The sequence below is a fragment of the Streptomyces sp. NPDC057877 genome (assembly GCF_042796855.1).
In the GTDB taxonomy this organism is placed as follows: domain Bacteria; phylum Actinomycetota; class Actinomycetes; order Streptomycetales; family Streptomycetaceae; genus Streptomyces.
Map to the genome: position 1 here is coordinate 678755 of NZ_JBHVMS010000002.1, position 54719 is coordinate 733473.

Here is a 54719-nt window from a genome sequence, read left to right on the forward strand (position 1 = left end):
GCCCCTCCAGCGCGGCCCGCAGCAGCCCGGCCATCACACGCGCGGTGGCGGGCTTGGCCGTGGTGCTAACGGACACGCCGCGCCTCCCTGGTCAGCAGGACCCGTACGGCGTGGACGTCGGCCCGTTCCAGGTCCGCCGAGCCCGTCCGCACCACCAGCGCGTCCCGGCCCTGTTCGCCGAGCCGACGCAGCACCGTGGCCCACGACGGGGCGTGCGGCCCCGCGGCCGGGGCGGACCCGGAGACGGCCAGCGCCCGGGGATCCAGACCGCCGAGCACCGGTTCACCCCAGGAGGTCCCGCCCGCCAGCCCCTGCTGCTCCAACTGGACCTCACCCAGCAGGTCCCGCAGGGCCGCCGAGGCCGCCGCCGGGCAGGACAGCTCGGCCGCCAGCGCCCAGCGGTCCCCGGCCCGCGCCAGCACCACGGCCACCCCGGACCGCTCACGCTCCCCGAGGTCGAGCAGTTCGGCCTCGACCCCCAGGTTGGCGGCGGACCACGTCAGGAACGTGAGTTCCGGGTCGTCGTCGGGCAGGGCGACGCGCGGTACCCCGCCCTGCCGTATCGCCCGCTGGAGCGCGTCGTGGCCGACGGCGGACAGCAGACCCCGCGCCGCCGCGTCGGCGAGGCTCGCCCCCGCCCGCGTACCGGCGCTCGTCGCCTCGAACAGCCGGTCCTGGTTGCCGGGACCGAACGGCCGGACGGCCGCGCCCGGCACGCCGACCCGCTCCTTGGTGAGCAGGGAGGACGCGGTCACCCACCCGCCGACGTCGGCCCGCGTGTCCCCGATGCCGGTCCAGGTGGCCAGGGCCGCGGGATCGAGGCGGGCCTCGGGCCGAGCGCCCTTGCCGTGGGCGTCCGGTACGACGTGCTCGGCGTAGGTCTCGGCGGCGCGGTGCAGGGCGCGCAGACGGGCCCCCGCCACGTGGTGGACGTCGGCGGCGGCCACCCGGCGCGGGCTCCCGTGGCCGGTGCCGAACTCCACGACGCTGAGTTTGAGGGGGGTCTGCGTGATGTCCTCGTCGTCGTAGCGCCGGAACACCCCGGCGTGCGGGCGCAGCAGCACCGAGCGCCGGTCCAGCTCCGCCACCAGGGCGTCCGCGTCCCGCGCCGTGGCGACCGTGGGCGGCGCGAGCGGGGCGTCGTGGGCGTCCAGGCCCGCGAGGTCGGCGTCGGCCGGGTCCGGGACGGCGTCCTGCGCGCACCACGGGCAGCGGGGATGGGGCAGCAGCGGCTCCGAGGTGACGTCGAGCGACTCCACGTCCTGGATGATCAGTTGTCCGGCCGTCTCGGCGGGCAGGGCGCCCGTCGCCGTCTTGAACACCTCGTACCCGAGCAGGTTGCCGAGCATCGCGGCGAGCGGCCGACCGGGGCGGGCCGCGCCGGTCGTGGGAGTCGTCGGGTGGGTCGGCAGGTCCAGGGCGAGGGAACTCCACACATCGGCGGCGGGCGCTGCGGCACCCGCTCCCAGCCGCAGCACGGCGCAGGCCCAACACCCCGTGGTCTGCGCCGACATCGCCGGACCGACGACCGCGCTGCGGCCGAACGACCAGGCGGGCAGCAGGACGCGGCCGTCGGGAATCCCCGCGCGCAGCAGCGGGAACACCACCCGGGGGGCGTCGGGACCGCCCGTGACGACGATGACGTCGTACGTCCCCAGTCCGGCCCAACCGACCGGCCCCTCACCGAGGTCGTGGACGTCGACCGGGCAGCCGTCCGCGTCCGCGCCCGCCGCCTCCTCGTCGATGCCGTCCCTGTCGAGTCCGGGCAGCACACCGATGGCGGCGCTGCCGTTGCGCAGCAGGCTCAGCACGCACCAGCGGGCCATGGCATCGGTGCCGACGACCGCCACCCGGGTGTCGCGGAACCGCTGGAAACGCCGGGCGGCGTCGTCGGCGTAGTGGTCGGCGTAGGCGATCTGGGCCGCGTAGCGCCGGGCCACGTCCTGCGACGGCTCGGGCCCGTCGAAGGACGTCGCCGCTCTGTCCGGCACCTGACGGGCGAAGCCCCGTTCGTACAGGGTGCCGACGAGTTCACCCACCATGGCGCGCTGCCGGTCGCCGAACCCGGCGCAGATCTCGGCGACGGTGTGTTCCCCGTTCAGGTGCGGCACGAGCAGGGTGGCGAAGCGGTAGGCGGACTTCGCCGTCAGCCGGAACCCGCCGTCGGCGTTGTGGAACAGCACCCCGTCCGGGGTCTCGGTGAACAGGACGTCCCGCCGGATACGGGGGCGGGACGCCGCGACGGCTTCGTACCGTGCGGAGGACATACGGAGGTCACCTCTCGGGGCAGTCGGTGGGGGGTTGACCGGGTTGGGGCTGGGCGGCCGTCGGTTCAGCCGGGGGCCGCCGCGCTGCCGACCGGGGTCCGGGGCGGCGGCGCCACGTGTTGACGCGCATAGACGCGGAGCAGGTCGTGCATGCGGTACGGCTTGGGCGGGCCCTCCTCGACGAACCCGGCGTCCGCCAGTTGTTCGAGCACCTCGTCCGGCACGGCCGACGGCACCGTCCCGTCCGGATCCTCCGTGGCGAGCAGCACGAACGCCTCCCGCAGCCGGGGGCTCAGCCGCCGCAGGGCCGACTCGAACACCCGCGGTACGGACATCAGCGGCTCGTCGGCCAGGGAGAGCCGGGCGGGCGGGTCCCCGGCCAGCCACGCGGCGCAGTCGCCGATGCCGAGCCCGGGACGCGTCAGCAGACGCGCCGCGGCGATCCGCAGGCTCAGCGGGAAGTGGCCGCAGACGCGGGCCAGTTCACGGGCGGCGGTCGGTTCCCCGGCGACGCGTTCGGCGCCCAGGGTGCTGATCAGCAGCTGGTGCGACTCCTCGGCGTCGAGGGTGTCCAGGCGGTGCACGACACCGCCGTGGGTGGCGACCAGACCGGCCAGACCGCGTCGGCTGGTCACCACGGCGACGCCCTCACCGGGGCCGGGCAGCAGCGGACGTATCTGCTCCGCGCTCACCGCGTCGTCCAGCACGAGGAGCCTGCGCCCGGCCCCGGGCGCGTACGGAAGCCGCGCCCGCGCCTCGGCGGCGCTGAGCGGGCTGCCGTCCGCGCGCGTCAGGGCGAGCGCGAAGCAGCCCCCGGGGAAGGCGTCCCGCGCCAGGTGGGCCGCCTGCAGGGCGAGAGCGGTCTTGCCGATGCCGGGGGCACCGGAGATCACCACCGGGCCGGTGGCCGGGTGATCGCCGGTCAACGCGCCTTGCAGAGCGGCGAGTTGGGGGGCGCGGCCACTGAAGCAGGCGACGGGAGCGATGGTGAGGGTGACCGGTGCCGCGGCGGTCGGGACGGGGGGTGGGGCGTCCGGCTGGGTCGGCTGCGGCGTGCCACCCGCGTCAGCGTGAGCGGGAGGGAGGGCAGCGGGGACGGTCCCCGCCCCGATCGCGGGGACGGCCCGGGCCGGGGAGACGGCGGAGCCTGGACGGATGGCGAGGTCAGATGGCAAGGCGAGGCCGGGTGGGGCCGCGGGGCCTGGCGGGACCGCGAAGCCAGAAGGGACCGCGAAGCCAGAAGGGACCGCGAGGTCCTCACCCCGCAGGATCGCCAGTTCCAGCCGCTGCAAGGCCGCGCCCGGGTCGATCCCGAACTCCTCCTTCAGCCGCCCCTTGACGGCCCTGATCTCCGCCAGCGCCTCGGTCTGGCGGCCGGTCCGGTACAGCGCCTCGGCCAACTGCTCGGCGAAGCGCTCCCGTTCCGGATGGTGCCTGGCCGCGTCCCACACCTCGCTCAGTACCTCGCGGCACCGTCCACGGGCCAGTTCGATGTCGCACAGCCGCTCCAGCACCCGCAGGCGCTCCTCGGTCAGCCGTGGCGCCTCGTCCCGGTGGAGCAGCTGTGAGGAGACGTTGGCCAGCACCGGCCCGTGCCACAGCGCGAGCGCCTCGCGCAGCAGACAGGGCTCGGTCTCGGCATCGGCGGAGTCCGCCGCGCGGACCAGTTCACGGAACCGGACCAGATCGCAGGTGTCGCGGTCCATCCGCATGCGGTAACCGCCGGGGACCGCCTCGATGGTGTCGCTCGCTATCCCGTACTTGGCGAAGATCCGGCGCAGTCGCAGGACACAGCTCTGCAGGGCGGCCTTGGCGGTGACGGGCGGCTCGGTGTCCCAGACGGCTCGCACCAGGTAGTCGGTCGACACGACCGCGCCGGAGTGGATGAGCAGGGCGGCCAGCAGGCTCGTCGGCTTGGACGGCTGCAGGACGACGGCGTGCTCGCCATCGGCGATGCTGAGCAGCCCTAGCAACTGGAACCGCATTCTGTCTGTCGCTCCGTCTTCTTCGCGGGGGCATGGACACGTGGTGCGGGATACGGGGTGCGGCACGTGGTCACGCATGCCGACAGGGGAGGTGTTGACGGCCGACCCGTGGCGGCCGTCTCATCCGCCTCATGCGCCACATAGTCCTCTTCCTCGATCCACGATCGGTGGAGGCTGCGTGCACTGCCCTCAGGCGGGAAGAACCACAGGGGCGAGCCGATGCGATCGCCCGCAAGATCACCGGTCTGTCCGCCCGGCCGCGAGCGAAGGGAACGTCATGAGGTCCGGTCCGCAGCGCTACCCGGGTGCCTCAACCGCGTACTGGTACCAGAACGCCTACCCGGGCTCCCCGATGGAGACCAACGTCATCCTGTGGCACTCCACGGAAGGCACCTCGCTCCCGTCGTACGGGGGCGGTGCGTCCGCGCCGAACCTCACGGCGAAGCCGGACTTCGCCGCCCGACGGCTGGTCTGGTATCAGCACTTCGACTTCGACACCTCAAGCCGGGCCCTGCGCAACCTGTCGGGCGGGGTGGAGACGAACACCCTGAACGTCTGCCAGGTGGAGATCGTCGGCACCTGTGACCCGGCCGCGCACCGCAGGTGGGGCTCCACACCGCACCTCTACACGCCCCAACTGCCCGACTGGGCCGTGCGGGACCTGGCCGCGTTCGCCCGCTGGGCGCACCAGCAGCACGGCGTACCCCTCACCTCCGGGCTGACCTTCAAGCCGTACCCCAGCTCCTACGGCTCCAACGGCGTCCGGATGACCAACTCGCGGTGGGTCGCCTTCAAGGGCCACTGCGGCCACCAGCACGCCCCGGAGAACGACCACGGTGACCCCGGCGCGTTCCCCATGGCCGCCATCCTCGACGCCGCCAAGGGCACCCCCCAGGAGGACGACATGCCCGAGTACGTCAACCTCGGCCTCGCCGAGGCCTACACCCTGCGCCCCGGCTCCTGGGACAGCATCGAGTACACCAGGGAGTGGACCGACGAGACCGGCGACCACGCCACCAACGGCAGCGTCTGGGCCCGCGGCCCGGCCCGCTTCACCGGCTCCGTCAGCCTGGCGATCCAGGGGCTGCCCGCGGGCGCCGTCGTCCAGGCCCGCATGAGCGAGTACGCCGGTGACCAGCACGTCCAGGACCACCCGATCCACGAGATCATCGGCACCAGCGGCGGCACCTTCGCGGTCGTCCCCCTGACGAAGCACCTCGCCTCCCGCCGGGGCATGCGCGTACGGCTCCTCAACCTGGCCGACGTCCCCGTCACGATCACCAGCTCGGTGCTGACCGTGATGGTGTGGAAGGAGGGCTGAGGCGTACGGGCGTCCCGCTGACGACGGCCGCGGGGCTCACAGCAGACCGAGGTCCCGGGCCCGCAGCGCCGCCTGGGTGCGGTCGCGCAGGGCGAGGCGGGTGAGGATCCGGGAGACGTGGTTCTTGACGGTGCCCTCGCTGAGGTACAGCCGTGCGGCGATCTCCCGGTTGGTGTGGCCCTGGGCGACCAGGCGCAGGATGTCGGTCTCGCGCGGGCTCAGGACGGCGGCGGGGCGGGGCACCGGCAGGGCGGCGGTGAGGTGGTGGGTGACGGAGGCGTCGAGCTGGGTGACGCCCGCGTGGGCCAGGCGGACCGCGGTGGCGAGTTCCTCGGCCGGGAGGTCCTTCAGCAGGTAGCCGTGGGCACCGGCCCGCAGGGCCTGGACGACGTACTCCTCGTCGTCGAACGTCGTCAGCATCACCACCTTGCACTCCGGTGCCCGGCCGTGCAGGACGGCCACCGCCTCCACGCCGTCCATCCCCGGCATCCGGACGTCCATGAGCACGACGTCCGGGCCCAGTTCGAGGGCCTTCGCCACGGCGTCCCGGCCGTCCACCGCCGTGCCGACGACCACGATGCCCGGACGGATGGAGAGCAGGGAGGCGATGCCGTCGCGGATGAGCCGTTGGTCGTCCACCACCAGCACCCGGACCGGTGGCACGTCGTCTACGGCGTCGTCCATGGTGTCCGCCCCACTCATCTCCGCGCGGCCTTTCGGCGCGGGACCGTTACCGTCAGCCTGGTGCCGGAGTCCGGGGCGCTGGCGATGTCCACGCTGCCTGCCACCAGTTGCACCCGTTCCCTCATTCCCAGCAGCCCGAATCCGCCGGTCGTCGCGTTCGGTGCGAAACCCTCGCCGTCGTCCGCCACCACCAACCGCGCGCCGTCCTCGGCCAGGAGGACCGTCACCGTCACGCGCGTGGCCCGCGCGTGGCGGCGTGCGTTGGTCACGCCCTCCTGTGCCGCCCGGTACAGGGCGGTGAGTTCGGCCGTGCCGTAGCCGTCCTCGTCGCCCGTCACCTCGACGGTGACCGAGGGACGGGTCCCGCCGCTGTGCGCCAGGTCGGCGAGCGCCGCCGAGAGCGTCGGCCGTACCGCCTCGTCGCGCAGGGCGCGGACCGACTGCCGTACGTCGCCGAGTGCGAGTCTCACCGAGTGCCTCGCCTCGTTCAGCGCTCGTTGGGCCGCGCCGGGGTCCAGGGCCCGGAACTCCGAGGCCATCTCCAACTGCACGGACATCGCCGTCAGATGGTGACCGAGGCTGTCGTGGATGTCCCGCGCCAGCCGGTTGCGTTCGGTGGCGGCCGACAGCTCGGCGACTCGTGCGGCGTACTCCTCCAGCTCCCGCCGGGTGCGCTGTTCGCCTACGGCCACGGCGGCCATCGAGAGCGCCAGCACCAGGCCGACGGAGAGCATCAGCAGATCGGACACGCGCTCCAGGTCGCGGTACCAGTGCGGAGCGGTCAGCAGGTACGAGGTGAGCAGGGCCGCCGGGCACAGCGCGCCCAGCGCGAGCGCGGTCGCGCGGCCGAAGGCGAAGTAGGCGGTGAACGGCAGGAGCACCACCAGAACTTGGGACAGACCCGAGGAATCGAGGAGCACCGCCGCGCCGATCAGGGCGCAGCGCGCCAGCAGCAGCGGCACCCGTGCCGTGGGGCGGCGGCCTCCCACCGCTTCGAGAGCGCACAGCGCCCCGATCGCGACCACGAAGCCGACGGACCGGTCGACCGACGGGCCACTGTCCTCTCCCAGACCGGCGGCCTGGTAGTACAGGCCGCCGACGAGCACCACGCCGTACAACAGCGGTGCCACCCACCGCACGGGCACATACGCCGCCATCGCACCCCCTCACCCGCTGTCACCAGGCTAAGCCGAGCGCGGCGGCCGAGGAGCGTCGGGACGGCAACTCCGGGCAGGTCGTGCCGTCCGGCACATGCCGAACGGCCGTACGCCGGACGGGAGGTGGTGACCTTCGGCCCCGGATGTCCCCGGTCTTCACCTCCTGCCGCCGCTGGGCCGCTCCCTACGGTTGCGGTTCTCGACCTGCCGTCGGAGCGGGCCAGAGCAACCGGAGTGGCCTCATGTCCTCGCCCTTCACTTCCTTCGCCTCGCGCGTCGGCGCCCTGTGCGGCGCGCTGGCCAGCCTGATGATCGCCCTGCCCTCGATGGTCGAGGCGTTCACCGGGGAGACCGCCGCGACCAGCGTCCTGCTCGGGCTCTCCCCGGCGTTCGCCCTGCCGCTGCTCGCCGCGTTGCAGCGGCGGCAGGGTCCGGTCACCGGGCGGTTCGGAGAGGTCGCGCACACCGTGAACCTCGCCGGTCTCGGGCTGTTCGGCGGTGCCGGGTTCGCCTCGAACCTCGTGCTGTTCTACTTCGACGAAGACGTCATCGAGGAGACGCTGACCGGCCCGACGATCCCCGTACTCATCGGTTCCGCGGCCTTCTTCGCCGTCGGCTGTGCCCTGTTCGGGACGGCGATGGTCCGCGCGCGGGTGTTCCCGAGGGTTCCGGCATGGGGGTACGCCGTCGTCCTGCCGGTGTTCGCGTTCCTCACCGCGCTGCCCGAATCCCCGCTCACGAGCGGGGTGCACATCGTGGTCGGCGTCATCCTGATGTGGCTGTCGGCCGCGCTGTGGAGCATGGCGAGGTCCAGCGCGAGCCCTACTGCTCGCCCAGAGCCGTCGCGCGTTGGCTGACGTCCATGTCCGAGCGTCGTACGCCGGTGAACCGGGTGGGGCGGAAGGCGTGGAGGAGGTCCTGTTCCCGGTCGGTCGTGATCTCGGCAGCGGCGAGGCGCCCCAGGACCGGTGCCAGGGTGATGCCGCTGTGCGAGACGAGGCAGTAGACGCGGGACCGTGCGGAGGCGTAGCCCGCGATGGTGTGCCCGTCGGCGGGCAGGGAGCGGAAGCCTATGCGCAGGGTGATCGGCCCCGTCCGGCTCGGGTCGGTGAGCAGCGCGGAGAGACGCCGAGCCAGGGTCCTCGCCAGGTGGCCGTCCGTGGGCGGAGGGTCTGCCGGATCGACCTCGGCGTTCAGGTCGAGGGCCTGGAGGACGGTGTGCCCGTCGGTCGCCGGGCGGAGGTTGAGGCCGGGGCTGTGGACCACACAGCGCGGGCCGGGGCCGGGGGTGCTGGCGTATCCGAGGAGCCCGACCGTCTGCGATCCACGGTCGGTGTCCGTCACCATGGGGACGACGATCCCGGCCCGCGCCGCGAGGCGTTCCGTCCAGCGGCCCGCCGCCAGGACGACCCGGTCGGCCGTGCGGACCTCGCCGTCGGCCAGGGCGACGGACACGCCGTCCGGACGGTCGTCGACCGCGACGACCTCGCCGGTGACGTAGGTGGCCCCGTGCCGCCTGGCGTCCGACAGGAGGCCGGATACGAAGAGTTCCGGCAGGACGTATCCCTCGCTGGGGAAGTGCGCGAGGGACGCGGCCGTCGCGGGCGGGCGGAGGCCGCCGCCCGCGATCCGCGTGGCCTCCTCGGGCGTGACCCACCGCGCGGGGTAGCCCAGCGACCGCAGCCGTGCCACGTTGTCGGCGAGCCACTGTTCGCTGGCGGCGTCCGCCCATTGCAGCGCCCCGCTGGGGAAGTACGACCGCGGTCCCCGCGACCGCTCGGCTAGCCTGGCGTGTTCCGCCATCCCCGCGAGGTTCAGCCGGTGGTAGGCCGGGTCGTGCTTCCGGTGGGAGTTGGTCCAGGCGAAGGTGGTCGCGGTCGTACCGGTGCCGACTCCTCGCTGGTCGAGCAGGAGGACGTCCGCGCCGGTGCGGGCGAGGTACCTGGCGACGCTGACCCCCAGCGCTCCGGCACCGACAATGATGACCTTCATCGTCCGCGCACTCCTTTCCGTCCTCAGGCGGTGGACACGGGAAGCTCCAGGAAGAACTCGGCGGTTCCCGGACGCACGAGCGTCGTGACCGCCTCGACCGTGCTTCCGTCCCCGACGCGCAACTCCCTGCGCCTGAGCAGCGCGGGCGTTCCGACCTCGCTCCCCAGCAACGCGGCGTCCCGCTCGTCGAGCACCACCGGGTCCAGGTACAGCCGGATCGAGTCGACCGGCACCCCTCGGCCCTGGAGGTACGGCAGCGTCACGAGGTCTTCGAGGTTCTCGTCCAGCAGGTCGGGGGCGACGGCGAAGAGGACGACGTGCCGCTCGACGGACTGGGGCACCTCGCGCACGTCCAGCTTGCGGCGGACCAGTTCGACCACCGCCGTGTCGGGCGCGGCGCCGGGCAGGTCCAGGAGGGCGTCGGCGGCCCTGACGATCCGCGCGGAGACGACCTCGTGCCGACCCGGTACGCCCTGCGCGGCTGTCGTGGGTGTGACGAAGTTGAGCAGGTTGATCTGCCGCGTCACGTCCGCGACGAACGTTCCGTGCCGCCGACGGCGGACCGCCAGCCCCGCGTCGGCCAGGTCGTTGAGGACCCGTTGGGCCGTCGCCCGGCTGACGCCGTACCGGGCGGAGAGGTCCAACTCCGTCGGCAGTCGCGTGCCACGGGGGAGGTCCCCGGCCCGGATCCTCGTCTCGATCTCTCGTCTGATTCGCACGTAGAGCGGCACGGTCACCATTGCACCGTACATATCTTCAATTGACCGGTCAATTGCACCGGCAGCTCGGGCGCATGGCTCCGCGGGGCCCTCACCACGCGTTCCGGCACGGGTGCCGTGACAGGGTGCCGGGGCCCGTGGGTGATAGAAGCGTGTCCATGACTTGCCACCTTGATCCCCACCACCCCACCCCGCTCCGATGACCGCGGGCATCGACACCCCGGACCGCCGCGGCCGTACCGGACTGGACCGGACCGGGCGCGATCTGACGGGCAACCCGCGCGTGAAGGTGCGCGACGTGCGGCTGCTGTCCAGCCACTGGTACGTCGAACGCACCACGACCTTCGACTTCCGGCACGCCGACGGCACCTGGAGCACCCAGGAGCGCGAGACGCACGACCGCGGCAACGGCGCCACCATGCTGCTCTACGACGCCGAGCGGGAAACCGTGCTGCTCACCCGGCAGTTCCGCTTCCCCGTCTATGTCAACGGGCACCCCGACGGCATGCTCATCGAGACGCCGGGCGGGCTGCTCGACGACGAGGACGAGCACCCGGAGATCGCCGTCCGCCGTGAGGTCATCGAGGAGACCGGCCACACCATCGGCGCGGTGCGGCACGTCTTCGACGTCTATATGAGCCCCGGCTCGGTCACCGAACGCGTCAGCTTCTACGCCGCCGCCTACGGCCCGTCCACCCGCACCCACGAGGGCGGCGGGCTGGGCGAGGAGGGCGAGGACATCGAGATCGTCGAACTGCCCTTCAGCACGGCCCTGGAGATGATCCGCGGCGGTGAGATCGCCGACGCCAAAACGATCATGCTGCTCCAGTGGGCGGCGCTGGAGGGACCGTTCGCGAAGTGACGGTGCGTCCTTGACCTGGCGTGCGCTCCAAGCTGGCGTCCTTGACCTGGCGTGTGTTCCAAGCTGGCGTCCTTGACTTCGCGTGCGCTCCAAGCTGAAGACTCCCGTTCGTGAGCCCCGAGCGCGGGCCACGAACGGGAGGCAGCACCATGAAGTACCGCACCATCGGCACCGCCCCGGGAACCCGCCGCGAGGTGAGCGTGCTGGCGCTCGGCGCGATGTGGTTCGGCTCGGCGACCGACGAGAAGACCTCCTTCGCCCTCCTGGACCGCTATGTCGAGGCCGGGGGGAACTTCATCGACACGTCCGACAACTACGCCTTCTGGGCGGACGGCGGTCAGGGCGGCCAGAGCGAGGAACTGCTCGGCAGGTGGCGGCGCAGCCGCGGCGTCGGTGCCGAGGTCGTCATCGCCACCAAGCTCGGCGCCCGCCCGCTGGCCCCCGGCACCAGCTACGTCGACAACCCGGAGGGCCTGTCGGCCAAGGTGATCCGCGAGGCGGCCGAACGCAGCCGCGAGCGGCTCGGGACGGCGCGGCTGGATCTGCTGTACGCGCACATCGAGGACCACACGGTCCCGCCGCGCGAGACCGTCGAGGGCTTCGCCGAACTGGTCGCCGAGGGCACCGTCGGGCTGCTCGGCGTCAGCAACCACGCGATGTGGCGGGTGGAGCGGGCCCGCGCGCTCGCGGCGGCGGCCGGACTGCCCGGCTACGAGGTGCTCCAGTACGCGCACAGCCATCTGCGCCCCCGCCTCGACGTCCCGGACGGCGGCCTGTTCCCGGACGGCAGCCTCGGCCACGCCGGTCCCGACCTGCTCGGCTATCTGCGGGCCGAGCCCGGTCTCACCCTCGTCGCCTACTCGCCGCTCCTGAAGGGCGCCTACACCCACCCCGACCGGCTGCCGCCGGACTTCGACCACCCCGGCACCCCCGCCCGGCTGGCGGTGCTGCACGAGGTGGCCCGGGAGACCGGCGCCACGGTGAACCAGGTCGTGCTGGCCTGGCAGATCGGCGCGCGACTGCCGACGATCCCCCTGGTGGGGGCGTCGTCGGTGGCGCAGTTGGAGGAGAACCTGGCGGCGGTGGACCTGGAACTGTCGGCGGAGCAGCGGCGGCGACTGGACGCCGCGCACTGACCCGGGCACCTCACGCCGTCCCCACCAGCCGGTCCAGCAACGCGTCCAGCCCCGCCGCCAGCCCTTCCGGGCCGCCCGGCTCGGCCAGCGCCGGGGCGGCCGCGCGCAGTACGGGGAGTTCCTGGGGCGGCATGCGGTGCAGCCCGAGGCGGAACGCCGGGTCCGGCTCGTCGGGGTTGTCGACCATGGGCCGTAGCTCCACGGACACATAGCCGAGCAGCCAGGCCGTGAAGGCGCGGAAGACGGTGGCGGCCCGGGCGCCGTCCAGGCCCGCCTGGCCGAGCAGGGCGAACACCCGCTCGTGGTCCTTCAGCACGGCCAGCGGACGACGGGCCAGCGGGACCGCCAGCATGCGGGTGGAGAGCAGCGGGACCGCCCGTGGATGGGCGAGGCAGACGTCGTACGTCGCCCGTGCGACGCGGTGCAGGCCGGTGCGCCACTCGGGGGCCCCGGCGTCGGCGGCATCCGCGGGCGCGGCGGCGAGCCGCTGCTCCAGCTCCAGGTACAGGGCCTCGACCAGGCCGTCCAGCAGGGCGTCCTTGCTCGCGGCGTACCGGTAGAGCGCCATCGCCTCCACACCCAGCTCGGCCCCGAGGCGCCGCATGCTCAGCGCGGACAGCCCTTCCCGGTCCACCAGGTCCAGGGCGCTGGCGAGCACCCGCTCCCGGCTGAGCCTGCCGTACCGGCCCCGGTCGCTCGCGCGGCGTGCCGGTGCGGGGTCCTGCGCCATGGCCTCTCCTCAGATCGTCCCGACATCAAAACAGCGTATATGTGGCGAACTTGACAATAACGGACAGTCGGTCGAAGCTGTACGTATATGTCGTAAACGTACGCCATACATGCACCATGTGTGCGCCATATACGCGACATGCGGAGGCACCGATGACTCACAACGGATCACTCGCCCACACGGGGGTCTCCTGGCCGCTCTACGCCATCGTCGGACTGGCGGTGGCCGGTGGAGGAGCCCTGATGCGGCTGTTCGGCAAGGGGCGAGGGCGGTAGATGACCACGATCAGTGCGATAGTCCCCGCGCACAACGAGGAGCAGGGACTCGGGGACACACTGGAATCCCTGCTCTCCCAGACCCACCCGTTCGACGAGATCATCGTCGTGGACGACCACTCCAGCGACCGGACCCGACAGGTCGCCCTGTCGTACGGAGTCACCGTCTTCACCGCCGAGACCAACCAGGGCAGCAAGGCCCGCGCCCAGAACTACGGGCTGCGGTACGTCTGGACCGATCTGGTGCTGCCGGTCGACGCGGACACCGTCCTCGCGCGGGACTACGTCGAACTGATCCTGGAGCCGTTCGAGAACCCGAGGGTGGCGATCGCCGCCGGATGCGTCCTGACCCGGTTCGACAACACCGTCCCCGAACGCGGACGGTCGATCGAGTACCTCTTCGGCTTCCACTTCCAGCGTCCGATCCAGAACGCGGCCAACAGCCCGGTGGTCTGCTCCGGATGCTGCTCGGCGTTCCGCACGGCGGAACTGCGCGACTTCGGCGGCTTCCCCGAGCGGACCGTCGTCGAGGACATGGACTACACCTGGTCCAAACAGGAGGAGGGCCGCAGGGCGGTGTACGTGGGAGACGCGGTCGCCCAGGCCGCCGACCCCTCGACCATGACCTACCTGCGCAAGCAGGTGTGGCGCTGGATGGCGGGCTTCTTCCAGAACGTCAGGATCCACACCGTCCACCTCGCCCGGCACAAGCCGCTGCTCCTGCTGTGGATCCTCATCGCCGTATGGGACATCGTCACGGCTCCGCTGTGGTACGCCATGCCGTTCCTGATGATCTTCGTCTGGAACCAGAGCGTGCTGGTGACCATGCTGTGGTGGCTGGCCTTCGAGTCGCTGCTCCTCCTCCCACCGTTGATCTACGGCGCCCACCGGCGCAAGATCCCGTACCGGGTGGTCGCGCGGAACGTCCCCTACGTCTACGTCAACAAAGTGGTGAACACCTACTACGCCTGGAAGGCCCTGCTCGTGGAACTGGTCCTGGTTCCGCTCAGGCTCTCCCAGGGACTGGTCACCTATGAGAAGGGCCGCGCCTGAGCGAGCCCGTCGCGGGCACGTCGGCGGTTCGCTGCCGTTACCGCCGACGTGCGCCCGTCGTGGGGGTTGGTCATGAGCCCACCCATCGAGGACTACGCCCTCACCAGCGACCTGGAGACCGCCGCCATGATCGGCCGGGGCGGCTCCGTCGACTGGCTCTGTCTGCCGCGCTTCGACTCGCCCGCCTGCCTGGCCGGACTGCTGGGCACCGCGGACAACGGCTTCTGGCGCGTCGCGCCGGTCGGCGGCGGCCTCTGCGCGCGCCGCGCCTACCGGCCCGACACCCTGGTCCTGGACACGGTGTGGGAGACCGCGACCGGTACCGTCCGGGTGACCGACTTCATGCCGCCGCGCGCCCAACTGCCCTGCCTCGTGCGGGTCGTCGAGGGACTCTCCGGCGCCGTGGACGTCCGCAGCGAGCTGCGGCTGCGCTTCCACCAGGGCCGGGTCGTGCCCTGGGTGCGCGACCTCGGGCGCTGCACGGTCGCGGTGGCTGGGCCGGACGCCGTATGGCTCGGCACGGACGGATCCGTGCGGGCGGGCCCCGGCGAGGACGCCACGGTGTGGGACTTCACCGTCCCGGCCGGACGGCGGGTGGCGCTGACCCTGGCCTGGTCGCCCTCGCACCGGCCCGCGCCGCCCGCGCCCCTGTCCGTCCCCGGCGAGACGGCGTTGAAGGAGACCGTGGACTACTGGCGGCGCTGGGTCGCGCAGTGCCGCTACCGGGGACCGTGGCGGGAGGCCGTCGTACGCTCCCTGATCACCCTCAAGGCCCTCACCTACGCGCCCACCGGCGGGATCGTCGCCGCCCCCACCACCTCGCTGCCCGGCCGCATCGGCGGCGACCGCAACTTCGACCACCGCTACTGCTGGCTGCGCGACTCCACCCTGACCCTGTCCTGTCTGCTGCGCAGCGGCTACCGGGAGGAGGCCACGGCCTGGCTGGACTGGCTGGTGCGGGCCGTCGCGGGCGACCCCGGCGACCTCCAGACCGTCTACGGCGTCGCCGGACAGCGACTGCTGCCGGAGACCGAGGCGCCCTGGCTCACGGGCTACGAGGGCTCCCAGCCGGTCCGGTTCGGGAACTCGGCGGTGGGCCAGTTCCAGCTCGACGTGTACGGCGAGGTCCTGGACACCCTCTTCCTGTCGCTGCGCGCCGGGATCGCGCTGCCCGCCCATGTCTGGGACCTGGTCCAGGCGCTGATGGGCTTCCTGCAGCGGCACTGGCGCGAGCCCGACCAGGGGCTGTGGCAGATCCGGGGCGAGCGGCGGCAGTTCGTGCACTCCAAGGTGATGGCGTGGGTGGCCGCCGACCGCGCCCTGCGGATGGGCAGGCTGCTCGCCCGCAACGGCTCCTCCGGCGAGTGGCGCGCCATGCGCCAGGAGATAGCCAGGCAGGTGTGCCGGGAGGGCTGGGACCCGGCGCAGGGCTCCTTCGTCCAGTGCTACGACTCCCGGGCGCTGGACGCCTCCGCCCTGCTGATCCCCCGGCTCGGCTTCCTGCCCGCGTACGACGAACGGGTGCGCGGCACCGTCCGGGCCATGGCCCGCCTCGGCCACGGCGGCTTCCTGCGCCGGTACACGCCCGACGGCTCCGACGGCACGTTCGTCGCCTGCTCCCTCTGGTACGCCGACGCGCTCGCCGCGACCGGTCACCCGGGCGAGGCCCGGGAGGCCTTCGAGCGGGTCCTCGCCGTCCGCAACGACGTGGGGCTGCTCGCGGAGCGGTGGGACGCGGACGCGGGCCGCCAGCTCGGCAACGCGCCCCAGGCGTCCAGCCACATCGCCCTGGTCGAGACGGCGTTCGCGCTCTCGGAGCGAGGGGCGGCGGTTCAGGCGCCCGCCGCGCCGGTGCGCCGCGAGGAGCCCGCGTAGCCCTGTGGGTTCAGCCGCTGGAAGTGCCAGGCGTCCCGGCACATGTCGAGCAGGCCCCGGGTGGGGCGCCAGCCCCAGGCACGGCTCACGGCGCTCGCGTCCGCGACCAGTTCGGCGACATCGCCGGGGCGCCGGGAGGCGATCTCGTACGGCACCGGACGGCCACAGGCCTCGGAGAACGCGCCGATCACCTCAAGCACCGAACTGCCCCGCCCCAGACCGACGTTGTAGACGTGCAGGCCGGGCCCGTCGGAGAGATGGTCCAGGGCCAGCCGGTGCGCCTCGACGGTGTCCATGACGTGGACGTAGTCGCGGACCGCGGTGCCGTCGCGGGTGGGGTAGTCGGCGCCGTGGACGCGCAGCCGCTCGCGCCGCCCCAGGGCCACCCGGGACAGGTTCGGCAGCAGACTGCCGGGCGTGCCGCGCGGGTCCTCGCCGAGCAGTCCGCTGGGGTGGGCCCCGGCCGGGTTGAAGTGGCGCAGGCTCAGCACGGTGTACTCGGGCCGGTGGTCGCAGACGTCGGCGAGGATCCGTTCGCACCACCACTTGGAGGCCGCGTACGGACTCGCGGGCCGGATCGGGGCGGTCTCGTGGAGGGGGCCGGGGCCCGCGTCGCCGTAGACCGCGGCGGAGGAGGAGAACACCAGCCGGTGCACCCGGTGGTCGTGCATGCAGTCCAGCAGCGCCGTGGTGCCGCCCACGTTGACGTCGTGGTAGTGCGTGGGCAGCCGCATCGAGCCGTTCACCGACGTGGCCGCGGCGAAGTGCACCACCGCGTCCACGGCGTGCCGGTCGAAGACGGCGGAGAGGGCGCGCCGGTCGCGGACGTCCAGTTCGTAGACGGCGCCCACGAACCGGCCCGCGAGCCGTTCGACCCGGGCGAGGACCTGGGGGGAGCTGTTGGAGTAGTCGTCGACCACGATGACCTCGTAGCCGTGGTCGAGGAGCGCCACGCAGGCGTGGCTGCCCAGGTAACCGGCCCCGCCGGTGACGAGGACGGTCGTCGGCAGGGGATCGCTGCGTGCCATGGCGGACGCTCCCGCGGCAGACGCCGTATGTTTACGACGTATAGGTCTCCTTACGACTCTGCGCCTCGGACGACCGTGCGTCAAGCTGGGGCAGTGCCCGGCAGGATGACCGCCATTTGTCCTGTCATACTGACCTGTTTGTGCAATGATGTCTTAACAAAGTATTGACAGCGGGCGTCGCAGGGAATTGGATTCGGTCCCAGCACGACAGCAGCAGTGTTCCCCGGTCGCACAGTGAGGTGCAGGCAAGATGGACCGCTTCTCGCACTCCCGCAAACTCGCCCCCGCCGTGGCCCTCGCCGCGGCCGCGGCCCTGACCCTCGCCGGGTGCTCCAGCGAATCCGGCGGAAAGAAGTCGGAGGAGGGCGGAGCGGACGCCTCGGCGGGCAAGGCGAACACGCCCCGCATGACGATCGCCCTCATCACCCACCAGTCGCCCGGCGACACCTTCTGGGACATCGTCCGCAAGGGCGCCGAGGCCGCCGCCGCCAAGGACAACGTCAAGCTCGTCTACTCCGCCGACCCCAACGCGGGCAACCAGGCCAACCTGGTGCAGAACGCCATCGACCAGAAGGTGGACGGCATCGCGGTCACCCTCGCCAAGCCGGACGCCCTCAAGGGCGTCGTCGCCAAGGCCGAGCAGGCCGGGATACCGGTGGTCGGCCTCAACTCCGGCCTGAGCGACTGGAAGGACCTCGGACTGCTGGAGTTCTTCGGCCAGGACGAGACCGTCGCGGGCGAGGCCTTCGGCAAGAAGCTGAACGAGGTCGGCGCCAAGAACGCCGTCTGCGTCATCCAGGAACAGGGCAACATCGGCCTCACCCAGCGCTGCGACGGCGTGCGGAAGACCTTCGAGGGCAAGACCGAGACCCTCTACGTCAACGGCACCGACATGCCGTCCGTGAAGTCCACCATCACGGCCAAGCTGAAGCAGGACTCGTCCATCGACTACGTCGTCACCCTCGGCGCACCCTTCGCGCTGACGGCGGTGCAGTCGGTGGGCGACGCGGGCAGCGGGGCCAAGGTCGCCACCTTCGACCTGAACAAGGAACTCACCAAGGCGATCCAGAACGACAGCATCCAGTTCGCCGTCGACCAGCAGCCCTACCTCCAGGGCTACCTGGCCGTGGACGGGCTGTGGCTGTACCGGAACAACGGCAACTACAGCGGTGGCGGTGAGCAGCCGGTGCTCACCGGTCCGGCGTTCGTGGACAAGTCCAATGTCGACACGATCGCCGAGTACGCCGCGAAGGGCACCCGGTGATGAGCATGACCCAGCAGGCTGACCCGGCGGTGGACACATCGCCGGGTTCCGGCCCGAAGCGGAGCGACGGCCGGACGAGGGAGCGTCCGCTGGCGCTGCGGCTGCTGGCCCGGCCCGAGGTGGGGGTCTTCCTCGGCGCCGTGGCCGTGCTCGTGTTCTTCCTGTTCGCCGCGCCACCCGTGCGGGACGGCGGCTCGATGGCGAACATCCTGTACCAGTCGTCGACCATCGGGATCATGGCCCTGCCGGTGGCACTGCTGATGATCGGCGGTGAGTTCGACCTCTCCGCCGGTGTCGCGGTCATCACCTCGGCGCTGACGGCGAGCATGCTCAGCTACCAGCTCACCGTGAACGTGTGGACGGGCGTCATCGTCGCGCTGGTGGTGTCCCTGGCGATCGGGTTCTTCAACGGCTGGATGCTGGTGAAGACCGGACTGCCCAGCTTCCTCGTCACGCTCGGCACCTTCCTGATCCTCCAGGGCGCCAACCTCGCCATCACCAAGCTGGTGACCGGCAACGTCGCCACCGACGACATCAGCGACATGGACGGCTTCGGCCAGGCCAGGGACCTGTTCGCCTCCTCCTTCGAGGTCGGCGGGGTACAGGTGAAGATCACCGTGGTGTGGTGGCTGGTCTTCGCGGCCCTGGCGACCTGGGTGCTGCTGCGCACCAGGTACGGCAACTGGATCTTCGCCGTGGGCGGCAACAAGGACTCCGCGCGGGCCGTCGGCGTGCCGGTGACGTTCACGAAGATCTCGCTGTTCATGCTGGTCGGCTTCGGGGCCTGGTTCGTCGGCATGCACAACCTGTTCTCCTTCAACACCGTGCAGTCCGGTGAGGGCGTCGGCCAGGAGCTGATCTACATCGCCGCGGCGGTGATCGGCGGCTGTCTGCTGACCGGCGGCTACGGCTCGGCGATCGGCCCGGTCTTCGGCGCCTTCATGTTCGGCATGGTGCAGCAGGGCATCGTCTACGCGGGCTGGAACCCCGACTGGTTCAAGGCGTTCCTCGGCGTGATGCTGCTCGGCGCCACCCTGATCAACCTGTGGGTCCGCAGGACCGCGACGAGGAGGTGACCCACCCATGACCAGCAGCGACACCACCCCCCTCGTCGAACTGCGCGGCGCGGGCAAGTCGTACGGCAACATCCGCGCCCTGCACGGCGTCGACCTCACCGTCCAGCACTCCAAGGTGACCTGCGTGCTCGGCGACAACGGCGCCGGGAAGTCCACCCTCATCAAAATCATCTCCGGGCTGCACCAGCACAGCGAGGGCGAGTTCCTCGTCGACGGCGAACCCGTCCGCTTCACCACCCCGCGCGAGGCACTGGACCGCGGGATCGCCGCCGTCTACCAGGACCTGGCGACCGTGCCGCTGATGCCGGTGTGGCGCAACTTCTTCCTCGGCTCCGAACTCACCCTCGGACCCTGGCCGCTGCGCCGCCTGGACATCGCCCGCATGAAGCGCACGGCGGACGAGGAACTGCGCAACATGGGCATCGTCCTGGACGACCTGGAACAGCCCATCGGCACCCTCTCCGGCGGCCAGCGCCAGTGCGTGGCCATCGCCCGCGCCGTCCACTTCGGCGCCCGCGTCCTCATCCTCGACGAGCCCACCGCGGCCCTCGGGGTCAAGCAGTCCGGCGTGGTGCTGAAGTACATCGCCGCCGCCCGCGACCGCGGTCTGGGCGTCATCTTCATCACCCACAACCCCCACCACGCCTACATGGTCGGCGACCACTTCAGCGTGCTGCGCCTGGGCACCCTGGAGCTCTCCGCCGACCGCAGCGAGGTCAGCCTGGAGGACCTGACCCACCACATGGCGGGCGGCACCGAACTCGCCGCCCTCAAGCACGAACTGGCCCAGGTGCGCGGCGTCGACGTCGAGGAACTCCCCGAGGCCTCCGACCTCACCGCCCCGGTCGCGGGCTCCACGGAAGGAAAGTCCTGACATGCCTGAAGCGCTGGACCGCATCCGGGTCGGCTCGGCACCCGACTCCTGGGGCGTCTGGTTCCCCGACGACCCCCGGCAGGTCCCCTGGGAACGCTTCCTCGACGAGGTCGCCGAGGCGGGCTACGACTGGATCGAACTCGGCCCCTACGGCTACCTCCCCACCGACCCGGCCCGCCTCACCGACGAGGTGACCAAGCGGAACCTGAAGGTCTCCGCGGGCACCGTCTTCACCGGCCTGCACCGCGGCCCCGCCGTCTGGGAGTCCACCTGGGAGCACGTCAGCCAGGTCGCCGCGCTCACCCAGGCCATGGGCGCCCGGCACCTCGTCGTCATCCCGTCCTTCTGGCGCGACGACAAGACCGCCGAGATCCTGGAGCCCCCGGAGCTGACCGGCGACCAGTGGGCCGACCTCGTCCACGGCATGGAACGCCTCGGTCACGAGGTCAGGGAGACCTACGGCCTGGACATCGTCGTCCACCCGCACGCCGACACCCACCTCGACACCGAGGAGCACGTCGAGCGCTTCCTCGACGCCACCGACCCCGGCCTGGTCAACCTCTGCCTGGACACCGGGCACTACGCCTACTGCGGCGGCGACAGCGTCAAGCTGATCGAGACCTACGGCGAGCGCATCGGCTACCTCCACCTCAAGCAGGTCGACCCGGAGATCCTCGCCGACGTGGTCGCGAACGGCGTACCCTTCGGCCCCGCCGTGCAACGCGGCGTGATGTGCGAACCGCCGTCCGGCGTACCGGAGTTGGAGCCGGTCCTGACCGCCGCCCAGCGGCTCGGCGTGGACCTGTTCGCCATCGTCGAGCAGGACATGTACCCGTGCGAACCGGACCGCCCCCTGCCGATCGCGGTACGCACCCGCAGGTTCCTGCGCTCCTGCGGCGCCTAGACGCCGTCCGGCCGCTTCCGCACCAGCAGCACGGTCCCCGCGGCGGCCAGGACGACGCCGCCCGCCGCCGCGCCGACCGGGACCGTGGTGCCCACGGCGCGCAGGCGGGCGCTGTCCTCCTTCGCCCGGTCCACCGCGAACTTCTGGGTGGCCGGGGTGTGGGTCAGCTTCTCCACGTCCAGCAGGACCACCGCGTCCTTCTTCGCGCCGGGTGCGCGCAGGGTCTGCCGGGGGCCCAGCCGGGCGAAGAGGACACGGCCGGTGGGCTGGTCGACGACCAGCTTGATGCCGTGGTTGGAGTACCACTCCTCGGCGAACACCTGCCCGGCCTGCCCGCGCCCCACCAGTGCCCCGGGCACCTGCCGCGTCCCGATCCGCGTCGGCGGGACGGTGCCCTCGAAGACGTACCCCTCGTAGCCGCGGACCTTCTCCTCGCCCCGGTACTCCAGGGTGACTGTCGCGCCGAGGGTGCTGTCCCACCAGCGGTACGGCCGCTTCTGCACGTCGAACGGGAACTTCAGGTAGGCCTCGCCCTCGTGGTACGGGCGCTCCTGGCAGCAGTGGGCGGGGCGGTTGGTGGAGCGGTCGGTGACCCAGCGGGCGGTGGTGAAGTCCAGCGCGTCGTGCGGGTCGGCGGCGGGCAGGGAGGCGTCGGTGTCGACCGTCGTCACGATGTCCCAGACCGCGCGGCCACTGCGCTCGCTGTCGGCGACATCGCCCCGTACCCGCTGGGTGACGGTGATCGGCCGGTCCTCGACGGTCTCCGTCTCCTCGATGTCGAAGTAGGCGCCGGTGCCCTCGTAGACGGCGGTCACATCGATGTCGACCGGGTTCACCTGGGCGCGCGGCTTGACGTACCACACCAGCATCGGGGCGAGGACCAGCAGGAACACCCCGAGGCCCAGCAGGGCCAGGGACAGGGGCGAGGCGCTACGGCGCATCCGGCGACTCCAGGGCTCGGCTGCCGTGGCACGGCCTGGGGGCACTCCACGGCTGGGCTGCCCGGCGACCGTAGTTCGCGCGCCGGGGCACGTCTACGCACCGAGGTGACAAAACAGCGTGTTCAGTGGCTGGCGGCGACCGCCGCGAGCACGGCCCGGGTGAGGCGGGCCACGTAGGCGTCGTCGGTGGGACCGCCGACGGCCAGCATGCGGAAGTACAGCGGGGCGCCGAACAGGTCCACGGCCAGGGACATGTCGGTGTCGGCGGGGAGTTCGCCGCGCTCCACCGCCTGCCGCAGCAGGTCCGCCACCGCCGCCCGCCGGGGCGCGAGCACGGCCTCGTGCAGGGCGTCGCGCAGCGAGGGGTTGCGGGCGGTCTCCGCCACCAGGTCCGGGATGATCCGGCCGACCAGCGGATGGCGCAGGTCCGCCATGGTGGCCCGGACGAAGCGCTCGACGTCGGCACGGAGCGAGCCGGACCCCGCCGCCCGCGGCAGATGGGCGGCGGCGGCCTCCGAGACCAGCTCGACGACCATGGCCTCCTTCGACGGCCAGCGGCGGTACAGCGCCGCCTTGCCGACCCGGGCCCGGCGGGTCACCGCCTCCATCGACATCCGGGCGTAGCCGGTCTCGGCGAGTTCCTCGAACACCGCCCCCCTGATCGTCTCGGTCACGGACTCCCGTAGCGCCGCGGAGCCCGAGGCCCGGCGGTCGAGTGCGTTCCGGCTGGTCATGTCCACCGGCGGAGATTAACACCAGACGGAACGGTTGCGTTCCGTTCGGGCCCGGTGTACGTTCCCGGCCACATGGAACGGCTCTGTTCCGTTCCGTTCTGCTGCGCTTCGGGAAGCCGGTGCGAAAGGGGCCCGCATGGCCGTGGAGACGGAGGACCTGACGCCCGCCCCGGCGGACGGCACGGGGCGGCAGGCCCGGACCGTCCTGGCGCTGCTCGCGCTGTTCATCGTCATCAACGCCGCCGACAAGGCGGTCCTCGGACTGACCGCCGACCCCATCAGGGACGAACTCGGCCTCACCGCCACTGAGTTCGGCATCATCGCCAGCAGCTTCTACCTCCTGTTCAGCCTCTCCGCGGTCTCGGTCGGCTTCCTCGGCGACCGCATCCGCCCCCGGCCCCTGCTCGCCGTACTCGCCCTGGTGTGGGCGGCGGCACAACTGCCGATCCTCCTCCCCGCCGCCGGGTTCGGAGCGCTCGTCGCCACCCGGGTGGTGCTCGGCGCGGGCGAGGGGCCGGGCTATCCGCTCGCCAACTACACCGCCTTCACCTGGTTCCCGGCGGGCCGCCGCGCCCTGCCCTCCGCGGTCGTGGTCGCGGGCGGCGCGGGCGGCACCGTGCTGGCCGCGCCGCTGGTCGTGCTGGTCAGCGACACCCTCGGCTGGCGGGCGGCCTTCGGGCTGCTCGGCGCCGCGGGGCTGGTGTGGACGGTGTGCTGGCTGCGCCTCGGGGGCGGTGGGCCGCACCGGGTGCGGCTGGGACCGGCGGCGACCGAGGAGGGGGGTACGGAAACACCGGCGCACGTCCCTTTCTGGCGCGTCGTCACCACCGGTACCTGGCTCGGCGCCACCCTCGCCACCTTCACGGTGATGTGGACGCTCGCGCTGGGCTTCGCCTGGCTGCCGCTCTACCTGGAGGAGCAGGCCGGGTTCAGCGACGCGGCCATCAGCGGCATCGTGGGCCTGCCCGCGCTGTCCATGGCCGTCCTGGTCCTCACCGCCGGCGCCGTCGCGCACCGGCTGCTGCGGAGGGGGGTGACCGCCCGGGTCGCACAGGGGCTGCTCGGCGCGACCATGCCACTGCTCGCCGGGCTCTGTCTGCTGTTCGCGACCCGGGCCGGTCCCGCCGCCGCCACGCTGCCGCTGCTGGTGCTGGCGTTCTCCGCGGGCAACGGCCAGACCCCGCTCACCAACGCCGCCATCGCCGACATCTGCCCACCCGCCCGGCGCAGCGCCGCCCTCGGGCTGTCCTACGCCCTCGCCGCCCTCTCCAGCCTGCTCGCCCCCTATGTCACCGGCCGCGTCATCGACACCGCCCCGAACGACACCGTCGGCTACGGCCGCGCCTTCGACCTGGCCGCCTGGCTGCTGATCGGCGGCGCCGTGCTCGCGGCGCTGCTGATCCGCCCCGACCGGGACGCCCGCACCCTGCTGACCCCAGCCGCCCCGCCGCCCCCCGACCCCGCGCGTGCGGACCCAGCCAAGGAGTGACCCGATGCCCCCGACGCCCGCAGACATCGCCGTCGTGCACGGCGCCCGCACCCCCATCGGCCGCTACCAGGGCGCCCTCGCCTCCGCCCCCGCGCACCGGCTCGGCGCGCTGGTGATCCGCGAGGCCGTCGTCCGCGCCGGAGCACAGCTCGGCTCCGTCGACGAGGTCGTCCTCGGCTGCGTCGGCCAGGTGGGACCCGAGGCGTTCAACGCCCGGCGGGCCGCGCTGGCCGCCGGACTGCCGGTGCGCACCCCCGCCTACAACGTCAACCGGCTGTGCGGCTCCGGACTCCAGGCCGTCCGCTCGGCCGCACAGAGCCTCCGCTGCGGCACCGCCGACGTGATCGTGGCGGGCGGCAACGAGTCCATGACCCGCCAGCCGAGGCTCGACTACTCCGAGCGCGCCCCCGACGAACTCCCCGGCGAACCGGTCATCGACGGCACCGTCTCCCTGGTCACCGACCCCTTCGGGCACTACCCGATGGGCATGACCGGGGAGATCGTCGCGGACCGGTACGGCATCTCCCGCGCCCGTCAGGACCACTGGGCCGCCGAGAGCCAGCGGCGGGCCGCCCTGGCGATCGAGGCGGGCCGGTTCGAGGCGCAGATCGTGCCCGTCGCCACCCCGGAGGGCATCGTGGAGCGCGACGAACACCCGCGCCCCGGGACCTCGGTGGAGAAGCTCGCGGGCCTGCGGACCGTGTTCACCGAGGACGGCACCGTCACCGCCGGGAACTCCGCGGGCCTCAACGACGGCGCCGCCGCCGTGCTGCTGATGCGCGCCGCCGACGTCGACACCACCCCGCTGTGCCTGCTGCGGGACACCGCCGTCACCGCCCTGGAACCGGAGATCATGGGCGTCGCCCCCGCCGACGCGATCCGCGCCCTGCTCCGGCGCAACGACCTCACCACCGACGACCTCGACGTGATCGAACTCAACGAGGCGTTCGCCGCCCAGGTGCTGGCCGTCCTCGACACCCTCAAACTCGACCCCGACCGGGTCAACCCCAACGGCGGCGCCATCGCCCTCGGCCATCCCATCGGCGCCACCGGCGCGGTACTGCTGCTCAAGGCGGCCCACGAACTGCGCCGCACGGGCGGCCGGTTGGGGGTGGTCGCGCTGTGCGTCGGCGGCGGCCAGGGCATCGCGGCGCTGATCGAGAACCCCGGGGCCGGGTCCCGATGAACTCGGTGAACGACTACGCCTGGTACCCGTCCCCGGAAACGATCGAGCGGAGCAACATCACCGCCTTCTGCCGCGCGCACGGCGTCGACGGCGGTTACCGCGCCCTCCAGGCCCGGTCCGCCGCCGACCCGGCCTGGTTCTGGGAGCGGGCCGTCGCGGACCTCGGCATTGTCTGGCACGAACCGCCCGAGCGCGTCTGCGACGACTCCGGCGGCATGGCGGCCACCCGCTGGTTCCCGGGCGCCCGCACCAACCTGGCCGACTCCTGCCTGGAACGCCATGTGCGGCAGGGGCGCGGCACCGCGCCCGCGCTGCGCTTCACCCGCGAGGACGGCACCGGCGGGACCCTGACCTATGCCGAGGCCGCCGCCCACAGCGCCCGGGTGGCGGGCGGACTGCGCGGACTCGGCGTGACGGAGGGGGACCGGGTGGCGTGCCATCTGCCGCCCGGCGCCGAGGCGTTCGTGCTCCTCTTCGCCTGCGCCCGGATCGGCGCGGTCCTCGTGCCGCTGTTCTCCGGCTACGGCGCCGAGGCGATCGCCGTGCGGCTCGCGGACGCCGGGGCGAAGGTCCTGGTGACCGCCCGCGCCACCACCCGGCACGGCCGCCGGTACGGGCTGGAGCCGGTGGCCCGCGGCGCGCTGCGGGGCGCGCCGACGGTACGGCACCTGGTCGTGGCCGGGGGAGAGGAGGATCCCGGGACCGCGACCACGACCTGGCGGGCCCTGTCCGCCGCCGAACCGGCCCCGGTGCGCTCGCTCCCCGCCGACACGCCCTTCCTCCTGCTGCACACCTCCGGCACCACCGGCCGCCCGAAGGGCGCCGTGCACACGCACGGCGGCTTCCCGGCGCAGGTCGGCAGCGAGGTGCGCTACCACCTCGACGTACGGCCGGACGACGTGGTGTTCTGGGTGACCGACCCCGGCTGGATCATGTTCCCGCTCGTCACCGTGGGCACCACGCTCGCCGGCGCCTGCGTCCTGGCGTACGAGGGCGCGGTCGACCACCCGGGCGTCGAGCGGCTGTGGCACCTCCTCGCCGAACAGGACGTGACCGTCTTCGGCAGCTCGCCGAGCCTGTCGAGGATGCTGATGGACCGGGTGCCCGGCGAGGCCGCCGCCCCCGGGAGCGTGCGCGTCCTGGCGTCCACGGGGGAGCCGTGGACCGAGGAGGCCTGGCGCTGGTACTCCGCCGAGTTCGGCGGCAAGCGCTGTCCGGTCATCAACATCTGCGGCGGCACCGAGGTCGGCGGCTCCCTGCTCGCCTCCGCGCCGACCGTGCCGCAGTCGCCGGGCGGCTTCGCCGGGCCCTGCCTCGGCATCGACGCCACCGTGGAGGACGAGACGGGGGCCGAGCCGCCCGAGGGCACGGCCGGGGAACTGGTGGTGCGCCGCCCCTGGCCGGGCATGACGCGGGGCCTGTGGGGTGCCCGGGACCGCTTCACCGAGACCTACTTCGCCCGCAGGCCGGGCCGCTGGTCGCACGGCGACCTGGTCTCGCGCGGCGGCGGGGAGTGGTTCGTGCACGGCCGTCTCGACGACGTCATCAAGATCGCCGGGAAGCGCCTGGGGCCCGCCGAGGCGGAGGACGCCGTCCGCGCCGACCCGGCCGTGGCCGACGCCGCCGCCGTCGGCGTCCCGCACCCCGTCAAGGGTGAGGCCCTGTGGTGCTTCGCCGTCCCCGCGCCGGGCCACACCCTCGCCCCCGCCGACACCGACCGCCTCACCACCCGCGTCACCGACGCCCTCGGCCCCGCCTTCCGCCCCGCCCGCGTCATCGCCGTACCCGAACTGCCCCGCACCCGCAACGGCAAGGTCATCCGCCGGGTGCTGCGCGCCGCGGCCACCGGCACCCCCGTCGGCGACCTCTCCACGCTGGCCAACGCGTCGAGCCTGGAGGCGATCAGGTCGGCGGTCGGAGCCACCCCCTGAGCACACCCGCCACCCCGAGGGAGCCCCATGCCCACGATCGACATCCTGTTGCCCGGGTTCGCCATCGACACCGACCAGGGGTATCCCGCCTTCTGCGGGGTGTTCCTGGTGCGTGGGGCGGACGCCGCCGGGCGGGACCGCAACGTCCTCGTCGACGCCGCGCACGTCGGACGGCGGCCGTTCCTGTGGGACGCGCTGGCCGCGCACGGGCTGGCGGCCGAGGACATCGACACGGTCGTCCTGACGCACGCGCACTGGGACCACGTGCAGAACATCGACCTGTTCCCGCACGCGACACTCGTCCTGCACCCCGACGAGCGGCGGTACGCGCACACCCCGCACGCCAACGACTGGGCGACGCCCGCCTGGACGGGGCTGCTGCTGGAGCAGCTCAGGGTGCGGGAGGTGGTGGACGGCGAGGAGATCATCCCGGGGGTCGGGGTCATCGCGCTGCCGGGACACTCACCGGGGAGCATCGGGGTGACCGTGGCGACCGACGCGGGGCTCGCCGTCATCACCGGGGACGCCCTGCACTTCGCCTACGTCGCTCGGACCGGGCGCAACCCGCTGGTGTTCTGGGACGCGGACGCCGCCGCCCGCAGCATCGAGCGGGTGGTGGCCGTGTCCGAGGTGATCTACCCGGGCCACGACCGCCCCTTCCGGCTCACCGCGGACGGCGGCATCGACTACCTGGCGGACTTCGCGCTCACCCTCACCGGACTGCGCCCGGACACCGAGGGCCTGGCCTTCGCCGACGGCTCGGCACGGCCCCTGTGGGTGATGCCGGGCATCGGCGAACAGGCCGCCCTCTACGAGAAGAACGCCGACGAGATCCGGCGGCGCATCAGGAGGGTGCCGCGGGTGGTGCGTCCAGAGCGGTCAGGATCCGGTCCAGGGACCGGTTGAGCCGGTCGAAGAACGGCACCGGCGCCTCGCGCGGGAAGAAGTGACCGCCGGGGACGGACGTCATCCGGAAGTCGTACGTGTAGCGGTCCCACGCGCGTACGCCGTCCGGGGCGACCAGCGGATCACCGGCGCCCGCGAAGGCCTCGACCCGCACCGGCAGCCGGGCCCGCTCGTCGTCCGGGTCCGGCAGCCCGGCGCGGTCGTGGCTGGCGCAGATCCGCAGGTCGTCCCGGACGATCGGCAGCAGCGCCCGCAGCCAGTCGTCCCGGTCCAGGAACCGCGGGTCAAGACCACCGAAGTCCACCAGCGCGCGGGCCAGTTCGGTGTCCTCGTAGCGGTCCGGCGCGGGCAGCGTGGGCGTGCGGTGCGGCGCCGCGTACGCCCCGAGGAACAGCGCCTCGGGGCGGCGGCCCCCCGCGCGCAGCCGGGCCGCCGTCACCGCGAACGCCAGCAGCGCGCCCATGCTGTGCCCGTACGCCGCCCAGGGCCCCTCCTCCAGCAGCGGCGCCAGCTCCCGGCCGAGCGCCGCCACCGCCTGACCGGCGTCGTCGAAGCGCGGCTCCCGGAAGCGGGCCTCCCGGCCGGGCAGCTGCACCGGCAGCACCTCCACCCCGGCCGGTACCCGGCCCGCCCAGGAGGAGTAGAACGACGCCCCGCCGCCCGCGTGGTGGAAGCAGAACAACCGCAGCCGGGCGTCCCCACGGGGTGCCCGGCCGAGGCAGGACACCGAGGCCCCGGCCGTCATGCGGGCGCCCCGGCCGACGTCCCCGACAGACGGCGCCGCACCCGCAGCGCCCGCGCCCGCGTCGACGCCGACCGGCGCACCGCACTCGCCGTGCCCGCCGCGCGCAGCGCCTCGGCCAGCAGCCACAGCCGGGTCTCCGCGGCCCGCTCCGGCGCCGCGCCCAGCACGTCGTTCTCCACCAGCCGCAGCCGGGGCACGCTCCGCCGCAGCACCTCGGTGTCCGCGTACGGCGCCACCTCGTCCCCCCGGCTCGCCACGTGGGCGACCGGGGCCCGCAGCCGGGACAGCTCGTCGTCCGTCAGAGGCCAGTCGGCGAGCGCCCCGGGGAGCCGGTCCACCGGCGTCCGCATGACGTGGGAGAGGGTGAGCCGCACCAGCCGGGGCAGCGGGGCACCCCGAACCGCGCGGACGAAGAAGTCCCGCACGGGCGCGCCGACCGTGACCAGGCCCCGTACCCGTTCGTCGGCCAGCGCGTGCCGCAGCGCCAGGTGGCCGCCGAAGCTCAGGCCCACCACACAGGTGCGGGAGGCGTCGGCGGCCCGGCCGAGCAGGTCCAGCAGATAGGTGAGCATGCCGGTGCTCTCCGCCCCGTAGGTCAGGGAGTTCTCGCCGACGCCGGGCAGTTCGGTGACCACGACGGCCGCGCCGAGCCGGTCGGCACCGGCGAGGACGGGCGCCCACTGCTCCTTCGTACCGGCGATCCCGCCGACGACGATGACCAGCGGCAGCCGGTCGCGCTGGGACAGCCCGGCCGCCCAGCAGGCGAACCCGCGCTCGCCGTAGGGCAGATCGAGCCGGGTGATGCCGCGCACCCGGGTGCGCCAGCGGTCGAAGGCCGCCACCGACGCGTCCTGCGCGGCCTGCCGGGCCGGTCCGTCGACGTAGGGGAAGCGGGCCATGGTGTAGCAGCGGACCGCGTCCAGGTCCCGGCCGCGGGCCTCGGCCGCCACGGCGAGCGACGACCACTCGTGGGTCCAGGCGGCCTCGTCCTTGGTGTCCGCGGCGAGGCGGTGCGCCACCCGGTGCAGGACGTCCCCCGGGACGCCCTGCGCGTGGGCGTGCGGGAGGGCGAACCGCAGCAGCTCCGTCGTGGGGATCACCGGGCGGCCCCCTGCTCCTGCGGCACGCGCTCGGCGGGCTCCGCCCCGGCGGGCTCCGCGCAGGCGCGGCGGCCGAGGAGCAGCCTGCCGAGCCGGGCGGGCAGCACCACGTCCAGCTGGGTGTCCAGGAACAGCGCGTGGAAGTGCACACAGGCGCCGTCGTCGGTCCGTCGCCCGGTCACCGCCCCGCCACCGCCTCGTACAGCTCGCGGAAGGTCCGCGCGGTGAGCAGGTCGGCCACCGGGACGCGCCGCCCGGAGACGTTCTCCACGACGGTCACCAGGCGCAGCAGCAGCACCGAGTCCCAGTCGGGGAAGTCGTCCAGCGGACGGTCGAGGTCGTCGGCGTCGAGGCGCAGGCCGAGTTCCTCTTCCAGCAGGTCACGGAAGCCGGTGGGATCGGCGAGGGCGGTGGTCATGCGCGGTCTCCGTCGAACGGCCCGAACGCGGCGTCGAGCCGCAGATGGGCGGGGGCGGGGGTGAGGGCTGTGAGGTCGTGCCGGAAGAACACGGCGTCGGGGTCGTCCGGGTCGGTGCCCGTGACGGCGAAGCCGTGGTCGGCGTAGAAGGCGGCGAACGCGGTGTTGCGCGGTGAGGGCAGATAGCGGCCCGTCACCGCCGCCGCGCCGGTGTCCCGGGCGAACGCCAGCACCGCCGCCAGGCAGGCGTCCTCGATGCCGCGGGAGAACACCCGGCAGCTCAGCACGAAGTTGTCGACGCGCAGGGTGTCGTGGTCGCGGCGCAGGAACAGCGCGCCGACCAGCCCGTGGTCGCCGAACCGGTCCCGGGCGCGCACGGCGATCACATGGTGGCCGGGACGCTCGGCCCACTCGGCGACCTGCGCCGTCTGGAGGCGCTCGGTGGCCAGGTGGAACTGGTTGGTGCGCAGGGTGAGCTGGGAGACCCGGGCCAGCTCGGAGTCGTCCGGCGGGCGCAAGGTCACCTCGATGCCGAGCCCGTCGAGGTACTCCTGGTAGGAGCCGGTGTCCTCGCGGAACTCCTGCCGCAGCGCCTCCGTGCGGTAGCGCCCGGCGCGTTCCACGTCGGCCTCGGTCAGCTCGAACAGGTCGAACCAGCCGTCGGCCAGCAGTGCCGGGGCGTGCAGCGCGGGCTCCGCGTCCACCCGGACCACGGCGACCTCGGGCAGCCGGTCGGCGACCAGACCGCACTCGAAGAGGCTGTCGTCGACGAAGACGAAGCTGTCCAGACCGAGCCCCAGCCGGTCGGCGATGTCCCGCAGGTTGTCGTGCTTGGCCTTCCAGTTCGCGTTGACCCGCACGAAGGCGTCCTCGCGCAGCACCATCCCCGGATGCCCGGTCAGCGTCTCGCGCACCAGGGCGTCGTCGTTCTTGCTGCTCACCGCGAGCAGCACGCCCTGCGAGCCGAGCTGCCTCACCGTCCGCTGGAACTCCTGGAATGCCTCGCCGCGCAGCCCGGCCCCGAGTTCGACGCCGTCCGGCCCGGCCTCGCCGAGCACTCCGCCCCACAGCGTGCCGTCCAGATCGAGCACCAGCACCTTGCGGGTGCGGCCCAGGCGGGCCCGTACGACATGCGCGGCCTCCCGGGCGTAGGCGGCGAGCAGCGGCTCGGACAGCCGGGCGCGGGCGTACTGCGCGGTGCGCGGCTCGTACGCCGGGACGCCCTCCGCGGTCAGCGGGTCGAGGTCGACGACGACCACGCCGGGGTGTTCCTCGGCGAGGTCGAGGAGGCCCGCGTTGAAGTTCCGCCACACCGCGCCGAGGCGGGCCCGGGAGCGCAGGTCGACCAGCTGGTGGGTGAGGTGGCGGTGCAGCGGCACGGTGTTGAGGACCAGCAGCCCGCGCCCGGCCTCCTGGTGGGCGCGCACCGCACCGGCCAGCAGCGCCAGCCGGGTCCGCGCGGCGGCCTCGACGTCCGGGACCCGCCAGGGCACGGTCACCTCGTCGAAGACGGCGTGCGCGTCGAGCAGGCACAGCGTCAGCCGCGGCTCGTCGGCCCGCGCGGGGCGCATCAGATCCTGGAGGTACGCCCCGTACGGCGCGACGGCGGCCTCGAGCAGCAGCCCGTGCCGGGCCAGCTCGGCGGTGAGCGGCGCGACGACCGGACCCACCGTGGAGTGCCCGGTGACCGCCACCGGCACCGCGGGCACGTCCGGGACGTGACGGCGTACCTCCTTGGGGTCCAGCCGGGCCAGCAACTGCCCGGCGGAGGGCAGCAGTTGGCGCGGCATGCGGGCCAGCAGCGCGGGGACGGCCGCGTACTCGGCGGCGAGGGAGCCCGACCGGTGCAGATCGCGCAGGGTGTGCAGGGCGCCGGGGTCGTCCCAGGTGCCCAGCCCGTGCAGCGAGTCGTGTTGCCCTGTGCCTGTTCCTGTGCCTGTGCCTGTTCCTGTGCCTGTCCCTGTCCCGGTCCCGGTCCCTGTCCCGGTCCCTGTCCCGGTCCCTGTCCCTGTCCCGGTCCCTGTCCCTGTCCCGGTCCCTGTGCCTGTTCCCGTGTGTGTCATGACCTCTCCAGCGCGACACCGGACTTGATCCACTTGCTGGACTCGACGGCGACGGCGACCGCGCGCCCCGGCCCCTCCCACTCCTTCAGCAACTCGGCGAGCTGGAGGAACGGCAGCGCGTTGCCGTTGTTGCCGACGTGCCGGACGACGTTGACGCGGCGGGCGTCCGGGGCGGGCATGGCGGCGGAGATGCGGTCGCTCATCCGGCCGGACAGCTGCGGCGGCAGCAGGAAGCCGATATCGTCCGCGCCCCAGCCGACGTCCTGGATCAGCTCCCAGAACATCTGCCGGGCCAGCGCGGGCACCGCCTCCTCGATCGCCTTGTAGTCCTCCGAGACCGCCGTGCGGTCGCTGTGCCGGTCGCCGAGCCCGAACCAGTCGATGACCTGGCCGGGTTCCCGTCCGAGCCCCACCAGCCGGTTGAGCACCTGACGGACGACGATGCCCGCCCCGGTGGGCTCGGTGCTGAGCACGGCCGCGCCCGCCCCGTCCCCGAACAGCACGTAGTTGACCAGCTCGGCGGAGGTGCGCGAGCCCGGGTCGAAGTCGGTCTCCAGGTGCTTGGCGCACACGTCCCCGCCGATCACCAGTACGGTGCGGCAGCGCCCGGCCAGCAGCAGCGTGCGGGCCACGTCGAGCGCCTGCACGGCACCGGCGCAGCCGGACTGGAGCTGGTAGGTGGGCACGTTGTCGATGCCGAGCCGGTCGGCGACCAGGTTCACGGTGGCGGGCATCAGCTGGTCCGGGGTGGCGGTGCCCATGACGATGGCGTCGATGTCGTACGGCTCCATCCCGGCCGCCGTCATCGCCCGGTCGGCGGCGGTCGCCGCGAGGTCGGCCAGCGTGTGCCGGACGTGGCCGGTCGCGAGGTCGACGGCGAAGTACCGGCTGCTGTTGCCGATGAACATCTCGGCCCAGGTCTCGTCGACCCCGACCAGCTTGGCCAGCGTCGCGTTGTCCACCGGGTCCCCGGGCAGACAGGTGCCGACCGCGACGAGATGGGCGGTGGGCTGGGCGGGGGCGGTCATGAGGGGGCTCCTTCCGGGGCGGTGGGAGTGCTGTCGGCGGCACCGCGTTCGCGCAGGTACGCCGTCAGGTCGCCGACCGTGCGCAGGCTGGCGAGCAGTTCCTCGATCGGCAGCGGGCCGAGGGCGGGCAGCGCGTCCTCGATGCGGGACTTCAGCTCCATCACCCGGATCGAGTCGAAGCCCAGGTCCTCGTGGAGGCGGGCGTCGTCGGGGGCCTGGTCCGGGCCGTGCCCGCCGACCCGGCACACCAGCTGGCGCGTCAGTTCGGCGAGGGAACCCGGTGATTCCCCCGCCGGGGCGGGCGGGCACGGCAGGCCGCGGTGCGCTTCGGGCGGCACCGCGGTGGCGTCCGCGTCGGGGGGGACGGGTGACGCGGACGATCCCTGGGGGGCGGGCGGCGCGGCGGAGCGCCAGGCCCGGAAGGTGTCGTCGAACAGATACGGCGGCAGCCGCCGCGGCACCCGGTCCGACTCGGCGTACAGCACGTCCCACTCCGGCGCGAGCCCCGCGCCCCACAGCTCGCCCAGCAGCTCCTGGGGCCGGTGGCCGGGCGCCTGCTCACCGGGGTGCGCGGCGTGCAGCCGTACCGGGTGGCCCGCGTCCGAGCGCAGCCGGGCGAGCAGCGGGGTCAGCACGGCACGCGGGCCGATCTCCACGATGTGGGTGACCTGTTCGGCCAGCAGCGCCCCGGCCGCCTCGGCGAACCGCACCGGCGCGGTGATCTGCCGCGCCCAGTAGTCGGCGTCCAGGGTCTCCGCCCCGGCCAGCGCCCGGCCGTACACCGTGGAGAACACCGGGACCCGGGGCCTGCGCCCGGGCACGTCCGCGCACTCGGCGCGGAACTCCCCGACGACCGGCCGCATCAGCGGCGAGTGGAAGGCGTGCGAGACGGTCAGCCGCCGCGCGAGCACCTTCCGCTCCCGCACCTCCTCCTCCACGGCGGCGAGTTCGTCGAGGTGCCCGGCGAGCACCGTGCTGTCGGGGCCGTTGACGGCGGCCAGACCGAGTCGCCGCCGCCCCACCAGCAGCGACTCGGCCGCCGCGGCGGGCAGGCCCACCGCGAGCATCCCGCCGTCCCCCGGGAGCGCGTCCATCAGCGCCCCGCGCCGGGCCACCAGGCGGGCCGCGTCCGCCGCGTCCAGCGCCCCGGCCGCGCACGCCGCGGCGAACTCGCCGACGCTGTGCCCGATGACGTACGACGGCCGGATCCCGGCCTCGGCCAGCGTGTTCGCCATCGCGTACTGCACGGCGAACAGCGCGGGCTGCGCGAGCCGCGCCCGCCGCACCTCCGGGTCGCCGTCCAGCACCGCGTCACGCACCGAGACCCCGGTGTGCGGGGCGAGCACCTTGTCGATGTCGTCGAAGTGGCGGGCGTAGGCGGGGCAGGACCGGTACCAGGACGCGGCCATCCGGGGGTGCTGGGCGCCCTGCCCGGTGAAGGCGAACGCCACCGACGCCGCCCGGCGCCCGCCGTCCACCCGCGGCGCCTCCCGCGCGCGCTCGGCCGCCGCCCGCAACCCGGCGACCAGCGCGGGCAGTTCGCCGGCGGCGACGGCGGCCCGGTGCGGCAGCCGGGACTTGACCCGGTTGCTGGTCCAGCACAGTTGGGCGAGCTGGTTCTCGGGGTGCCGGGACAGCGCGTCGGCCTGCGCGAGCAGATTGGCGCGCAGCCGCTCCGGGGTGCGCGCGGACACCGTGAACACGCCCGCCGCGCCGGGCCGGTCGCGGTGCACGGCACGCGGTGCGGAGGCCAGGACCGCGTGCGCGTTGCTGCCGCCCATGCCGAAGCTGCTGACCGCCGCGTGCACCGGGCCGGAGGGCAGCCGCAGCGGCGCCCTGAGCAGTGACAGCCGTCGCCCGGCCAGCTCCAGCTTCGGGTTCTCGGCGTCGGCGAACCGGCTCGGCGGCACCGTGCGGTGGTGCAGCGCCAGCACCGCCTTGATCAGCCCGGCGATCCCGGCCGCGCCCTCCGCGTGCCCGAAGTTGCTCTTGACCGAACCCAGCGCCACGCTGCCGCCGTCGCGGCCCCCCGTCAGCTCGCCCAGGGCCTGCGCCTCGATGAAGTCGCCGAGCAGGGTGCCGGTGCCGTGCGCCTCGACGAAGGCGATGTCGTCGGCGGTCACCCCGGCCCGCGCCCACACCGACTCGATCAGCCGCTGCTGCGCCCACCGGTTGGGCGCGGTGATGCCGTTGCTGCGCCCGTCCTGGTTGGTGCCGGTCTCCTTCAGCACCGCGTACACCGGCTGCCGGTCGCGCAGCGCGTCCCCGAGCCTGCGCAGCACCAGCACCGCCACGCCCTCGGCCCGGCCGATGCCGTCCGCCAGCGAGCTGAACGGCTTGCAGCGGCCGTCCGGCGCCGACAGACCGGCCTGCGCGTAGAAGATGTTGATCACCGGCGTCATGATCAGGTTGGTCCCGGCGGCCAGCGCGTAGTCGGTCTCGCCGGAGCGCAGCGAGGTCACCGCCAGGTGCACCGCGACCAGCGAGGACGAGCAGGCGGTGTCCACGGCCAGGCTCGGCCCCTTCAGGTCGAGGTGGTAGGAGACCCGGTTGGCGCCCATGAAGTAGCCGTTCCCGGAGCCGTACCGGGCGGTGATCCGGTCGTAGTCGGCGAGTTGCAGATACGCCCACTCGTTGGCCATCACCCCCACGAACACGCCGGTGGCGGTGCCCGCCAGGTCGGGCGGGGCGACGGTGGCGTCCTCGATGGCCCGCCAGGAGCACTCCAGGAGCAGCCGCTGCTGCGGGTCCATGGCGGTGGCCTCGCGCGGCGCGATGCCGAAGAAGCCGGGGTCGAAGGCGTCCGGGTCGGCGATGAACCCGCCGCGCACGGTGTTGGTGCGGCCCGGCGCCCGCTTCCGGGACGTGTCGGCGGGGGCGTCCGGCACGGCGGCGTGGTAGCGGTCGGCGTCCCAGCGCTCGGCGGGGACCCGGCCGGTGCCGTCGCGGCCGTCCATCAGCAGCGACCAGTACTCCCGCGCGTCGCGGGCGCCGGGGAAGCGGCAGTCGAGGCCGACCACCGCGATCGGTTCGCGCTCGCTCATGACCGGCCCTCGCGTGCGGCCAGCCGCTCGGCGAGGTGGTCGCCGATGGCGTGCACGGTCGGGTAGTCGTACGCGATCGTCGGGGCGACCGCGAGCCGGAGCCGTTCCTCGATCTCGCCGCAGACGCTGATCGCCGCGACCGAGTCGATGCCGTAGTCGGCGAGCGGGGTGTCCGGGTCGATCTCCTCCGGGGCGCGCTGGAGGTGGAAGGCGACCCGCTCGGTCAGCCAGGTCTCCAGGTCGGGGGAGCCGGTCACGGGCGCGGGGGCGGTACGGGTCTCGGAGGCGATGCTCATGGCGTTGCTTCCCTTCCCTAGGGTTCGCGGTACGGGACTCAGTGCGCGGACGGCACCGCGCCGGGGGCCTGCTGGGGCGCCGTGCCCAGGTGGGGCAGCAGATCGGCCACCGGGCGCTGGAGCCGCTGGTGCAGCACGGGCAGGGCGCCGTCGAGGAACAGCTGGCGCATCAGGGTGCGCTGGGTCTTGCCGCTGGTGGTCTTGCGGATCACTCCCGGCCGCACCAGGACCACGCTCACGGCGGCCAGCTGGAACTGACGGCTCAGCAGCGCCTGCACGGTCGCCGCGAGCCGGGCCAGATCGCCGTCCACGGCGTGGCCGTCGCGCAGTTCCTGCACCACCACGACGTGCGAGCGGTCGGCGGCCCCGTCGGTGACGGTGAACACGGCGCCGCCGCCACGCCGGTAGGCCTCCGCGGACTCCTGCACCGCCTGCTCGATGTCCTGCGGGTAGAGGTTGCGGCCGTGCTGGATGAGCATCTCCTTGATCCGCCCGGTGACGAACAGCTCCCCGTCGAGCAGGGCGCCGAGGTCGCCGGTGCGGAAGAAGCCCGTCCGGCCGTCCGCGGTCGCCGCCCGGAAGGTCTCCTCGGTCAGCTCGGCGCGGTTCCAGTAACCGGCGGCCACCGACGGGCCGCGCAGCCAGATCTCGCCCACCTGCCCGTCCGGCAGCACCAGCAGCGACACCGGGTCCACCACCAGCACCTCGGTGTCCTTGGGCCGACCGCAGCCGACCAGGGCGCGGGCGGGCCGGTCACTGCGCGCGGGCCGCAGCTCGTCGCGCTCCAGCGCGTGCGCGTCGACGGTCAGCTCCAGCGGCGCCTCGTCGGGGTCGCTGCCGCAGACCAGCAGGGTGTTCTCGGCCAGCCCGTACGACGGCACCAGCGCCTGCGGGCGCAGTCCGTGCCCGGCGAACCGGTCGGCGAACGCCCGCAGGGTCGCGGCGCGCACCGGCTCGGCGCCGTTCAGCGCGACGCGCAGGCTGGACAGGTCCAGGCCCGCCGACTGCTCCTCGGTGACGCGCCGCAGGCACAGGTCGTAGCCGAAGTTGGGGGAGGCGGTGCCCTCCACCCGGTAGTCGTGGATCATCCGCAGCCAGCGGTGCGGCTGCTTGATGAACGCCACCGGGGACATCTGCACGCTGGTGCCGCCCACCCACAGCGGCTGGAGCGTCATGCCGATCAGCCCCATGTCGTGGTAGAGCGGCAGCCAGCTGCCCGCCACCACGCCCTCGGGGGTGCGCAGGGCCGTGCGGATGGCCTCCTCGTTGGCGGCCAGGTTGGCGTGCGTGACCATCACGCCCTTGGGCTCGCTGGTGGAGCCGGAGCTGTACTGGAGGAACGCCACGTCGTCGTCGCGCACGGCGGGCGGCTGCCACAGCCCGGGATCGGCGTCGGCGAGGTCGGCCGGGCCGGTGGACAGGCACGCCACGTCCTGCGCGCCCGACGCGGTCAGCCAGGCCCCGATCGGCTGGCGGAACCCGGGCAGCGTCAGGACCGCACCCACCCGGGCGTCCCGCAGGATGCCGCTGACCCGGGCGAGCCGCTCGCCGGGCTCGTCGGGCAGCGGGGCCGGGATGGCGGTGCGTCCGGCGTAGAAGCAGCCCAGGAACGCCGTGACGAAGTCCAGGGTCGGCGGGTAGAGCAGGAGGACCGGGCGGGCCGGGTCGCCCATCGACGCCTGCCGCAGCCGGACGGCGACGGCCTTGGCCCGTCGGTCCAGTTCGGCGTAGCTGATCTCCTCGGGCCGCATCCGCGGGCCGTCCTCGTGCAGGTACACGAACGCGGCGCGCTCGGGATGGCGGTCCACGCCGGTGCGTACGGCGTCGGTCAGGGTTCGGTGCTGGAGCTGGTGCGGCACGGGCTGTCCTTTCCACGGTCGGTGACCGTTGCGGCACCGAGTGCCACTCGGGGGCCCCAGCCTTGGCGCGCCGTGAAAAGGAGACGTAAAGCGCAAATTGCTGCGCACGTCAAGGTCGTTGTCCACGCATCGTGCGCGGGGGAATACATTCCGTGCTGGCATCCGGTGCCCGCGAAGAGGAGGTCCCACCGCCATGGACACACGGCCGCTCGGTCCCATGTCCCCGTCCGGGGAGGCAGGTTGGCGGGCCGCCCGGCAGGCCGCACGGCGCCATGGGTACGTGGTCTGCCACGGTCGGCTCCGGGAGTGGGCCAGGGCCGCCGGGCCATGGCCGCGTGAACTCCTCGGCGTGGACTGGCCCCGCTATCTGACGGCCCGTGAACCCGCCGTACGGGCCCGGCTTTCGGGGTCCCGGCTGCTGCTGCGGCACGCCGTCGCCGCCGTCGCCGCAGTGCCGCCGGAGCGGGTGCGGCTCGGCCGGGACCCGCGCGGGCGGCCGGTGCTGGCCGCGCCCGGCGGGCTGGACGTCGGCATCAGTCACACCGCCGGGGTGCTGGTCGTCGGCGTGGCCCGGGACCGGCTGATCGGCGTGGACGTGGAGTCCCGGGACCGCTGCCTGCTCGCCCCCGGTCTCGCGGAGCGGTTCTGCCACCCCGGCGAACTGGCCGAACTGCGCGCGCTGCCCGCCGCGCGGCGCAACGCCCATCTGGTGCGGCTGTGGACGCTGAAGGAGGCGTACACCAAGGCGCTGGGCGTCGGGCTGGCCGAGGACTTCGCGCGGCTGGACGTCAGGGGGCTGACGGCGGGGGCGGGCTGGCGGCTGCGGTGCGACGGCGTGCCGGGCGGGTTCCTGGTGGCCTCCGCGCTGGGTCCCGGTCCGAGCGGGGCACGACTGCCGCCGTACGGAGGTCAATCGAGTCAATGATGTTTCGATACACCATTGACTCGATTGGGGTCCGGCCCTAGCGTCGACAACAGGCCATCCCTACGCGCCCAGGAGGTCCGACCCCGTATGCCCGCCCACCTCGACCCACCGCCGTCCGCCGCCCAGCCGCGCGCCTCCCGGGGCGGTCGGCAGCGGGACCCGGCCGCCGACCGGGCCATCCTGGACAGCACCCTGGCCCTGCTCGGCGAGGGCTGCGCCTTCGGCGACCTGTCCATGGACCTGGTCGCCCAGCGGGCGGGGGTCGCGCGCGCCACCATCTACCGCCGCTGGCGCAACAAGGAGGAACTGGTCCTCGCCGCGCTGAGCGCCCTGGACCTGCCCGTGCCGCCGCTGGCCGGACTGAGCCTGCGGCAGCGGCTGGTGACCCTGGTGGACCAACTGCGCCACCGGGGTCAGGACACCCCCCTGCACCGGCTGATGGGCGGCCTGCTCAGCGAGGCCGTGCGCCGCCCGCACCTGGTCGAGCGCTTCGAGGAGACCGTCGTCGCCGCCCGCCGCGAGGCCCTGGTCGGCGCCCTGCGGGACGGCGTCGACAGCGGCGAACTCCGCGCCGACCTCGACCTGGACGACGCTGTGGAGATCCTCACCGGCCCGATGGCGGCACGCCTGATCCTGCGGCAGCGCCCCGTGGAGTCGGCGGCGTTCGCCGAGACGATCGTGGACACCTTCCTGAACGGCACCCGCGCGCACCGTGCCGGGCCGACCCCCGGCACGGCACCGGAGAACCCGCCACCACCCGAGGAGCCGCAGCCATGAAATTCCTCTTCGACGACCCCGCCTTCGACTACCAGGCCCTGCGCACCGCCGGTTACGCCGACTACGGCGGTGCGCAGCTCGGCGAGGTCGTCGCCGTCGCCTCCCGCATCCCGGGCGGCGACACCGACAGCTGGCGGCACGCGTGGACCGGCCTCGCCGAACGCGTCCACGGCCTCGGCACCACGGCCCTGGACGAGGGCCGCACCGTGGACGCCCGCGCCGCCCTGCTGCGGGCCCACAACTACTACCGCACCGCCGAGTTCTTCCAGCGCGACGACCCGCGCGACACCGAGGCGCTCCGGCTGATGCGCTTGTCCAGGGAGACCTTCGCCGTCGCCGCCGAACTCATGGACCGGCCACCGCGGTTCGTGCACATCCCCTACGAGGACACCGAACTGCCCGGCTACTACTACCGGGTGGACGACTCCGACGAACCCCGGCCGACCGTCATCCACCACGGCGGCATCGACTCCACCCTCGAGGAGGGCTGGTTCTTCGTCGCCGCCGCCGCACTGGCCCGCGGCTACAACTGCCTGTGCTTCGAAGGTCCCGGCCAGGGCGCCGTACTGCGCGAACAGGGCCTGGTCTTCCGGCCCGACTGGGAGCGGGTGGTCACCCCGGTCGTGGACTTCGCGCTCGGCCTGCCCGGCGTGGACCCCGCCCGGCTGACCCTGGTCGGCACCAGCCTCGGCGGACTGCTGGCGCTGCGGGCGGCGGCGTACGAGCACCGGCTGGCCGGATGCGTGGCCCATGACGCGGTCTGGCAGCTCGGCGACGTGGTGGCCCTGCCGCCGTTCGTGCTCGAGTGGGTGGAGCAGGGCTGCGACGAGTTCGCCAACCCGGTGATGTGGGGGATCGCCGCCCAGCAGACCTTCACCCGCTGGCTGCTGCGCCAGGCGCTGTGGACCTTCGGCTGCGCCACCCCCGCCGAACTGCTGCGCACGCTGCCCGCGTTCGGGCTGGCCGACGTGATCGGGCAGGTCCGCTGTCCCGTGCTCGTCCTCGACGCGGAGGAGGACATGTTCTTCGCCGGGCTCGAACACGCGAAGAAGGTGTACACGGGCCTGAACTCACCCAAGACGCTGTACGTCTTCACCGCCGACGAGGGCGGCGGGGCGCACTGCCACTCGGGCGCCATGCGCCTGTACCACGACCGTCTCTTCTCCTGGCTCGGCACCACACTCGGCGCGGGCCGCACCCTGGCGGCCTGACCGGCGGCCACCCGTCTTGCCGCACACCCCTCCACCCCGGCAGCCCGGCCCGCCCCAGCGGCGGACCGGGCTGAGCGGTGTTAATTGAGCGCCGGATTTACTCCCCGTCCAAGAAACCGGACGGCTGATTCCGGCCCCGGGCCAGTTCCCTTCCCTTTAATGACCGCGTAACGGGGAAGGGCTGGCATCCCGGAACCCGCTGACATAGGCTTCCCGAAAAGCAGTGATACTGTCGAGTAATAGGCGTCCCTGGACCTAGGGACGGACGGGGGAACCGGACTTTTTAGTTGAATGCGCGTGACGCATTCGGGGGGTTGCTGTGTCCCTGTCCTCTGAACCGGCCGACCAGCCACTGCGCTATGAACTGCTGGGACGGCTGAAGGTGTCCCGCGGCGGGCTCGACCTCACGCCCGAGGCGCCGAAACTGGCCAAACTCCTCGCCCTCCTGCTGGTCAGGGCGGGAGAGACGGTACCCGGCGAGAAACTCGTCGCCGAACTGTGGGACCAAGGACCGCCGCGCTGCGCGTTCGCCAGCCTCCGTGTCTACGTCTCCCAGTTGCGGAAACTCCTGTGCGGACCCCGCGGTACCACGCCGATCGTCACGACATCGCCCGGATACATTCTGGACGTGAGCGGCGCACTGACAGATTTCCAGGAATTCGAAACGCTCTACGCCCGTGGCCGGGAGCGCTACTTGGCGGCTGATTTCCGCCAGGCCTTCGAACACTTCCGGCGGGCCCTGGCCCTGTGGCACGGCCCCGTCCTCGACGGCGTACCGGGCTCCCTGGCCATCGCCTCGTTCACCGCGGTCCAGGACGAGAAACGGCTGAACTGCACCGAACTCAGCATCGACGCGGCGCTGGCCCTCGGCCGTCACCACGAGGTCATCGAGGAACTCAAGGGCCTGCTCGTCCAGCACCCGCTGCGCGAGCCCTTCTACCGCCAGCTGATGGCCGCCCTGTACCGGGCGGGCCGCCAGGGCGACGCCCTGGGCGTCTACCACCACGCCCGCCGCGTGATCAGAGAGGAACTGGGCGTCGAACCCGGCCCCTGCCTGCGCCAGGCCCAGGACGCCATCCTGCGCGCCGACCCGTCCCGCCTCCAGGCGGCCGGAGTCATCCCCGCGACGACCTGACCCGGACCCGCCCCGGCTTTATCCCGGGTTTGCGGCGGCCCAACACCCCCCTCCTAGCGTGCGCTTGACCACCGCATGAAGGAGGGAGGGCCCATGGCCGCCGTCTGGTCCGCACTGCTGTCCCTGTGCCTGCTCACCCTCGCCGTCACCGGTGACCGCGCGCCCGCCACCCAAGGGCTGGACGCGTTCCTCGCCACCCACCGCGCGGACGTCGGCTCCTCGGTGGCACTGGGCGACGGCAGGGTGCTGTGGCTGTTCGGGGACACCCTGCGACCGGACGGCGGCCTCGACCACAACACCGCCGCCGTCCAGCACCCCGACGGCCGCGTCCACCGCCTGCCGGGCACCTTCGCCCCGCACCGCACACCCGGCCACTGGTACTGGCCGGGCCAGGCGAGCCGCACCGGCGACCGGCTGCGGATCCTCGCCATGGACTTCAGCTGCGCCGACCCCTGCCGGGGCGTGGCCGACCTGCGCCAGCACCACACCGACGTGCTGACCTACCGCCTCCCCGGCCTGACCCCGCTCGGCCGCACCGCCCTGCCCCGCCGCCCGTCCGGCGCGCTGTGGAGCCAGCTCCACACCACCGGGGACGGCACCACCTACGTGTACGGCTCCTACCCGGTGCCCGGCCGCATCGGCAAGGCCGTCGAGGTCGCCCGGGTGCCCGCCCGCCGCCTGGCCGACCCCGCCGCCTGGGCGTACCTCGGCACCCGGCTCGGCACCGGCCTCCGACTCGGCACCGTCCTGAGCGTCGTACGCCTCCACGACGGCTACCGCCTCTACTCCAAACGGCTCGACCTGTGGTCGGACGAGGTGATCTCCTATGACGCCCCCACCCCTTACGGCCCCTGGTCCGCCCCGCGCACGGTCGCCACCACCCCGCGCCACCCGGGCACCTACACCTACGCCGTCGAGGCCCACCCGGAGCAACCGGCCCCGCCGGGTCACCTGGTCCTGACCTACGCCACCAACTGCGAGGCCCCGTGCGGGCACTACCGCGTCACGGCGATCACCGTCCCCGCGCCGGGCGTCGCGCGCGGCGGCTGACCGCGCCCCGGACGGACGCGCCCGGGCGGCGGCCCCGCGCCCGGCGTGCCAGGGTGCGGAAGGGAGGGAGGCCGGGGTGAGCGTCGCTGTCCCCCACCTGTGCCGCTCGGGTGTTCGCGCCTGTGGCCCTCCGCCAGCGACGGCCCCCGACGCGTGGAAGCGATGCCATGGCCCTGCACCAGACGAACCGCCCGGCGCCGGGCCCCTTCGACGACGTCTACACCCTCCCCGTCAGCGAGCGGACCCTGCCGAAGAACCGGGTCCCCGACGGCGTGTCCGACGCCCGCGCGGTGCGCGCCCTCATCCACGACGAGCTGACCCTGGACGGCAACGCCTCGCAGAACCTGGCGACGTTCTGCACCACCTGGGCGGAGCCCGAGGTGCACCAGCTGATGGACGAGTGCCTCGACAAGAACATGATCGACAAGGACGAGTACCCACAGACCGCCCGGATCGAGAACCGCTGCGTCCATATGCTCGCCGACCTCTGGAACGCCCCCGCCGACGGCGGCGCCGTCGGCTGCTCGACCACCGGCTCCAGCGAGGCGGGCATGCTCGGCGGGCTCGCCCTGAAATGGCGCTGGCGCGAGCGCCAACGGGCCGCGGGCAAGCCCGCCGAACGGCCCAACCTGGTCACCGGACCCGTCCAGGTCTGCTGGGAGAAGTTCGCCCGCTACTTCGACGTCGAACTCCGCCAGGTCCCGCTGGAGGAGGACGCCCTGGGCCTGCGCCCCCACCAACTGCGCGACCACGTCGACGAGAACACCATCGGCGTCGTCGCCATCCTCGGCGTCACCTTCACCTGCGGCTACGAACCCGTCGCCGACCTCGCCGCCGAACTCGACCGCGTCCAGGCCGACACCGGCCTCGACATCCCGCTGCACGTCGACGCCGCCAGCGGCGGCTTCGTCGCCCCCTTCCTCCAGCCCGACCTGGTCTGGGACTTCCGGCTGCCGAGGGTGGCGTCGATCAACGCCTCGGGACACAAGTACGGCATGGCCCCGCTCGGCGTCGGCTGGGCGGTGTGGCGGTCGGCCGACGTGCTCCCGGACGACCTGGTCTTCCACGTCGACTACCTCGGCGGCGACCTGCCCACCTTCGCGCTGAACTTCTCCCGCCCCGGCGGCGAGGTCGTCGCCCAGTACTACAACCTGCTGCGGCTGGGCCGCGAGGGCTACTCCAAGATCCACGGCGCCTGCGCCGCGAGCGCGCGGATGCTCGCCGAACGCCTCACCGCCCTGGGCCCCTTCACCGTCCTGCACGACGGCCACACCGCCCTGCCCGCCGTCTGCTGGACCCTCACCGACCCCACCGCCACGCCCTTCACCCTGTACGACCTCTCCGACCAGTTGCGCCGCCGGGGCTGGCAGGTGCCCACGTACCCGCTGCCCGCCGGGCGCGAGGACACCGTCGTCCAGCGCGTCCTGGTCCGGCACGGCATCGGCTACGACAAGGTAGCGCTGCTCGCCGACGACATCCGCGCGGCCGTGGACCGGCTGTCGCGGGGCCCGGCGGCCCATGTGGCGCGGCAGCCGGGCTTCCACCACTGAAGGGCGGGTCAGCCGACCCGCACCTCGTCGACCCGCACCGGCCGGTGCTCGCGCAGCGACAGCGTGCACGCCTCCGCGATCCAGCCCGCCTCCAGGGCGTCCGCGACCGTGCACGGGGAGGGCAGGGTGCCCGCGACGACCTCGGTGAACGCGGTGAGTTCGGCGCGGTAGGCGGCGGTGAAGCGGTCCATGAAGAAGTCGTGCGGGACGCCCGCGGGGAAGCTCACGCCGGGCTCCACCGAGCGCAGGGGCAGCTTGTCCTCCAGGCCCACCGCGATGGAGTCGGCGAAGCCGTGCAACTCCATCCGGACGTCGTACCCCCGGCCGTTGTGGCGGCTGTTGGACACCACCGCCAGCGTGCCGTCGTCCAGGGTGAGCACCGCGCCCGTGGTGTCCGCGTCACCCGCCTCCCGGATGTAGTCGGCGCCCCGGTTGCCGCCCGCCGCGTACACCTCGGTCACCTCACGGCCCGTCACCCAGCGGATGATGTCGAAGTCGTGCACCGAGCAGTCCCGGAAGATGCCCCCGGAGGCGGCGACGTACGCGGCCGGGGGCGGCGCCGGGTCCAGCGTGGTCGACCGCACGGTGTGCAGCGGGCCCAGCTCCCCGGAGTGCACGGCGGCCCGGGCGGCGACGAACCCGGCGTCGAAGCGCCGGTTGAACCCGATCTGCACCGGCACGTCCACGCCCTCGACGGCCTTCAGCACCGCCACCCCCTCCGGCATGGTGCGGGCCACCGGCTTCTCACAGAACACCGGCACGCCCGCCTCGACGGCGGCGAGGATCAGCGCGGGATGCGCGTCCGTCGCCGCGGCCACCACGACGCCGTCCACCCCGGCGGCCAGCACGGCCTCCGGGGAGTCCGCGACCTGCGCCCCGAACCGCTCCGCGGCGCGCTTCGCGGCGTCGGTGACCGGGTCGGAGACGACGAGCGAGTCGACCGCGTCGAGTTGGGACAGGGTCTCGGCGTGGAAGGCGCCGATCCGGCCGAGGCCGAGGATTCCGATACGCATGGGGACGGTGCTCCTTGAACTGTGCGGGTGCGGGCGGGGGTGCGGGGGAGGGGGAGGGGGAGGGGCGAGGGTCAGTCGAGGCCGCCCAGGACGTTCTGGTCCCAGTCGATCACCGAGCCGGTGACCACGCCGGAGCGCTCGGACAGCAGCAGGACCACGAAGTCGGCGATCTCGTCGGGGTCGCCGAGCCTGCCCATCGGCAGCCGGGCGGCGGCCTGCTCGCGCCAGTCGTCCCCGGCGCCGTGGAAGGCGCGCTGGGTGGCGTCCTCGCCCTCGGTCGCCGTCCAGCCGATGTTCAGCCCGTTGACACGGATCCGGTCCCAGCGGTGGGCGTGCGCGGCGTTGCGCGTGAGCCCGGCCAGGCCCGCCTTCGCGGCGACGTAAGGGGCGAGGAACGGCTGTCCGCCGTGCGCCGAGGACGTGATGACGTTGACGATCGTGCCGGGCGCCCCGCGCCCCACCATGTCGGCGACGGCGGCCTGCATGGCGAAGAACGGCCCCCGGAGGTTCACGGCGATGTGCTGGTCGAACAGCTCGGGTGTGGTGTCCAGCAGCGTGCCCCGCGAGGTCAGACCCGCGGAGTTGACCAGACAGTCGATGCGGCCGTACGCGGCCACGACCTGCCGTACCGACTCCTTGGCCTGCTCGGCGTCCGCCAGATCGGCGCGCACGTACACCGCCTCGCCACCGTCGGCGGTCAGCTCCGCCACCAGCGCCTCGCCCGGCCCGGGGCGACGGCCGCTCACCGCCACCACCGCCCCCGCTCGGACCGCCGCCCGCGCGACGGCCGCGCCCACGCCCTGGCTGCCCCCGTTGACGAGGACCACCTTGTCGTCCAGAAGTCCCATGCCCTGTCCCATGTCCTACCCGCGTTCCCTTCCGCTCTCGCGCCGCGCGGCGGCGGCCCGCAGCCCGTCCCGCAGCGCCTCCGCGCTCCACTCCTCGCGCAGCGCCCGCCGCACCAGGTCCGCCTGGGACGGCGGGGCCAGCCCGTCGACCGGCGGGTCACGGTCGAGGTCGGTCGGGAAGGGGTAGCCCTCGGCGCTCGCCGCGATCACGTTCTCCAGCCACCGTTCGCCGAAGCCCTCGGCCCGCCGCCTGAGCAGCACCGGATAGACCGCGTTGACCACGGCCTCCCGGTCGACCGTCTCCATGGCCCGCCCGAAGGCGGAGGACACCTGCAACAGGTTGGCCATGCGCCGCACGTCCGTGGAGCGGTTGGCGCCCGCCGCGTGGAACAGGGCGGGGTTGAAGAAGGCGGCGTCGCCCTTGGCGAGCGGGAGTTGCACCCGGCGGTCCTCGAAGTACGTCCGGAACTCCGGGAGCCGCCAGGCCAGATAGCCGGGCCCGTACTTCTGCGAGTGCGGCAGGAACATCGTCGGCCCCGACTCCACCGGCATGTCGCAGTGCGCGACCGCGCCCTGGAGCGTGAGCACCGGGGAGAGGCGGTGCACGTGCGCCGGGTAGGCGGCGGCCGATGCGTCGGAGAGGAAACCCAGGTGGTAGTCGCGGTGCGGCTGCTGGGCGGCGCCGCCCGGGTGGACCACGTTGAGCTGGGAGGTGACCTGGTAGCCGGGGCCGAGCCAGGCGGTGGCCACCCGTGCGAGCACGTCGTTGGCGTAGTAGTCGGCGAACGCCTCGGGGTCGTGCCGGGCCGCCTTCTCCAGGGCGTTCCACACCCGGTCGTTGGCGCCCGGCGCGGCGAAGTGGTCCCCGGCGACCGCGCCCGAGGCACGCTGCTCGGCGATCAGCGCCTCGAACACGGCCGTGGCCCGGTCGACCACCGCCGGGTCCGGGAACGCGCCCCGCACGACGAGCACGCCGGGGCCGTCCGCGAGCGCGTGCACCAGCTCGGCCTCGTGGCCGTCCAGCCGGTCCGCGTCGTAGACGGGCACGCCCCGTTCGATCGCCGAGGCGTGCGGATGGTCGGCGGGGTCGGTCGGCTGCTCGACCAGCGCGCGGAAGGCGTCCAGGTCGCAGTCCCGCGCGGAGAAGTGCGAGGCGGGGCGTAGGGAGGGCACGGACATCGTCGTCCTCTCTGGTCACGGAGCGACGCGGCTCTGTCATTCTTGTCAGTACAAACCCCTCGAACAACCAGCAGGAAGCCATCAAAAACCCCTCAGGAACCGTCCAGGGAGCCGACGCATGGGCCACCCCTTCCCGATCCGGGAGATCGCACGTCAGGCCGGGCTGAGCGAGGCCACCGTCGACCGGGTGCTCAACGGCCGCGGCGGGGTGCGCGAGAGCACCGCGCGGGAGGTGCGCCGGGCCATCGCGGATCTGGACCGGCAGCGCACCCAGGTCCGGCTGACCGGCCGCACGTTCATGATCGACATCGTGATGCAGGCGCCGGAGCGGTTCTCCACCGCCGTACGCGCCGCGCTGGAGGCCGAACTGCCCGCGCTGCACCCGGCCGTCGTACGCTCCCGCTTCCACTTCCGTGAGACCGGCCCGGTGGACGAGCTGATCGGCACCCTCGACCGGATCGCCCGGCGCGGCTCCCAGGGCGTCGTCCTCAAGGCGCCCGACGTCCCCGAGGTCACCGCGGCCGTCGGACGGCTGGTCGCCGCGGGGGTCCCGGTGATCACCCTGGTCACCGATCTGCCCGCCAGCGCCCGGCTCGGCTACGTCGGCATCGACGACCGGGCCGCGGGCACGACCGCCGCCTACCTGATGGGCCAGTGGCTCGGCGACCGCCCCGGCCATGTCCTCACCAGCCTCAGCAGCGGCTTCTTCCGCAACGAGGAGGAGCGGGAGATGGGGTTCCGCAGCGCCATGCGCGCCCACCACCCCGACCGCACCCTGGTCGAGATCGCCGAGGGACAGGGCCTGGACGCCACCCAGTACGACCTGGCCCGCGCCGCCCTGGAGCGCGATCCGGAGATCCGCGCCGTCTACTCGATCGGCGGCGGCAACATCGCCACCCTGCGCGCCTTCGCCGACCTCGGCCGCGCGTGCGCCGTGTTCATCGCCCACGACCTCGACCACGACAACACCCGGCTGCTGCGCGAGCACCGGCTCTCCGCCGTCCTCCACCACGACCTGCGCCGCGATCTGCGCGAGGCCTGCCACCTGGTGATGCGGGCGCACGGCGCGCTGCCGCCCGCCGGGCCCGTGCTGCCGTCCCCGATCCAGGTGGTGACGCCGTACAACATGCCTACGCCGACTCCGGGCTGACCCACGCCCCGCTCGCCACGGACCGCGCCATCGCGTCCAGTACGGCCGCGCTGCGCACCGCGTCGGTGAGCGTGGCCCCGTGCGGGACGCCCTCGGCGATCGAGCGCAGGAAGCGGTGGGCCTCGATCACCTTCAGGTCGTCGTAGCCCATCGCGTTGGCCGCGCCCGGCTGGAACGCGCCGAACTCGCCGTGCCCCGGGCCGACGTACACGGTGCTGACGGGCTGGTCCTGGTAGGCCGTGCCGCGGCTGACGCCCAACTCGTTCATCCGACGGAAGTCCCAGAAGACCGCGCCCTTGGTGCCGTGCACCTCGAAGCCGTAGTTGTTCTGCTCGCCGACCGAGACCCGGCAGGCCTCCAGGACGCCCCGGGCGCCGGAGGCGAAGCGCAGCAGGCAGGAGACGTAGTCCTCGTTCTCCACCGGGCCCAGCTCACCGCCGCTTACGCGGGAGTGGCCCGCCGTGGCGCCGGTGGGGCGGGCCCGCTCGGGGACGAACACCGCCGTGTCCGCGGTGAGCGCGGCGATCTCGCCGAGCAGGAACCGGGCGAGGTCGGCGCCGTGCGAGGCGAGGTCGCCCAGCACCCCGCTGCCGCCGCGCTCCCGCTCGTAGCGCCAGGTCAGCGCCCCCTCGGGATGGGCGGCGTAGTCGCTGAACAGCCGGACGCGGACATGCGTGACGGTGCCGATCTCCCCGGCGGCGATCAGCTCGCGGGCGGTCTCCACGGCGGGGGCGCCCCGGTAGTTGAAGCCGACCGTGCCCTGGACCCCGGCCTTGGTGACGGCGTCGGCGACCGCGCGGGCGTCCTCGGCGGTCAGGCCGACCGGCTTCTCGATCCAGAGGTGCTTGCCCGCCTCGGCCATCGCCACGCCGATCTCACGGTGCAGGAAGTTCGGCGCGGTGATGCTGACCGCCCGCACCCGCGGGTCGGCGGCCACCTCCCGCCAGTCGCGGGTCGCCGTGGCGAACCCGTACTGCCCGGCGGCCTGTTCGGCCCGTCCGGGCACCTCCTCGGCGACGGCCACCAGCTCCGGACGCAGGGCGAGCTGCGGATAGTGGTGGGGGAGCCGGGCGTACGCCTGGGTGTGCACCCGGCCCATCCAGCCGAACCCCACGACGGCGACACCGAGCGTTTCCACCATGACAGCCCCTCTTCTGGATCCGTTTGGACCCCTTTTTGGACCGGTCCATCTCCCGTCCCGCCCCACCCTGGGGACGAAGGCCGAGGCTGTCAACCATTCCCCGGCCTTTGACAAGCGAACCGACGGTCTGGAACGGTCCAACCATGAGACAGCCGACCATCCGCGACGTCGCCGAACACGCCGGTGTCTCCAAGTCGCTGGTCTCCCTGGTGCTGCGCGGCTCCGGCCCGGTGCGCCCCGAGAAACGCGAGGCGGTGCTGCGGGCGATTCGCGAACTGGGCTACCGGCCCAACACGGCGGCCCGCTCCCTGAGCGAACAGCGCTCCCGCACGGTCGGCGTCCTCCTCAACGACCTGCGCAACCCGTGGTTCGTCGACCTCCTGGACGGCCTGAACTCCCTGCTCCACGAACGCGGTCTGCACATGCTGCTGGCCGACGCCCGCCTCAACCGCCGCACCGGTCAGGACCTCACCGGCCCTTTCCTCGACCTGCGGGTTGACGGTCTGGTGGTGGTCGGCACGCTGCCCGACCCGGCCGGGCTCGGCACGGTCGCCGAACGCGTCCCGGTCGTCGTCGCGGGCGCCCGTGAACCGGTGCCGCCGGGCGTGGACGTGGTCGCGGGCGACGACGACCGGGGCGCCCGGCTGGCCACCGAGCACCTCATCGGCCTCGGGCACCGCCGGATCGCGCACATCGCGGGGTACGGCGCCGTCGGTGAGCTGCGGCGGCGCGGCTTCGAGGCGACGATGCGGCGGCACGGCCTGGCGGACGCCGTGCGGATCGAGCCGGGCGACATGACCGAGGAGGGCGGCCACCGCGCCGCCGTCCGGCTGCTCGGCCGCCCCGACCGGCCCACGGCGGTGTTCGCCGTCAACGACATGGCGGCGGTGGGCGCGTTGTCGGCGGTGGAGGAACTCGGACTGCGGGCGCCGCGCGACGTCTCCGTGGTCGGCTACGACGACACCAGTCTCGCCCGGCTCCGGCACGTCTGGCTCACCACCGTCGACAACGCCGCCCACGAGGTCGGCCGCCGCGCCGCCCACCGCCTGCTGGCCCGCCTCGCCGGAGCCGGGGGAGCGGGCGAGGTCCACCTGTGCGGACCCGAGCTTCGGGTGCGGGGCACGACGGCCGCGCCCGGCGTCACAGGTTGATCGCGTACGCCTTGCGCAGCGTCTCGTGCACCGTCCACGTCGTACGGTCGCCCTCGCGCAGCACCACCAGGTCCCCGGGCCCCACCGTCAGTGTCGGCCCGCCCTCGACCTCGATCGTCGCCGACCCGCTCACCACCACGAACAGCTCGTCCGCCTCGGTGTCGGTCACCACCCCCGGCGTGATCTGCCAGACCCCGCGCACCTGCCGCCCGTCCGCCGACTCCCACACCACCTTCCCGGTCACCTCGGGCGTCCCGGAGACGATCTGCGCCGGATCGAGGGGCTCGGGCGTGAGGGCGAGGTCGGGGATGCGCAGGGCGAAGCTGTGGTCCATGGGCCGACCCTAGCCAGCGGGAACGGGGCCGCGGCGCCGACAGAGTGTGACGGATCGGCGCCGCCTCCCGGACACAGTGTCGAGGCCGTCAGCCCCGCCGCGTCACCATGCTGACCGCGTTGGCCGCCACCACCGCGCCGACCGCCCCCCACTCCAGCCCGCCCAGCGCCTGCCCGAGGAGCACCCAGCCGACCAGCGCCGCGAGGACCGGGTTCACGCTCATGAAGAGGCCGAAGGTCTGGGCGGGAACCCGGCGCAGGGTCAGCAGGTCCGCGAGGTAGGGCACCGCCGAGGCGAGCACGCCCGCGGCGACGGCGCACGCCAGGGCACCCGGGGTGGGCGGATGACGGACGGCGACCAGGACGCCGACCGGCAGGAACATCAGCGCCGACAGCAGCGCGGCGGCGGCCGAACCCTGCGCCCCGGGTATGCGGTGGCCCACGGTGCGGTTGAGCAGGATGTACGACGCCCAGCAGGCGGCGGCCAGCAGACCCAGGCCCATGCCGACGTAGTCGGTCGAGGGCTGCGGGCGCATCAGGACGACGACCCCCGCCGCGGCGACCGTCGCACAGCAGGCGTCCACCCGGCGCCGCGCCGCGGTCAGCGCCAGGGCCAGCGGGCCGAGGAACTCCAGGGTCACCGCGAGGCCCAGGCCGATCCGGTCGATGGCGCTGTACAGGCTCAGGTTCATGGTGCCGAAGACCACCGCGAGCAGCCCGACCGGCCACCACTGCCGCCGGGTGAACTCCCGCAGCCGGGGCCGCCCGACGGCCAGCAGCACGGCGGCGGCCACGTACTGCCGCACCGCGACGACCCCGACGGGCCCGAGCACCGGGAACGCCAGGGACCCGACCGCCGCGCCGACCTGGTTCGACAGACCACTGCCGGTCATGGTGGCGACGGCGGTCCACTGCTTCGACTGCCGTGCCGGTGCCGGGACGGTGCCGGGGACCGGGGGCGCGGTGGCTGCTCGCATACGCCGATCGTGGGGGCGCCGCGCGCTTGCGCAAAATGCATCCGGCACCCTGTCTATACGCTCTGGTCATGGATATCGAGCTGCGGCACCTGCGCTGTCTCGTCGCCATCGTCGACGAGGGCACCTTCACCGACGCCGCCCACGCCCTCGGCGTCTCCCAGGCCGCCGTCTCCCGGACCCTGGCGGCGCTGGAACGGGCCGTGGGCGTACGGCTGTTGCGGCGCACCTCGCGCGAGGTGACCCCGACCGCGACCGGGCTGCGGGTCGTCGCGCAGGCCCGGCGGGTGCTCGCGGAGGCGGACGACCTGGTGCGGGCGGCCACCTCGGGCCGGACCCAACTGCGGATCGGGTACGCCTGGGCCGCCCTCGGCCGCCACACCCTGCCCTTCCAGCGCCGCTGGGGCGAGCTGCGCCCGGCGACCGAGCTGCACCTCGTGCGGGTCAACTCGCCGACGGCCGGGCTGCTGGAGGGGATGTGTGACATGGCCGTGGTGCGCCGGGACCTCGACGACCGGCGGCTGGACTCGGCCATCGTCGGCCTGGAGCGCCGGATGTGCGCGCTGGCCGCCGACGATCCGCTGGCCCGCCGCCGCTCGGTCCGGCTCGCCGACCTCGGCGGCCGTACCCTCCTGGTCGACCGGCGCACCGGCACCACCACCCCGGAGCTGTGGCCCGCGGAGTCCCGTCCGGCGACCCGGGAGACCCATGACGTGGACGACTGGCTCACCGTGATCGCCACCGGCCGCTGCGTGGGCATGACCGCCGAGTCCACCGCCAACCAGTACCGGCGCCCGGGGGTCGTCTACCGCCCGGTGCGCGACGCCGAGCCGGTGGCGGTGCGGCTCGCCTGGTGGCGCGACGACCCGCACCCGGCGACACAGGCGGCCCTGGAACTGGCCACCTCGCTCTACCGGAGCCAGTGACCGCGCCATAGCCGCGCCAGTAACCGCGCCGGTAACCGGTACAGCAGCCGGTACAGCAGCCGGTACAGCAACCGCGCCAATCACCTGAACAAAATTGTTGACAATCTTGTTTGGCTAGATTTACGTTCGACAGGCACTCACTCAGGGAGGGCACATGCCGAAGGAAGCCCGTGGACCGAGCACCGGAGAGCAGGCCAAGCAGCACGCGCTCGCGCGGCTGCGGCAGGCGATCCTGCACGGCGAGATGGCACCGGCACAGCGGCTGGTGGAGAACGAACTCGCCGAGCAGTTCGGTGTGACACGGGCCAGCATCCGGGCCGCGTTGATCGACCTGGAGGCACAGGGCCTGGTCGAGCGCATCCGCAACCGCGGCTCACGCGTACGGGTGGTGACCGTGGAGGAGGCGGTCGAGAT

At 73.4% G+C, this 54719-nt stretch carries 51 protein-coding genes (2 of these 51 running past the window's edge); 25 read left to right on the forward strand and 26 right to left on the reverse strand.

Annotated elements, in window-relative coordinates; all coding sequences use genetic code 11:
- The 3 genes from ACFVQG_RS06925 to ACFVQG_RS06935 form a co-directional block, all read right to left on the reverse strand.
- Nucleotides 1–34, reverse strand: the 5' end (the start) of a protein-coding gene (locus tag ACFVQG_RS06925) for a TOMM precursor leader peptide-binding protein (RefSeq protein WP_383377985.1). Its footprint begins 1835 nt before the window's first position; only the first 34 of its 1869 coding nucleotides appear in the window; its start codon is at nt 32–34; the stop codon falls past the left edge of the window.
- 31 nt (nt 35–65) lie between these two features.
- Entirely contained in the window at nt 66–2267 is a 2202-nt protein-coding gene (locus ACFVQG_RS06930; protein WP_383377651.1) for a TOMM precursor leader peptide-binding protein, read from the reverse strand.
- Nucleotides 2268–2332: 65 nt separating this feature from the next.
- Nucleotides 2333–4252, reverse strand: coding sequence for a BTAD domain-containing putative transcriptional regulator (locus tag ACFVQG_RS06935; protein ID WP_383377653.1), 1920 nt, complete (start codon nt 4250–4252; stop codon nt 2333–2335).
- A gap of 277 nt (nt 4253–4529) precedes the next feature.
- Between ACFVQG_RS06935 and ACFVQG_RS06940 the strand changes: the two genes are divergently transcribed.
- Entirely contained in the window at nt 4530–5573 is a 1044-nt protein-coding gene (locus ACFVQG_RS06940; protein WP_383377655.1) for an N-acetylmuramoyl-L-alanine amidase, read from the forward strand.
- Between the two features lie 36 nt (nt 5574–5609).
- Here ACFVQG_RS06940 and ACFVQG_RS06945 read toward each other — a convergent pair whose 3' ends face one another.
- The gene (locus tag ACFVQG_RS06945) at nt 5610–6257 is read right to left on the reverse strand and encodes a response regulator (RefSeq protein ID WP_383377657.1); all 648 of its coding nucleotides are present in this window, start codon (nt 6255–6257) and stop codon (nt 5610–5612) included.
- Between the two features lie 14 nt (nt 6258–6271).
- Nucleotides 6272–7414, reverse strand: coding sequence for a sensor histidine kinase (locus ACFVQG_RS06950; RefSeq protein WP_383377659.1), 1143 nt, complete (start codon nt 7412–7414; stop codon nt 6272–6274).
- A 242-nt stretch (nt 7415–7656) separates the two neighbouring features.
- On the opposite strand from ACFVQG_RS06950, the gene ACFVQG_RS06955 reads away from it, so the two are divergent.
- Nucleotides 7657–8271: a hypothetical protein gene (locus ACFVQG_RS06955; protein WP_383377661.1), complete on the forward strand. Its 615-nt coding sequence runs from the start codon at nt 7657–7659 to the stop codon at nt 8269–8271.
- On the opposite strand, the gene ACFVQG_RS06960 is transcribed toward ACFVQG_RS06955, so the two are convergent.
- Both ACFVQG_RS06960 and ACFVQG_RS06965 read right to left on the reverse strand, forming a co-directional pair.
- On the reverse strand, nt 8237–9406 hold the full coding sequence (locus tag ACFVQG_RS06960) for an NAD(P)/FAD-dependent oxidoreductase (protein WP_383377662.1): 1170 nt from the start codon (nt 9404–9406) through the stop codon (nt 8237–8239). The genes ACFVQG_RS06955 and ACFVQG_RS06960 overlap by 35 nt on opposite strands.
- Before the next feature lie 23 nt (nt 9407–9429).
- On the reverse strand, nt 9430–10146 hold the full coding sequence (locus ACFVQG_RS06965) for a GntR family transcriptional regulator (RefSeq protein WP_383377987.1): 717 nt from the start codon (nt 10144–10146) through the stop codon (nt 9430–9432).
- A gap of 178 nt (nt 10147–10324) precedes the next feature.
- Between ACFVQG_RS06965 and ACFVQG_RS06970 the strand changes: the two genes are divergently transcribed.
- On the forward strand, nt 10325–10987 hold the full coding sequence (locus ACFVQG_RS06970; RefSeq protein WP_383377664.1) for an NUDIX domain-containing protein: 663 nt from the start codon (nt 10325–10327) through the stop codon (nt 10985–10987).
- A 149-nt stretch (nt 10988–11136) separates the two neighbouring features.
- The gene (locus tag ACFVQG_RS06975) at nt 11137–12123 is read left to right on the forward strand and encodes an aldo/keto reductase (RefSeq protein ID WP_383377666.1); all 987 of its coding nucleotides are present in this window, start codon (nt 11137–11139) and stop codon (nt 12121–12123) included.
- 10 nt (nt 12124–12133) lie between these two features.
- On the opposite strand, the gene ACFVQG_RS06980 is transcribed toward ACFVQG_RS06975, so the two are convergent.
- On the reverse strand, nt 12134–12853 hold the full coding sequence (locus ACFVQG_RS06980; protein ID WP_383377668.1) for a TetR/AcrR family transcriptional regulator: 720 nt from the start codon (nt 12851–12853) through the stop codon (nt 12134–12136).
- 152 nt (nt 12854–13005) lie between these two features.
- On the opposite strand from ACFVQG_RS06980, the gene ACFVQG_RS06985 reads away from it, so the two are divergent.
- The 3 genes from ACFVQG_RS06985 (at nt 13006) to ACFVQG_RS06995 (ending at nt 16056) form a co-directional block, all read left to right on the forward strand.
- Entirely contained in the window at nt 13006–13128 is a 123-nt protein-coding gene (locus ACFVQG_RS06985; RefSeq protein ID WP_383377671.1) for an LPXTG cell wall anchor domain-containing protein, read from the forward strand.
- A complete protein-coding gene (locus ACFVQG_RS06990; protein WP_383377674.1) occupies nt 13129–14181 on the forward strand; it encodes a glycosyltransferase in 1053 nt (350 codons plus the stop codon).
- A gap of 72 nt (nt 14182–14253) precedes the next feature.
- Nucleotides 14254–16056, forward strand: coding sequence for a glycoside hydrolase family 15 protein (locus ACFVQG_RS06995; RefSeq protein WP_383377676.1), 1803 nt, complete (start codon nt 14254–14256; stop codon nt 16054–16056).
- Here the strand turns inward: ACFVQG_RS06995 and galE are convergent.
- A complete protein-coding gene (galE, locus tag ACFVQG_RS07000) occupies nt 16014–17084 on the reverse strand; it encodes a UDP-glucose 4-epimerase GalE (protein ID WP_383377678.1) in 1071 nt (356 codons plus the stop codon). The genes ACFVQG_RS06995 and galE overlap by 43 nt on opposite strands.
- Before the next feature lie 250 nt (nt 17085–17334).
- Between galE and ACFVQG_RS07005 the strand changes: the two genes are divergently transcribed.
- The 4 genes from ACFVQG_RS07005 to ACFVQG_RS07020 are packed head-to-tail and all read left to right on the forward strand — an operon-like array spanning nt 17335 to nt 21202.
- Nucleotides 17335–18348, forward strand: a complete 1014-nt coding sequence (locus ACFVQG_RS07005) for a sugar ABC transporter substrate-binding protein (RefSeq protein WP_383377680.1) — start codon at nt 17335–17337, stop codon at nt 18346–18348.
- Nucleotides 18348–19424 (forward strand): ABC transporter permease, encoded by a 1077-nt coding sequence (locus tag ACFVQG_RS07010; protein WP_383377682.1) that lies wholly within the window; start codon nt 18348–18350, stop codon nt 19422–19424. The genes ACFVQG_RS07005 and ACFVQG_RS07010 overlap by 1 nt, the downstream gene beginning before the upstream one ends.
- A gap of 7 nt (nt 19425–19431) precedes the next feature.
- The gene (locus ACFVQG_RS07015; protein ID WP_383377685.1) at nt 19432–20298 is read left to right on the forward strand and encodes an ATP-binding cassette domain-containing protein; all 867 of its coding nucleotides are present in this window, start codon (nt 19432–19434) and stop codon (nt 20296–20298) included.
- Nucleotide 20299: 1 nt separating this feature from the next.
- A complete protein-coding gene (locus ACFVQG_RS07020; RefSeq protein WP_383377687.1) occupies nt 20300–21202 on the forward strand; it encodes a sugar phosphate isomerase/epimerase family protein in 903 nt (300 codons plus the stop codon).
- Here the strand turns inward: ACFVQG_RS07020 and ACFVQG_RS07025 are convergent.
- Nucleotides 21199–22143, reverse strand: coding sequence for a DUF3068 domain-containing protein (locus ACFVQG_RS07025; RefSeq protein ID WP_383377689.1), 945 nt, complete (start codon nt 22141–22143; stop codon nt 21199–21201). The two genes, ACFVQG_RS07020 and ACFVQG_RS07025, sit on opposite strands and share 4 nt — an antisense overlap.
- Nucleotides 22144–22265: 122 nt before the next feature.
- On the reverse strand, nt 22266–22877 hold the full coding sequence (locus tag ACFVQG_RS07030) for a TetR/AcrR family transcriptional regulator (protein ID WP_383377989.1): 612 nt from the start codon (nt 22875–22877) through the stop codon (nt 22266–22268).
- Between the two features lie 136 nt (nt 22878–23013).
- On the opposite strand from ACFVQG_RS07030, the gene ACFVQG_RS07035 reads away from it, so the two are divergent.
- The 4 genes from ACFVQG_RS07035 to ACFVQG_RS07050 are packed head-to-tail and all read left to right on the forward strand — an operon-like array spanning nt 23014 to nt 28389.
- On the forward strand, nt 23014–24366 hold the full coding sequence (locus ACFVQG_RS07035) for an MFS transporter (RefSeq protein WP_383377690.1): 1353 nt from the start codon (nt 23014–23016) through the stop codon (nt 24364–24366).
- A gap of 4 nt (nt 24367–24370) precedes the next feature.
- Nucleotides 24371–25552: a thiolase family protein gene (locus ACFVQG_RS07040; RefSeq protein WP_383377692.1), complete on the forward strand. Its 1182-nt coding sequence runs from the start codon at nt 24371–24373 to the stop codon at nt 25550–25552.
- Nucleotides 25549–27483 carry an AMP-binding protein gene (locus tag ACFVQG_RS07045; protein ID WP_383377694.1) on the forward strand — a complete coding sequence of 645 codons (1935 nt, stop codon included), beginning with the start codon at nt 25549–25551 and terminating at the stop codon, nt 27481–27483. The genes ACFVQG_RS07040 and ACFVQG_RS07045 overlap by 4 nt, the downstream gene beginning before the upstream one ends.
- Before the next feature lie 27 nt (nt 27484–27510).
- Entirely contained in the window at nt 27511–28389 is an 879-nt protein-coding gene (locus tag ACFVQG_RS07050; protein WP_383377696.1) for an MBL fold metallo-hydrolase, read from the forward strand.
- Here ACFVQG_RS07050 and ACFVQG_RS07055 read toward each other — a convergent pair.
- From ACFVQG_RS07055 to ACFVQG_RS07095, 9 genes are all read right to left on the reverse strand, one after another.
- Nucleotides 28328–29134, reverse strand: coding sequence for a thioesterase II family protein (locus ACFVQG_RS07055; RefSeq protein WP_383377698.1), 807 nt, complete (start codon nt 29132–29134; stop codon nt 28328–28330). The genes ACFVQG_RS07050 and ACFVQG_RS07055 overlap by 62 nt on opposite strands.
- Nucleotides 29131–30234, reverse strand: coding sequence for an alpha/beta fold hydrolase (locus ACFVQG_RS07060; protein WP_383377700.1), 1104 nt, complete (start codon nt 30232–30234; stop codon nt 29131–29133). The genes ACFVQG_RS07055 and ACFVQG_RS07060 overlap by 4 nt, the downstream gene beginning before the upstream one ends.
- Entirely contained in the window at nt 30231–30416 is a 186-nt protein-coding gene (locus tag ACFVQG_RS07065) for a hypothetical protein (protein WP_383377702.1), read from the reverse strand. Before ACFVQG_RS07065 ends, ACFVQG_RS07060 begins: the two co-directional genes overlap by 4 nt.
- Nucleotides 30413–30652, reverse strand: a complete 240-nt coding sequence (locus ACFVQG_RS07070; RefSeq protein WP_383377704.1) for a phosphopantetheine-binding protein — start codon at nt 30650–30652, stop codon at nt 30413–30415. Before ACFVQG_RS07070 ends, ACFVQG_RS07065 begins: the two co-directional genes overlap by 4 nt.
- Nucleotides 30649–32442 carry an HAD-IIIC family phosphatase gene (locus tag ACFVQG_RS07075; RefSeq protein ID WP_383377706.1) on the reverse strand — a complete coding sequence of 598 codons (1794 nt, stop codon included), beginning with the start codon at nt 32440–32442 and terminating at the stop codon, nt 30649–30651. The genes ACFVQG_RS07070 and ACFVQG_RS07075 overlap by 4 nt, the downstream gene beginning before the upstream one ends.
- A 269-nt stretch (nt 32443–32711) precedes the next feature.
- A complete protein-coding gene (locus tag ACFVQG_RS07080; protein WP_383377708.1) occupies nt 32712–33743 on the reverse strand; it encodes a 3-oxoacyl-ACP synthase III family protein in 1032 nt (343 codons plus the stop codon).
- Nucleotides 33740–36787 carry a type I polyketide synthase gene (locus ACFVQG_RS07085; RefSeq protein ID WP_383377710.1) on the reverse strand — a complete coding sequence of 1016 codons (3048 nt, stop codon included), beginning with the start codon at nt 36785–36787 and terminating at the stop codon, nt 33740–33742. The genes ACFVQG_RS07080 and ACFVQG_RS07085 overlap by 4 nt, the downstream gene beginning before the upstream one ends.
- On the reverse strand, nt 36784–37083 hold the full coding sequence (locus ACFVQG_RS07090) for an acyl carrier protein (RefSeq protein WP_383377712.1): 300 nt from the start codon (nt 37081–37083) through the stop codon (nt 36784–36786). The genes ACFVQG_RS07085 and ACFVQG_RS07090 overlap by 4 nt, the downstream gene beginning before the upstream one ends.
- Nucleotides 37084–37121: 38 nt before the next feature.
- Nucleotides 37122–38942, reverse strand: coding sequence for a fatty acyl-AMP ligase (locus tag ACFVQG_RS07095; RefSeq protein ID WP_383377713.1), 1821 nt, complete (start codon nt 38940–38942; stop codon nt 37122–37124).
- Between the two features lie 193 nt (nt 38943–39135).
- On the opposite strand from ACFVQG_RS07095, the gene ACFVQG_RS07100 reads away from it, so the two are divergent.
- The 6 genes from ACFVQG_RS07100 (at nt 39136) to ACFVQG_RS07125 (ending at nt 45590) form a co-directional block, all read left to right on the forward strand.
- Nucleotides 39136–39867: a 4'-phosphopantetheinyl transferase family protein gene (locus tag ACFVQG_RS07100; protein WP_383377715.1), complete on the forward strand. Its 732-nt coding sequence runs from the start codon at nt 39136–39138 to the stop codon at nt 39865–39867.
- A gap of 87 nt (nt 39868–39954) precedes the next feature.
- On the forward strand, nt 39955–40644 hold the full coding sequence (locus tag ACFVQG_RS07105; RefSeq protein WP_383377717.1) for a TetR/AcrR family transcriptional regulator: 690 nt from the start codon (nt 39955–39957) through the stop codon (nt 40642–40644).
- A complete protein-coding gene (locus tag ACFVQG_RS07110; protein ID WP_383377719.1) occupies nt 40641–41855 on the forward strand; it encodes an alpha/beta hydrolase family protein in 1215 nt (404 codons plus the stop codon). The genes ACFVQG_RS07105 and ACFVQG_RS07110 overlap by 4 nt, the downstream gene beginning before the upstream one ends.
- 319 nt (nt 41856–42174) lie before the next feature.
- A complete protein-coding gene (locus tag ACFVQG_RS07115; protein ID WP_383377721.1) occupies nt 42175–42990 on the forward strand; it encodes a BTAD domain-containing putative transcriptional regulator in 816 nt (271 codons plus the stop codon).
- Nucleotides 42991–43083: 93 nt separating this feature from the next.
- Nucleotides 43084–44040, forward strand: a complete 957-nt coding sequence (locus ACFVQG_RS07120) for a hypothetical protein (protein ID WP_383377723.1) — start codon at nt 43084–43086, stop codon at nt 44038–44040.
- A 167-nt stretch (nt 44041–44207) separates the two neighbouring features.
- Complete coding sequence (locus ACFVQG_RS07125) at nt 44208–45590, forward strand: glutamate decarboxylase (protein WP_383377725.1); 1383 nt, start codon at nt 44208–44210, stop codon at nt 45588–45590.
- An 8-nt stretch (nt 45591–45598) separates the two neighbouring features.
- Here the strand turns inward: ACFVQG_RS07125 and ACFVQG_RS07130 are convergent, their stop codons facing one another.
- The 3 genes from ACFVQG_RS07130 to ACFVQG_RS07140 form a co-directional block, all read right to left on the reverse strand.
- Nucleotides 45599–46603: a Gfo/Idh/MocA family oxidoreductase gene (locus ACFVQG_RS07130; protein WP_383377727.1), complete on the reverse strand. Its 1005-nt coding sequence runs from the start codon at nt 46601–46603 to the stop codon at nt 45599–45601.
- 71 nt (nt 46604–46674) lie between these two features.
- Complete coding sequence (locus ACFVQG_RS07135; protein ID WP_383377729.1) at nt 46675–47451, reverse strand: SDR family oxidoreductase; 777 nt, start codon at nt 47449–47451, stop codon at nt 46675–46677.
- Between the two features lie 15 nt (nt 47452–47466).
- The gene (locus ACFVQG_RS07140; protein ID WP_383377731.1) at nt 47467–48630 is read right to left on the reverse strand and encodes a phytanoyl-CoA dioxygenase family protein; all 1164 of its coding nucleotides are present in this window, start codon (nt 48628–48630) and stop codon (nt 47467–47469) included.
- Nucleotides 48631–48748: 118 nt separating this feature from the next.
- On the opposite strand from ACFVQG_RS07140, the gene ACFVQG_RS07145 reads away from it, so the two are divergent.
- On the forward strand, nt 48749–49780 hold the full coding sequence (locus ACFVQG_RS07145; RefSeq protein WP_383377733.1) for a LacI family DNA-binding transcriptional regulator: 1032 nt from the start codon (nt 48749–48751) through the stop codon (nt 49778–49780).
- Here ACFVQG_RS07145 and ACFVQG_RS07150 read toward each other — a convergent pair.
- On the reverse strand, nt 49761–50921 hold the full coding sequence (locus ACFVQG_RS07150) for a Gfo/Idh/MocA family protein (protein ID WP_383377735.1): 1161 nt from the start codon (nt 50919–50921) through the stop codon (nt 49761–49763). The two genes, ACFVQG_RS07145 and ACFVQG_RS07150, sit on opposite strands and share 20 nt — an antisense overlap.
- A gap of 143 nt (nt 50922–51064) precedes the next feature.
- On the opposite strand from ACFVQG_RS07150, the gene ACFVQG_RS07155 reads away from it, so the two are divergent.
- The gene (locus tag ACFVQG_RS07155) at nt 51065–52072 is read left to right on the forward strand and encodes a LacI family DNA-binding transcriptional regulator (RefSeq protein ID WP_383377737.1); all 1008 of its coding nucleotides are present in this window, start codon (nt 51065–51067) and stop codon (nt 52070–52072) included.
- On the opposite strand, the gene ACFVQG_RS07160 is transcribed toward ACFVQG_RS07155, so the two are convergent.
- Both ACFVQG_RS07160 and ACFVQG_RS07165 read right to left on the reverse strand, forming a co-directional pair.
- Complete coding sequence (locus ACFVQG_RS07160; RefSeq protein WP_383377739.1) at nt 52062–52406, reverse strand: cupin domain-containing protein; 345 nt, start codon at nt 52404–52406, stop codon at nt 52062–52064. The two genes, ACFVQG_RS07155 and ACFVQG_RS07160, sit on opposite strands and share 11 nt — an antisense overlap.
- 88 nt (nt 52407–52494) lie before the next feature.
- On the reverse strand, nt 52495–53382 hold the full coding sequence (locus ACFVQG_RS07165; RefSeq protein WP_383377741.1) for a DMT family transporter: 888 nt from the start codon (nt 53380–53382) through the stop codon (nt 52495–52497).
- 68 nt (nt 53383–53450) lie between these two features.
- Between ACFVQG_RS07165 and ACFVQG_RS07170 the strand changes: the two genes are divergently transcribed.
- Entirely contained in the window at nt 53451–54305 is an 855-nt protein-coding gene (locus tag ACFVQG_RS07170) for a LysR family transcriptional regulator (RefSeq protein ID WP_383377743.1), read from the forward strand.
- Nucleotides 54306–54459: 154 nt separating this feature from the next.
- Nucleotides 54460–54719 carry the beginning of a GntR family transcriptional regulator gene (locus ACFVQG_RS07175; protein WP_383377745.1) on the forward strand. Its footprint extends 394 nt past the window's final position, so 260 of the gene's 654 nt are visible here — the first part of the coding sequence; its start codon is at nt 54460–54462; the stop codon falls past the right edge of the window.

Bases quoted from the DNA above. Each gene is read 5' to 3' on its own strand.
- ACFVQG_RS06975 (WP_383377666.1), top strand. From the start codon at position 11,137: ATGAAGTACCGCACCATCGGCACCGCCCCGGGAACCCGCCGCGAGGTG.
- ACFVQG_RS06940 (WP_383377655.1), top strand. From the start codon at position 4,530: ATGAGGTCCGGTCCGCAGCGCTACCCGGGTGCCTCAACCGCGTACTGG.
- ACFVQG_RS07055 (WP_383377698.1), bottom strand. From the start codon at position 29,134: ATGACGGCCGGGGCCTCGGTGTCCTGCCTCGGCCGGGCACCCCGTGGG.
- ACFVQG_RS07170 (WP_383377743.1), top strand. From the start codon at position 53,451: ATGGATATCGAGCTGCGGCACCTGCGCTGTCTCGTCGCCATCGTCGAC.
- ACFVQG_RS06955 (WP_383377661.1), top strand. From the start codon at position 7,657: ATGTCCTCGCCCTTCACTTCCTTCGCCTCGCGCGTCGGCGCCCTGTGC.
- ACFVQG_RS06995 (WP_383377676.1), top strand. From the start codon at position 14,254: ATGAGCCCACCCATCGAGGACTACGCCCTCACCAGCGACCTGGAGACC.
- ACFVQG_RS07160 (WP_383377739.1), bottom strand. From the start codon at position 52,406: ATGGACCACAGCTTCGCCCTGCGCATCCCCGACCTCGCCCTCACGCCC.
- ACFVQG_RS06985 (WP_383377671.1), top strand. From the start codon at position 13,006: ATGACTCACAACGGATCACTCGCCCACACGGGGGTCTCCTGGCCGCTC.
- ACFVQG_RS07090 (WP_383377712.1), bottom strand. From the start codon at position 37,083: ATGAGCATCGCCTCCGAGACCCGTACCGCCCCCGCGCCCGTGACCGGC.
- ACFVQG_RS07010 (WP_383377682.1), top strand. From the start codon at position 18,348: ATGAGCATGACCCAGCAGGCTGACCCGGCGGTGGACACATCGCCGGGT.
- ACFVQG_RS07125 (WP_383377725.1), top strand. From the start codon at position 44,208: ATGGCCCTGCACCAGACGAACCGCCCGGCGCCGGGCCCCTTCGACGAC.
- ACFVQG_RS07085 (WP_383377710.1), bottom strand. From the start codon at position 36,787: ATGAGCGAGCGCGAACCGATCGCGGTGGTCGGCCTCGACTGCCGCTTC.
- ACFVQG_RS07075 (WP_383377706.1), bottom strand. From the start codon at position 32,442: ATGCCGCGCCAACTGCTGCCCTCCGCCGGGCAGTTGCTGGCCCGGCTG.
- ACFVQG_RS07005 (WP_383377680.1), top strand. From the start codon at position 17,335: ATGGACCGCTTCTCGCACTCCCGCAAACTCGCCCCCGCCGTGGCCCTC.
- ACFVQG_RS06980 (WP_383377668.1), bottom strand. From the start codon at position 12,853: ATGGCGCAGGACCCCGCACCGGCACGCCGCGCGAGCGACCGGGGCCGG.
- ACFVQG_RS06990 (WP_383377674.1), top strand. From the start codon at position 13,129: ATGACCACGATCAGTGCGATAGTCCCCGCGCACAACGAGGAGCAGGGA.
- ACFVQG_RS07130 (WP_383377727.1), bottom strand. From the start codon at position 46,603: ATGCGTATCGGAATCCTCGGCCTCGGCCGGATCGGCGCCTTCCACGCC.
- ACFVQG_RS07120 (WP_383377723.1), top strand. From the start codon at position 43,084: ATGGCCGCCGTCTGGTCCGCACTGCTGTCCCTGTGCCTGCTCACCCTC.
- ACFVQG_RS07080 (WP_383377708.1), bottom strand. From the start codon at position 33,743: ATGACCGCCCCCGCCCAGCCCACCGCCCATCTCGTCGCGGTCGGCACC.
- ACFVQG_RS07135 (WP_383377729.1), bottom strand. From the start codon at position 47,451: ATGGGACTTCTGGACGACAAGGTGGTCCTCGTCAACGGGGGCAGCCAG.
- ACFVQG_RS06965 (WP_383377987.1), bottom strand. From the start codon at position 10,146: ATGGTGACCGTGCCGCTCTACGTGCGAATCAGACGAGAGATCGAGACG.
- ACFVQG_RS07050 (WP_383377696.1), top strand. From the start codon at position 27,511: ATGCCCACGATCGACATCCTGTTGCCCGGGTTCGCCATCGACACCGAC.
- ACFVQG_RS07140 (WP_383377731.1), bottom strand. From the start codon at position 48,630: ATGTCCGTGCCCTCCCTACGCCCCGCCTCGCACTTCTCCGCGCGGGAC.
- ACFVQG_RS07045 (WP_383377694.1), top strand. From the start codon at position 25,549: ATGAACTCGGTGAACGACTACGCCTGGTACCCGTCCCCGGAAACGATC.
- ACFVQG_RS07110 (WP_383377719.1), top strand. From the start codon at position 40,641: ATGAAATTCCTCTTCGACGACCCCGCCTTCGACTACCAGGCCCTGCGC.
- ACFVQG_RS07100 (WP_383377715.1), top strand. From the start codon at position 39,136: ATGGACACACGGCCGCTCGGTCCCATGTCCCCGTCCGGGGAGGCAGGT.
- ACFVQG_RS06935 (WP_383377653.1), bottom strand. From the start codon at position 4,252: ATGCGGTTCCAGTTGCTAGGGCTGCTCAGCATCGCCGATGGCGAGCAC.
- ACFVQG_RS07070 (WP_383377704.1), bottom strand. From the start codon at position 30,652: ATGACCACCGCCCTCGCCGATCCCACCGGCTTCCGTGACCTGCTGGAA.
- ACFVQG_RS07035 (WP_383377690.1), top strand. From the start codon at position 23,014: ATGGCCGTGGAGACGGAGGACCTGACGCCCGCCCCGGCGGACGGCACG.
- ACFVQG_RS06950 (WP_383377659.1), bottom strand. From the start codon at position 7,414: ATGGCGGCGTATGTGCCCGTGCGGTGGGTGGCACCGCTGTTGTACGGC.
- ACFVQG_RS07015 (WP_383377685.1), top strand. From the start codon at position 19,432: ATGACCAGCAGCGACACCACCCCCCTCGTCGAACTGCGCGGCGCGGGC.
- ACFVQG_RS07165 (WP_383377741.1), bottom strand. From the start codon at position 53,382: ATGCGAGCAGCCACCGCGCCCCCGGTCCCCGGCACCGTCCCGGCACCG.
- ACFVQG_RS07150 (WP_383377735.1), bottom strand. From the start codon at position 50,921: ATGGTGGAAACGCTCGGTGTCGCCGTCGTGGGGTTCGGCTGGATGGGC.
- ACFVQG_RS07105 (WP_383377717.1), top strand. From the start codon at position 39,955: ATGCCCGCCCACCTCGACCCACCGCCGTCCGCCGCCCAGCCGCGCGCC.
- ACFVQG_RS07145 (WP_383377733.1), top strand. From the start codon at position 48,749: ATGGGCCACCCCTTCCCGATCCGGGAGATCGCACGTCAGGCCGGGCTG.
- ACFVQG_RS06970 (WP_383377664.1), top strand. From the start codon at position 10,325: ATGACCGCGGGCATCGACACCCCGGACCGCCGCGGCCGTACCGGACTG.
- ACFVQG_RS07030 (WP_383377989.1), bottom strand. From the start codon at position 22,877: ATGACCAGCCGGAACGCACTCGACCGCCGGGCCTCGGGCTCCGCGGCG.
- galE (WP_383377678.1), bottom strand. From the start codon at position 17,084: ATGGCACGCAGCGATCCCCTGCCGACGACCGTCCTCGTCACCGGCGGG.
- ACFVQG_RS07155 (WP_383377737.1), top strand. From the start codon at position 51,065: ATGAGACAGCCGACCATCCGCGACGTCGCCGAACACGCCGGTGTCTCC.
- ACFVQG_RS07040 (WP_383377692.1), top strand. From the start codon at position 24,371: ATGCCCCCGACGCCCGCAGACATCGCCGTCGTGCACGGCGCCCGCACC.
- ACFVQG_RS06930 (WP_383377651.1), bottom strand. From the start codon at position 2,267: ATGTCCTCCGCACGGTACGAAGCCGTCGCGGCGTCCCGCCCCCGTATC.
- ACFVQG_RS07025 (WP_383377689.1), bottom strand. From the start codon at position 22,143: ATGCGCCGTAGCGCCTCGCCCCTGTCCCTGGCCCTGCTGGGCCTCGGG.
- ACFVQG_RS07020 (WP_383377687.1), top strand. From the start codon at position 20,300: ATGCCTGAAGCGCTGGACCGCATCCGGGTCGGCTCGGCACCCGACTCC.
- ACFVQG_RS06960 (WP_383377662.1), bottom strand. From the start codon at position 9,406: ATGAAGGTCATCATTGTCGGTGCCGGAGCGCTGGGGGTCAGCGTCGCC.
- ACFVQG_RS06945 (WP_383377657.1), bottom strand. From the start codon at position 6,257: ATGGACGACGCCGTAGACGACGTGCCACCGGTCCGGGTGCTGGTGGTG.